43 protein-coding genes are annotated in these 57,671 nt (G+C 65.3%); 35 read left to right on the top strand and 8 right to left on the bottom strand.

The genetic code is table 11. The features are described 5' to 3' along the window. Positions 1–283 precede the first annotated feature (283 nt). The 3 genes from ACJ7C5_RS15945 to ACJ7C5_RS15935 all read left to right on the top strand — a co-directional run bounded on the left by ACJ7C5_RS15945 (position 284) and on the right by ACJ7C5_RS15935 (position 3,589). A complete protein-coding gene (locus ACJ7C5_RS15945) occupies positions 284–1,561 on the top strand; it encodes a citrate synthase (RefSeq protein WP_093999557.1) in 1,278 nt (425 codons plus the stop codon). Positions 1,562–1,852: 291 nt separating this feature from the next. Next, positions 1,853–2,926 (top strand): hypothetical protein, encoded by a 1,074-nt coding sequence (locus ACJ7C5_RS15940; protein ID WP_412704436.1) that lies wholly within the window; start codon positions 1,853–1,855, stop codon positions 2,924–2,926. Positions 2,927–3,226: 300 nt separating this feature from the next. Further along, positions 3,227–3,589 (top strand): NirD/YgiW/YdeI family stress tolerance protein, encoded by a 363-nt coding sequence (locus ACJ7C5_RS15935; RefSeq protein ID WP_088026985.1) that lies wholly within the window; start codon positions 3,227–3,229, stop codon positions 3,587–3,589. A 55-nt stretch (positions 3,590–3,644) separates the two neighbouring features. Here the strand turns inward: ACJ7C5_RS15935 and ACJ7C5_RS15930 are convergent, their stop codons facing one another. Beyond that, on the bottom strand, positions 3,645–4,418 hold the full coding sequence (locus tag ACJ7C5_RS15930; RefSeq protein WP_412704435.1) for an AraC family transcriptional regulator: 774 nt from the start codon (positions 4,416–4,418) through the stop codon (positions 3,645–3,647). Positions 4,419–4,511: 93 nt separating this feature from the next. Between ACJ7C5_RS15930 and ACJ7C5_RS15925 the strand changes: the two genes are divergently transcribed. The 7 genes from ACJ7C5_RS15925 (at position 4,512) to ACJ7C5_RS15895 (ending at position 16,708) form a co-directional block, all read left to right on the top strand. Further along, complete coding sequence (locus tag ACJ7C5_RS15925) at positions 4,512–5,276, top strand: alpha/beta fold hydrolase (RefSeq protein WP_412704434.1); 765 nt, start codon at positions 4,512–4,514, stop codon at positions 5,274–5,276. A 310-nt stretch (positions 5,277–5,586) separates the two neighbouring features. Then, the gene (locus ACJ7C5_RS15920; protein WP_412704433.1) at positions 5,587–6,087 is read left to right on the top strand and encodes a CS1 type fimbrial major subunit; all 501 of its coding nucleotides are present in this window, start codon (positions 5,587–5,589) and stop codon (positions 6,085–6,087) included. Positions 6,088–6,149: 62 nt separating this feature from the next. Next, positions 6,150–8,882, top strand: coding sequence for a TcfC E-set like domain-containing protein (locus tag ACJ7C5_RS15915; protein WP_412704432.1), 2,733 nt, complete (start codon positions 6,150–6,152; stop codon positions 8,880–8,882). Further along, positions 8,879–10,015, top strand: coding sequence for a CblD like pilus biogenesis initiator family protein (locus ACJ7C5_RS15910; RefSeq protein WP_412704431.1), 1,137 nt, complete (start codon positions 8,879–8,881; stop codon positions 10,013–10,015). The genes ACJ7C5_RS15915 and ACJ7C5_RS15910 overlap by 4 nt, the downstream gene beginning before the upstream one ends. Positions 10,016–10,033: 18 nt before the next feature. Beyond that, positions 10,034–10,741: a hypothetical protein gene (locus ACJ7C5_RS15905; RefSeq protein ID WP_412704430.1), complete on the top strand. Its 708-nt coding sequence runs from the start codon at positions 10,034–10,036 to the stop codon at positions 10,739–10,741. A gap of 60 nt (positions 10,742–10,801) precedes the next feature. Continuing rightward, positions 10,802–15,889, top strand: coding sequence for an ESPR-type extended signal peptide-containing protein (locus ACJ7C5_RS15900; protein ID WP_412704429.1), 5,088 nt, complete (start codon positions 10,802–10,804; stop codon positions 15,887–15,889). 69 nt (positions 15,890–15,958) lie between these two features. Then, entirely contained in the window at positions 15,959–16,708 is a 750-nt protein-coding gene (locus tag ACJ7C5_RS15895; RefSeq protein WP_412704428.1) for a hypothetical protein, read from the top strand. A 144-nt stretch (positions 16,709–16,852) separates the two neighbouring features. Here the strand turns inward: ACJ7C5_RS15895 and ACJ7C5_RS15890 are convergent, their stop codons facing one another. Both ACJ7C5_RS15890 and ACJ7C5_RS15885 read right to left on the bottom strand, forming a co-directional pair. Then, positions 16,853–17,497, bottom strand: a complete 645-nt coding sequence (locus tag ACJ7C5_RS15890; protein ID WP_012511978.1) for a hypothetical protein — start codon at positions 17,495–17,497, stop codon at positions 16,853–16,855. Between the two features lie 356 nt (positions 17,498–17,853). Continuing rightward, on the bottom strand, positions 17,854–20,277 hold the full coding sequence (locus ACJ7C5_RS15885) for a penicillin-binding protein 1A (RefSeq protein ID WP_412704427.1): 2,424 nt from the start codon (positions 20,275–20,277) through the stop codon (positions 17,854–17,856). 168 nt (positions 20,278–20,445) lie between these two features. Between ACJ7C5_RS15885 and ACJ7C5_RS15880 the strand changes: the two genes are divergently transcribed. From ACJ7C5_RS15880 to ACJ7C5_RS15810, 15 genes are all read left to right on the top strand, one after another. Continuing rightward, positions 20,446–21,555, top strand: coding sequence for a pilus assembly protein PilM (locus ACJ7C5_RS15880; protein ID WP_254919641.1), 1,110 nt, complete (start codon positions 20,446–20,448; stop codon positions 21,553–21,555). Then, entirely contained in the window at positions 21,555–22,439 is an 885-nt protein-coding gene (locus ACJ7C5_RS15875; protein ID WP_285318371.1) for a PilN domain-containing protein, read from the top strand. Before ACJ7C5_RS15880 ends, ACJ7C5_RS15875 begins: the two co-directional genes overlap by 1 nt. Beyond that, positions 22,436–23,092, top strand: coding sequence for a type IV pilus inner membrane component PilO (locus ACJ7C5_RS15870; RefSeq protein WP_049444605.1), 657 nt, complete (start codon positions 22,436–22,438; stop codon positions 23,090–23,092). Before ACJ7C5_RS15875 ends, ACJ7C5_RS15870 begins: the two co-directional genes overlap by 4 nt. 26 nt (positions 23,093–23,118) lie before the next feature. Beyond that, complete coding sequence (locus tag ACJ7C5_RS15865) at positions 23,119–23,625, top strand: pilus assembly protein PilP (protein ID WP_088026977.1); 507 nt, start codon at positions 23,119–23,121, stop codon at positions 23,623–23,625. Positions 23,626–23,694: 69 nt separating this feature from the next. After that, on the top strand, positions 23,695–25,620 hold the full coding sequence (locus ACJ7C5_RS15860) for a type IV pilus secretin PilQ (RefSeq protein WP_412704426.1): 1,926 nt from the start codon (positions 23,695–23,697) through the stop codon (positions 25,618–25,620). 173 nt (positions 25,621–25,793) lie between these two features. Next, positions 25,794–26,819 carry an AAA family ATPase gene (locus ACJ7C5_RS15855; protein ID WP_088026975.1) on the top strand — a complete coding sequence of 342 codons (1,026 nt, stop codon included), beginning with the start codon at positions 25,794–25,796 and terminating at the stop codon, positions 26,817–26,819. 8 nt (positions 26,820–26,827) lie between these two features. Then, entirely contained in the window at positions 26,828–27,757 is a 930-nt protein-coding gene (locus tag ACJ7C5_RS15850) for a DUF58 domain-containing protein (RefSeq protein ID WP_412704425.1), read from the top strand. Then, positions 27,754–28,203, top strand: coding sequence for a DUF4381 family protein (locus ACJ7C5_RS15845; protein ID WP_412704424.1), 450 nt, complete (start codon positions 27,754–27,756; stop codon positions 28,201–28,203). The genes ACJ7C5_RS15850 and ACJ7C5_RS15845 overlap by 4 nt, the downstream gene beginning before the upstream one ends. Beyond that, positions 28,200–29,204: a vWA domain-containing protein gene (locus ACJ7C5_RS15840; RefSeq protein ID WP_093999572.1), complete on the top strand. Its 1,005-nt coding sequence runs from the start codon at positions 28,200–28,202 to the stop codon at positions 29,202–29,204. The genes ACJ7C5_RS15845 and ACJ7C5_RS15840 overlap by 4 nt, the downstream gene beginning before the upstream one ends. Then, on the top strand, positions 29,201–31,039 hold the full coding sequence (locus tag ACJ7C5_RS15835; RefSeq protein ID WP_412704423.1) for a tetratricopeptide repeat protein: 1,839 nt from the start codon (positions 29,201–29,203) through the stop codon (positions 31,037–31,039). Before ACJ7C5_RS15840 ends, ACJ7C5_RS15835 begins: the two co-directional genes overlap by 4 nt. Next, positions 31,036–32,751 (top strand): BatD family protein, encoded by a 1,716-nt coding sequence (locus ACJ7C5_RS15830; protein WP_097049461.1) that lies wholly within the window; start codon positions 31,036–31,038, stop codon positions 32,749–32,751. The genes ACJ7C5_RS15835 and ACJ7C5_RS15830 overlap by 4 nt, the downstream gene beginning before the upstream one ends. Before the next feature lie 57 nt (positions 32,752–32,808). Continuing rightward, complete coding sequence (locus ACJ7C5_RS15825; RefSeq protein WP_088480094.1) at positions 32,809–34,128, top strand: dicarboxylate/amino acid:cation symporter; 1,320 nt, start codon at positions 32,809–32,811, stop codon at positions 34,126–34,128. A gap of 214 nt (positions 34,129–34,342) precedes the next feature. Continuing rightward, positions 34,343–36,340: a transketolase gene (gene tkt / locus ACJ7C5_RS15820; RefSeq protein ID WP_412704422.1), complete on the top strand. Its 1,998-nt coding sequence runs from the start codon at positions 34,343–34,345 to the stop codon at positions 36,338–36,340. Positions 36,341–36,647: 307 nt separating this feature from the next. Further along, on the top strand, positions 36,648–36,926 hold the full coding sequence (locus ACJ7C5_RS15815; protein ID WP_412704421.1) for a type II toxin-antitoxin system RelE/ParE family toxin: 279 nt from the start codon (positions 36,648–36,650) through the stop codon (positions 36,924–36,926). 11 nt (positions 36,927–36,937) lie between these two features. Further along, on the top strand, positions 36,938–37,243 hold the full coding sequence (locus tag ACJ7C5_RS15810) for a HigA family addiction module antitoxin (protein WP_014038309.1): 306 nt from the start codon (positions 36,938–36,940) through the stop codon (positions 37,241–37,243). Between the two features lie 88 nt (positions 37,244–37,331). Here ACJ7C5_RS15810 and ACJ7C5_RS15805 read toward each other — a convergent pair whose 3' ends face one another. Both ACJ7C5_RS15805 and ACJ7C5_RS15800 read right to left on the bottom strand, forming a co-directional pair. Further along, positions 37,332–39,284: an acetyl-CoA hydrolase/transferase C-terminal domain-containing protein gene (locus tag ACJ7C5_RS15805; RefSeq protein WP_125427033.1), complete on the bottom strand. Its 1,953-nt coding sequence runs from the start codon at positions 39,282–39,284 to the stop codon at positions 37,332–37,334. Positions 39,285–39,318: 34 nt separating this feature from the next. Beyond that, a complete protein-coding gene (locus ACJ7C5_RS15800; RefSeq protein WP_093999578.1) occupies positions 39,319–39,876 on the bottom strand; it encodes a flavin reductase family protein in 558 nt (185 codons plus the stop codon). A gap of 118 nt (positions 39,877–39,994) precedes the next feature. Here ACJ7C5_RS15800 and ACJ7C5_RS15795 point away from each other — a divergent pair, with 118 nt between their 5' ends. From ACJ7C5_RS15795 to ACJ7C5_RS15765, 7 genes are all read left to right on the top strand, one after another. Continuing rightward, positions 39,995–40,360 carry a BlaI/MecI/CopY family transcriptional regulator gene (locus ACJ7C5_RS15795; protein ID WP_093999579.1) on the top strand — a complete coding sequence of 122 codons (366 nt, stop codon included), beginning with the start codon at positions 39,995–39,997 and terminating at the stop codon, positions 40,358–40,360. Further along, positions 40,353–41,552, top strand: a complete 1,200-nt coding sequence (locus tag ACJ7C5_RS15790) for a M56 family metallopeptidase (RefSeq protein ID WP_412704420.1) — start codon at positions 40,353–40,355, stop codon at positions 41,550–41,552. The genes ACJ7C5_RS15795 and ACJ7C5_RS15790 overlap by 8 nt, the downstream gene beginning before the upstream one ends. Continuing rightward, on the top strand, positions 41,549–42,112 hold the full coding sequence (locus ACJ7C5_RS15785) for a hypothetical protein (RefSeq protein WP_412704419.1): 564 nt from the start codon (positions 41,549–41,551) through the stop codon (positions 42,110–42,112). The genes ACJ7C5_RS15790 and ACJ7C5_RS15785 overlap by 4 nt, the downstream gene beginning before the upstream one ends. A 195-nt stretch (positions 42,113–42,307) precedes the next feature. Continuing rightward, positions 42,308–44,428 carry a DUF6531 domain-containing protein gene (locus ACJ7C5_RS15780; RefSeq protein ID WP_412704418.1) on the top strand — a complete coding sequence of 707 codons (2,121 nt, stop codon included), beginning with the start codon at positions 42,308–42,310 and terminating at the stop codon, positions 44,426–44,428. Between the two features lie 125 nt (positions 44,429–44,553). After that, positions 44,554–48,336 (top strand): RHS repeat domain-containing protein, encoded by a 3,783-nt coding sequence (locus tag ACJ7C5_RS15775; protein WP_412704417.1) that lies wholly within the window; start codon positions 44,554–44,556, stop codon positions 48,334–48,336. Positions 48,337–48,412: 76 nt separating this feature from the next. Beyond that, positions 48,413–48,769: a hypothetical protein gene (locus tag ACJ7C5_RS15770; protein ID WP_093999584.1), complete on the top strand. Its 357-nt coding sequence runs from the start codon at positions 48,413–48,415 to the stop codon at positions 48,767–48,769. Positions 48,770–48,841: 72 nt separating this feature from the next. After that, the gene (locus ACJ7C5_RS15765) at positions 48,842–49,315 is read left to right on the top strand and encodes a hypothetical protein (protein ID WP_412704416.1); all 474 of its coding nucleotides are present in this window, start codon (positions 48,842–48,844) and stop codon (positions 49,313–49,315) included. Positions 49,316–49,342: 27 nt separating this feature from the next. On the opposite strand, the gene ACJ7C5_RS15760 is transcribed toward ACJ7C5_RS15765, so the two are convergent. The 3 genes from ACJ7C5_RS15760 to ACJ7C5_RS15750 form a co-directional block, all read right to left on the bottom strand. Further along, positions 49,343–50,143, bottom strand: a complete 801-nt coding sequence (locus ACJ7C5_RS15760) for an MBL fold metallo-hydrolase (RefSeq protein WP_125427040.1) — start codon at positions 50,141–50,143, stop codon at positions 49,343–49,345. Between the two features lie 11 nt (positions 50,144–50,154). Then, on the bottom strand, positions 50,155–50,973 hold the full coding sequence (locus ACJ7C5_RS15755) for a S1/P1 nuclease (RefSeq protein WP_010484081.1): 819 nt from the start codon (positions 50,971–50,973) through the stop codon (positions 50,155–50,157). A 560-nt stretch (positions 50,974–51,533) separates the two neighbouring features. Then, positions 51,534–52,163 (bottom strand): OmpW/AlkL family protein, encoded by a 630-nt coding sequence (locus ACJ7C5_RS15750; RefSeq protein ID WP_088026957.1) that lies wholly within the window; start codon positions 52,161–52,163, stop codon positions 51,534–51,536. A 193-nt stretch (positions 52,164–52,356) separates the two neighbouring features. Here ACJ7C5_RS15750 and gap point away from each other — a divergent pair, with 193 nt between their 5' ends. The 3 genes from gap (at position 52,357) to ACJ7C5_RS15735 (ending at position 57,529) form a co-directional block, all read left to right on the top strand. Beyond that, entirely contained in the window at positions 52,357–53,361 is a 1,005-nt protein-coding gene (gene gap / locus ACJ7C5_RS15745) for a type I glyceraldehyde-3-phosphate dehydrogenase (protein WP_005414333.1), read from the top strand. Positions 53,362–53,486: 125 nt separating this feature from the next. Beyond that, positions 53,487–56,156 carry a DUF2339 domain-containing protein gene (locus ACJ7C5_RS15740; RefSeq protein ID WP_412704415.1) on the top strand — a complete coding sequence of 890 codons (2,670 nt, stop codon included), beginning with the start codon at positions 53,487–53,489 and terminating at the stop codon, positions 56,154–56,156. Beyond that, a complete protein-coding gene (locus tag ACJ7C5_RS15735; protein WP_412704414.1) occupies positions 56,153–57,529 on the top strand; it encodes a DUF3999 domain-containing protein in 1,377 nt (458 codons plus the stop codon). Before ACJ7C5_RS15740 ends, ACJ7C5_RS15735 begins: the two co-directional genes overlap by 4 nt. The last annotated feature ends 142 nt before the right edge of the window (positions 57,530–57,671 follow it).

Raw genomic sequence — 57,671 nt, 5'->3', positions numbered from 1 at the left:
CTTCGAACCGACGGCCGCGCTCTGCGCGGCCGTTTGTTTTTCCCCAACGCCTACCCAACGGGCGTTTGGATGGACGGAACACTGCGTTCGTGTGACAACGCTTTTGCCGATCCGGGCCGCTCAACGGCCGGCGTCTGGCCGCCTGTCGTATACGACTTCTGTCTAGCGCCGGGCAAATGCTGCTGTGCGATAATGACCTGATCCCCGGCACAGGCCGAGGACGTCATTCACGTGCCTGACCAATGCGCTTGGGCAGGCGCCTTCCCATGAAGGAGCGCACACAGTGTCCGATCTTGATCAGGTCACGCTCAACGCCGGCGATAAGTCGGTCGTTCTGCCCGTCATCAAACCCACCCTTGGCAACGACTGCGTCGACATCGCGAAGCTGACCAAGGAAACGGGGTATTTCACCTACGATTCCGGTTTCACCGCGACGGCCAGCTGCAAGTCCGCCATCACCTACATCGACGGCGACAAGGGCGTGCTGCTGTACCGCGGCTACCCGATCGAACAGTTGTCGGAAAAGTCGAGCTACGTCGAAGTGGCCTACCTGCTGATCAACGGCGAGCGCCCGAGCGCCGAGCAGCTGAAGGCCTTCACCGACGAGCTGGCGGCTGAAGCCAACGTCGATGCGTCGATCAACACCCTGATCGGCAGCTTCGCCAAGGACGCCCATCCGATGGCCATCCTGACCGCCGCCATCGCGCAGCTGTCGGGCATCTACCACGCCTCGCTGGACCTGTCCGACGCCGAACAGCGCCGCCAGGCAGCCGTGCGCCTGATCGCCAAGGTGCCGACCCTGTCGGCACTGATCTACCGCCACGGCAAGGGCCTGCCGGCCAACAAGCCGGACACCTCGCTGGACTACGTCAGCCGCTTCCTGAAGCAGACCTTCGAGTCGGCTGATGGCCAGTACGATCTGAACCCGGACGTGGTCAAGGCGCTGGACCTGCTGTTCATCCTGCACGCCGACCACGAGCAGAACGCCTCGACCTCGACCGTGCGCCTGGTCGGTTCGACCGGTGCCAACCCGTACGCGTCGGTCGCCGCTGGCGTCACCGCGCTGTGGGGTCCGGCCCACGGCGGTGCCAACGAAGCCGTGCTGAAGATGCTGGAAGAGATCGGCAGCGCCGACAACGTCGAGTCCGCCGTGGTCAAGGCCAAGGACAAGACCTCCGGCTTCCGCCTGATGGGCTTCGGCCACCGCGTGTACAAGAACTTCGATCCGCGCGCCAAGGTCATCGGCGAGATGACCAGCAAGGTGCTCAAGCAGCTGGGCGTGCAGGATCCGCTGCTGGACGTGGCCGTGAAGCTGGAACAGGCTGCGCTGCAGGACGAGTACTTCGTCGCCCGCAAGCTGTACCCGAACGTCGATTTCTACAGCGGCATCATCTACAAGGCGCTGCAGATCCCGACCGAAATGTTCACCGTCATGTTCGCCCTGGGCCGTACCTCCGGCTGGGTCTCGCATTGGCTGGAACAGCAGGTTGATCCGGAAATGAAGATCGGCCGTCCGCGCCAGGTCTACACCGGCAGCGACGTGCGCGACTACCAGGGCTGATTGCCCGCGTAGGTTGTGCCGAGAACGCCCCGCATCCGCGGGGCGTTTTTTTTGGAGCGGACCTGGTAGGTGCGGACCGTTGGTCCGCACGATTTCGGCGCCCGCGAAAAATCATCCACGCATGGCGTGGATCTACCACCGCATCCGCCTTCGGTAGCTGCCAACCTTGGTTGGCACGCTCTTCACCGCGCCAAGACCGCGTGATTCAAGGGTCTCGCCAGCTTCACAAGCGCTCGCGCAGCCTCAGGACGCCAGCTGCATCCGCAGCATCTGATCCGGAGCGTCCGTCCCATGAGTACCCGATTCGACCCGCCCGAGCGCGGCCCGCTCGGCCCTGACGTCGCCACTGTCGTCACCGCCCCCATCGTCGCCGCCCCTCCAGGCGAAAGCGCCGTGTCCTGGGGCGCGATCTTCGCCGGCGCCGCCGCTGCCGCTGCACTCTCCCTCATCCTGCTGATTCTCGGCGTGGGCCTGGGGCTGTCCTCGGTGTCGCCGTGGTTGTTCGAAGGCGTCAGCAAGGAAACTTTCGGTTGGTCCAGCATCATCTGGCTCACCTTCACCGCGCTGGCGGCTTCGGGTCTGGGTGGCTATCTGGCAGGACGCCTGCGTACCAAGTGGACGCAGATCCACGGCGACGAAACCTACTTCCGCGATACCGCACATGGCTTCGTGTCGTGGGCGGTGGCCACGCTGCTCACCGCCGGTCTGCTCACCTCGGCCATCGGCGGCGTGCTCGGCACGGGCGCGAAAGTGGCCGGCGCCACTGCAGGCGCCGCTGCCTCCACGGCAGGCGTTGCCGCCGCGGGTGCCGGTAGCGCCGCCGCGGCTGCGCCGGAAGGCGACCTCAACTACTGGGTGGACTCGCTGTTCCGCAGCGCCACCAGCGCAGGGCCGTCTGATCCTGCAGCGCCGCCTCCGCCGGGTGCGCCGATGGATCCGAATGCGGCACCGCCGCCGCCGGCCGCAAGCGTCGGCCCGCGCGACGCGCGCATGGCCCCTCCGCCGCGCCCGATGCCCGGCAATGGCCCGATGGGTGATCGTCGCGAAGTGCGTGCCGAGGTGAACCGCATCATCGTCAACAGTCTGCAGGGAGATGGCCTGGATCCGGCCGACACCCAGTACCTGTCCCAGCTGATCGCGCGCGAGACCGGCATGAGTCAGGCCGAAGCGCAGGCGCGCGTGACCGATGTGCAGACGCGCATGCGTGCTGCGCTGGAGAAGGCCAAGAACGCCGCCAAGCAGGCCGCCGACGACGCCCGCAAGGCAGCAGCGTATGCCGCGCTGTGGCTGTTCATCACGCTGCTGATCGGCGCGTTCTTCGCCAGCCTCAGCGCCACCTGGGGCGGCCGCCGTCGCGACCTGTAACCCCCGTTCCATGCAAGGAGACCTGCCATGAAAATGATTCTGCTCTGGTTGTTGGGCGTACCGATTCCGCTGCTGATCCTGTACGCGATCTTCTTCTGATCGCGCGCCAATGCGAGGTCCACGCATGCGTGGATGGGTATTTGTAGAGTCGAGCCGTGCTCGACTCTACAAAACCTTGCTTCAGGATCTGAACGAATTCTGACACTGAGTGTCGCTTTCACATCTTTTCGGATCTATTGCATAGGCATTACATCCGGGGCGATAGAACCTGAGGACACTTACTCAGCCATGGAGACCACCATGAACCGACTGCTTGCCATTGCCCTCATCGCCACGCCGCTCACCCTGTTGAGCCCGCAGGGGTTCGCGCAGTACACCGGCCCAGGCGCAGGAACCGCTGCCAGCACCGTGGCCGATGCGCGCGCCCAGCGCGATGACCACCCGGTGGTGCTGCGTGGCACCCTGGTCGCCAAGCTTGGCCACGAGCGTTACCAGTTCCGCGACGCCAGTGGCCAGATCGAAGTGGAGATCGATGACGACGACCTGCCGCCGCAGGCCATTGGTGCGGACACCGTGGTGGAACTGCATGGCAAGGTCGATACGCATCGGTTCAAGCCGACCGACATCGATGTTGATCGCGTCACCGTGGTGCCTGCAGGCTGAGGCGCGCGCGCATTGCGACAAATGCAAAATGCGGCAACCAGACATCCATCCGGCACTACACCTCGGAGTACTGGCTCGGCGAACACCCCAGTTCGCGCCGGAACGCGGCAGAAAACGCGCTGGGGCTCGCATACCCCAGGTCCAGGGCCACGCGTGTCACCGCCTGCCCCTGGCCCAGCCGTTCGATGGCTGCCAGCAGGCACACCTGCTGCCGCCACTCGGCGAAACTCACTCCGGTATCCGCGCGGAACGTCCGCGTGAACGTGCGCCGGCTCATGCCTGCATCCGCAGCCACCTCATCAAGCCCGATGGCGAGCGAGGGCGCATCGAACAGCGCCCGGCAGACGCGCGCCAGGCGTGCATCGGCAGGCAACGGCGCATGCAGGGAAAGCATCGGCATCGACGCGATCTCCGCGACCAGCAACTGCATCAGCTTGCCCGCACGCCCGTCCTCGTCGTACAGCGCGGGCAGGTCCACTGCGCCTTCCAGCAGCTGCCGCAGCAACGGCGAAACGGCATACACGTGGCACTGCGCCGGCATCGTCACCGCAGCAGCGGCCTCGATGGAAAGGAAGGCGTTGAGCATCGTCACCGGCCCGCGCATCGTCATCTCGTGGGCCAGCCCGGCGGGAACCCAGCAGGCGCGCTGTGGCGGCACCAGCCAGCGCCCCTGCGGTGTCGTCACGCTGATGGTGCCGCGCGCGGCGAACGCGAACTGCCCACGTCGATGGGCATGGCGGGGAAAGGTGGACGATGCTGCGTAATCGTTCGAGGTGACCACGACATCGCGCGGCAGGTCTTCATAGGGATCGAGCAGTGAATTGCGCATGGCCCGGATTCTATAGTGGTTGCCCCGTCATCGACGGTGGGCCGGGCCTGCATTGCCTAGCATCAATACTCTTTCTGACTGCGGCAATTCTTCATGGCCAACACTTTTCATCGCGTGGGGCAGGGGCCTCACTCCGTCCTGGTTCTGCACGGTTGGTTCGGCGATGCACGCGCGTTCGAACCGATCGAGCCGTGGCTGTCACGCGACCACTTCAGCTACATCTTCATGGACTGCCGTGGCTACGGCGGCATGCGCGATGTGGCGGGGCAGTACAGCATCGACGAAATCGCCCGTGACGCACTCTCGCTCGCCGATGCACTTCAACTGGCGACATTCAGTGTAGCGGGGCATTCCATGGGAGGCATGGCGATCGAGCGCATTGCCGTGCTCGCGCCCCGGCGGGTGCGGTCCATGCTGGCCATCGCGCCCGTTCCCTGTGGCGGCATCGCCTATGACGCATCCACGCGAGGACTTCTGGAGAGCGCTGCCGGCAGCGTGGCCAGCCGAAGGACCATCATCGACCGCAGTACTGGCGGCAGGCTGCCTGCAGCCTGGCTGGATTGGAAGGCCCGCTATTCAATGGAGCACTCCGCGCCCGACGCGTTTGCTGCCTATCTAGCCGCGTGGGCAGATACGGATTTCAGCGACGAGATCGTCGGCGAGCACCGGTTGAAGGTGGTGGTGGGTGGGAATGATCCCACTTTCAACCGATCACTGATGGAGCGCACCTATCTGCGCCGCTACCGGCAGGCCACGCTGCAGGTTCTGGACAATGCAGGGCACTACCCGATGAATGAGACACCCTTGGCACTGGTTGCAGCCATGGAGTCCTTTTTGTTGTCATTGCCCAAGAGGTAGCGTCGACTTTCAGGCGACTCGCGCGCGCCACGCGAACAGCAGTCGAGCATGACTCGACTCTACAAAGGTGAAGCAATGAGATTCTTTGCATTTACCGAATGAGGGAAATTGCATAACCCTCAAACATTGAGCGCCTTCAAGAATCCTTCTTAACGTTCAACGTTTTAGGAATGCTTGCATGGCCTGCAGGACAATGGGTTCCTAACATTCTCTCCGTCGCCCGCAACCACCTCTGCGGGCGGCGCCTCCCTCCCTTTCTCCTTTGGGGAGGGGGGCTTTCTCATTCCCCCTTGTCCGAGAGAGACAACCCATGCACGCCATTCTCAAGAAGGCCGCGCTCGCTGCAGCGCTGGTCACGGCTTCGCTGTCCGCGCACGCCGTGGAAACCAAGATCACCGTCTATGCCGACGTCGACCCGACCCTGGCCCTGCTGCGTGATGACGGCAGCGCATTGCCGGACGCCGTCACCCTGACCCACGATCCGCTGCGTGGCCTGATTCCGGACACCCAGCACGTGCGCATCCACTCCAACGATGACACCGCCGATATCGAAGCCAAGATTGGTGGTGCATTCGTGCTGGCCAACGGTGACGGAACGGTCACCGTGCCGATGAAGGTCAGCCTCAACGGCCGCGATCTGGGCCTGACCCCGATTGAGTACGCTGCGGCCGATCTGTTCACCGGTGCCGGCTCGACCCCGGGCGCTTCGATCTCGATGCCACTGGTCATCGCGCAGACCGCTCCGGCACCGCTGACCACCCAGGGTCGCTACGCAGGCGTCGTCAACATCGTGCTGAACCAGAAGCCCTGATTCAACGCGGTTCCTGCGCCGGCCCCTGACTCGGGCCGGCCGCTTCTCCAGCGGTACCCCCGATGACCCCACACGCCCCCGCCATCACCCGGCTGGCGGTCGCGCTCGCCCTGGCGCTGGCAACGCCGCTGGCGGCGGCGCGCGGCGTCCCGCCCGGCTTCGAAGATCTGGTCGAAGGCCAGACCGAACAACTCGACATCCAGCTGTTCGGCCGCTCGGCCGGGCTGTCGCCGGTGCGCGTGACCTTGGAACACGTACAGCTGGAAGATCCAGCAAGCGTGCTGCAGGCGCTCGACCTCCCGGCCGAGGCGCAGGCCGCGCTGCTGCCCGCGTTGTCGCAGCCCATGCTGCGCAACAGCCATCTGGCCTGCCGTTTCGGCGGCGCCACTGCCGGCTGCGGCTATCTCGATCCACCGGAGGACCCCGCCGCCGTGCGCGCGCTGTACGACGAGGGCGAGGGCGCGGTGCGCCTGTTCGTTGCCCGCCAGTGGATTCCGGGCAAGCCGGCTGCCGAGCGCTTCCACACCGTCAGTGCCAACGCCGAGAACGCCTTCCTGCACCAGCAGGTGATCAATGTGAGTGGCAGCCGCGACTACCAGACGCTGTCCGCGCGTGGCACCGGTGTGCTGGGCCTGTTCGATCGCGGGCATGTCTCCGCCGAATGGAACTTCAACCAGCAGCGCTACCGCAGCCGCGGCAGTGACAGTGAATTCCAGTTCGACAACGTCTACTACCGCCACGACCTGGGGCAGGCGCACTACCTGCAGGCCGGGCGCATGGACCGCCGCAACCTGTCCAGCCCGCAGGGCGGCACTTTCAGCTTCAGCATGCTGCCGCTGGACCGCCTGCAGGGCCTGCGCGTGGGCACCACCCAGGCCTACGTGGATGCCGATGCCGCCGTGCAGGCCACGCCGCTGACCGTGCTGCTGGCACGCGACGCACGCGTGGATGCCTACGACGGCACGCGGCTGCTGCAGACCTCCTACCTGCAGGCCGGCATCAACCAGATCGACACCCGCAACTTCCCGTTCGGCAACTACACCATCACCCTGCGCATCTACGAAGACGGCGTGCTGGTGCGCAGCGAAGACGCGCCGTTCGACAAGGGCGGCGACTGGACCAACAGCCAGTGGCAGTGGTTCGTGCAGGGCGGCAGGCGCAACGAGCGCCGCAGTGACCGCTTCGATGGCGAACGCGTGGCGGTGGCCGGCATGCGCGTGCCGCTGGGCCGCGACGTGGCGATGGTGGCCGGCGCCGCCGACCTCGGCGGCTTCCGCTATGGCGAGCTGCGCGTGGACCTGCGCCGCCTGTACGCCACCCAGGAACTGCGCGCCAGCTTCGGCGGCATGCGCGGCAATGATGGCAGCACCGGCCAGCAGCACCAGCTCTCGTACCGCCGCACTGCGTCCTGGAACATCTACCAGCAGCGCATGCGCGGCAAGGCCTGCCAGTTCGAGGCCGACGCCCGCGACCAGCTGGGCTGCACCAACTCGCTCAGCGCTTCGATGGCGCTGCCGCTGGCTGGTGGCAGTGCCTATGTGGGCTACACGCGGCGGCAGACCTGGCGCGCCGGGCGCGAGCTCCCCGGTGCAGAGGGCGATCCGCTGGCCGGGCTGGACCCGCTGCTGCCACCGCCACCGCCGTGGCAACCGCGACGCGAGCCGCAGCTCAGCCGCACCTGGCAGGCCAGCTTCAGCCGCAGCCATCGCTGGCAGGATTTCAGCGTCTCCACCCGCGTGGGTGTGTGGCAGCAGCGCGCCAGCGACAGCCTGCGCGGCAGTGACCAACGCGACCGCGGCATCTACTTCAACCTGAGCCTGACCCGCCTGCTGCGCGGCACCGCCGGCAGCGGCCAGCGCCGCTACAGCGTGGACGTGCGCCAGCCGCAGCACCAGCGCCCGGACATCAACTACAGCATCGGCCACAGCCTGCGCCAGGAAGTCGATGCACAGTACCGCGAGCTGTCGGCCGAACTGCGCGCCAACAACAGCGACCGCTACAGCGCCACGCTCAGTGGCCAGCTGCAGAACAGCCTCGGCCAGAGTGGCGCCACGCTGGCGCACTACCAGCAGCGCGGTCGCAGCGAGACCGCCTACAGCGGCATGCACAGCTCCGGCTTCGCACTGGGCAAGCGCGGCTTCTACTGGAGCGGCAGCAACGGTGCAGACGCCGGCTTGGCCGTACAGGTGGCCGACACCGACGACGTTGACCTGCGTGGCGTGGCGGCCGAACTGCAGGTGGGCGGCCTGCGCCGTCAACGCCTGCAGATTGGCGAGCGCCGCTTGCTGCCGTTGTCGTCGTACCAGTCGCACCGCGCCGAAGTACAGGATGCCAGCACGCTGGACAGCATCGCCGCCATCCGCGTGACCGGCGTGGGCGGTGCACGGCCGATGTTCCTCAGCCCCGGGCGGCTGATGCGCATGCCAGTGCCGATCGAGGTGACCTACACCTTCATCGGCAACGCCAAGGATCTTGCCGGAGCGCCGCTGGGTGGCGCCCGCATCCTCAACGCGCCGGTGCCCGGCACCAGCGCCAACGGCGGCTTCGTCGCCGATTTCCCGCGTCGCGAGACAACGCTGTACCTGCTGCAGGACGACCGCCTGCTGCACTGCCCACTGCAGGTGCGCGAGCGCCGCCAGGTGGTGCTGCTGGTCGGCGCCGTGCACTGCGAGCCGCTGGCCGTGGCCCAGCTGCCGGCGGAGATCCGCCAGCAGGCCCGTGTGACCCGCCTGCTGCAGGAACGCGCCTTGATTGCCGCCACGCCCCAGACCGCTGCTGCAGGAGGAACGCCATGAACCGGCGTGTGTTGTTGGTGTTGATGCTGGTGTGTGCGCTGGTGGTGCTGGCGCCGAGGGCGTGGGCACAGCGCCCACCCGATACGGATCCGCCCAGTGGTGTGATTGCGCACGATATCAAGATGGCGTGGGATCGCTCGGTGATGCCGGGGGATATCGAGATCATGCCGCCCAAAGCACTGATTGCCTACGACCCCGATCCTGACAAGCATTATGGGAAGCTCTACCTGACCTGCACCTCTCGCTCGGATTCTTCAACCGGTCGTTGTGAGACGGAAGACATCGCGTCTCTAGAAGCGAATGGAACTCCAATTCCTCTTCGGTTTCAGGAGCAGCGCGGTGGCATGACAAGAGATCTCACGATCGCTGGCGCGATCTATCGCGCGGATACCACTCAGCGATGTAGCACGGATTTCTGGCGAGTGCTGCTCTATCGGCTGGAATCTTCAGAATCTGGCAGATGTGGCTCGGACATTGCGGGTGGAACTGGGTTAGGGCTACTGCTTGACACGAAGGAGCTATCCAATCTCGTCGCTGGAACCTGGCGAGGAACGCTTGAGCTCCAACTTCGAAAGCCGCCAGCTCAGCATCTGGCAACTTACGTATTCAACTTCGATTTCACCGTCACCGATTACGACGCCATCTCGATCTACTTCCCCGGCTTCGACGGCGTTGCACCTCTGGTCAACATGGACCTGCGCTACGACCCCATCCGCAAGGTCGTCGCCGGGCGCAAGGACGTGGACATGTGCCTCTACGACGGCGTGGGTTCGCAGAGCGAATTCCTCGGCGTCACCGTGCGCGACAGCGGGCCGCGCCCGCCGCCAGGGCGGGACTTCGCGGTCTGGCATCAGGATGGCGGCAGCGACGATACCCAGCGCCTCGACTACCAGGTCGGCCTGAACTACGGCGGCAACCTGCTGGCGATGAAGCATGGCGAGGAACAGCTGCTGCGCGGCATCGACAGCGCACAGCTGCGCATGGTGCTGCTGCCGGGCATCAGCCAACCCGTGTACTGCGTGCCCACGCCACTGACGCTGAAAACACCGCCCACGCCCATCGCCAGAAAACGCCCCGGTCTCTACGACGGCGAGCTGACGGTTGAGCTGCGCGTGCCGACCGCCAAACCCTGATCCCCATGGAGGCTCATCATGAAGAAGCTGCTGTTCTGCCTGTTGCCGCTGAGCGCACTGCTGGTCCCGCCGGCACAGGCCAATCTGTCCATTCATCCGATGCGTGCAGCGGTGGACGCCAAGCACGGCACGAAGATCCGCGTGTACTCGCAATCCACCCAGCCGCAGTACGTGCAGGCGCGGCTGCTGCGCATCAACAACCCGGCGCAGGTGGGTGAGGAAGAGATCGAAGTGGAAGCGGCCGATGCGGCGATTGCCATCACGCCCGGCAAGTTCGCACTCAGCGGTGGTGGCAATCGCCTGATCCGGGTGATCCCGCTGCGGACCGTCGAGAAGGAGGCGGCCTACCGCATCTACTTCGAGGGGGTGAAAGGTCCCGATGGCACGGTCCTGGAAGGCGATGAACAGGCGGCGCAGGCCAACGTCGGCGTCAGTCTGGTCTGGGGCGCGCTGGTGAACGTAGTGCCCGCCAAGGGCAGCGTGGATCTGCAACTGCAGGGCAACACCCTGCGCAACACCGGCACGCTGCGTGTGGGAATCACCGGTGCTGCCGAGTGCAGCGCCGGTGGCGTGTGCACGCCGCTTGAGCTGTCCAGAAGTCTCTACCCAGACGCTGCGCTGACCTTGCCGTTCCAACTCCGGCCGGGCAGCACCCTGCAGCTGCAGTACCGACTGTCGAACGACAGCTATCGCGATCACGTAACGACCCTGGCGCCGAGCGCCTGACCTTCTATTGCCCCGCGCACGCGCGGGGCTTCATTTCCCTTGTCCTGTTAAGGAAAGAACATGAATCACATCTATCGTCGTATCTGGAGTGCCACCAAGCGTTGCTGGGTGGTAGGAAGTGAGTTGACCAAACGCGCAAGTGGCAGGAGGCGTTCGATCACCGGAGGGTCCGGTGTTGCACTGCTGCTGTTCTCCACCAGCGTTATGGCTGTTGAGAATGCCGACAAAGAGCACTCTGGCGATAGGGCTGAGTTGACGTGGGAAGACCAGACGAAAACTGTTCAAGCACGAGACTATTCTGCTGGTCCCCTCATGATGCCCGATGGCCTGAATGCGGGAATCTCTGCGACATCGATCACTCCCCAGTCGACGCACTATCAATTCGCGATCGTAAACGACGTCGCCTACCGGGACTCCACAGCTACCGGAGATGATACGGTCGTCGTCGGTTCGCGCTCCACCATCTCGGGGAAGCGCTCAGTTGGTTACGGTAACGGTATTCGTTCAACCGGCGAGTTCAATGTGGCGATTGGAACGAATGCCAAGATTGACCATTGGTACGCCACCGCAGTGGGTGACGGCGCATATGCCGGCGGTGGCTTTGGCGCCACGGCTTATGGCAATGGTTCGCGAGCCGACGGCGGCAACGCGATTGCAATTGGTAGCGGCTCGCGGGTAGCTACCGGGGGCGGCATTGGTGGCATTGCGCTGGGGGGAGACGCCCGTGCCGGTACCAGTGGCTATTCGGGAGCTATCGCTATAGGCAACAAGTCCACTGCGTCCTACGACGCAATGGCAATGGGCTATGAAGCAAGCGCTTCCATGTCGGGATCTGTGGCATTGGGTGTGCGCTCGGTCGCCAACGAGGCGAACACGGTCTCTGTTGGCAACAGCAGTACCAAGCGCCGAGTAGTGAATGTGGCAGACGCGCGGCTCAACAGCTTGAGTTCGGACGCGGTGACGGGCAAGCAGCTGAATGCCACCAATGGCAATGTCACCGCCGCACGTTCTGTGGCCGACTCCGCGAAGACAAATGCCGACAATGCACTGAGCAAGGCGAACACGCTGGGTGGATTGCTGAGCCAAACATCCGCATCTGGCAATGTCCGCCTGGGCGGCAGTAACAGTGGTGCTGTGCTGGACGTCCGCAACAGCGCTAACGCCAACCGCAAGATCACCGGCGTGGCAGACGCCACGCTAAGCACCACAAGCGCTGATGCTGTGTCGGGCAAGCAGCTTCATGCCACCAATACCAAGCTGGGTGTCGTCGAGAAGACTGCAGATGCTGCGAAAGCGGGCGTGTCAGCGGTACGTGCCCTTGCCCAGGCCGCCACGAATCGCATCGATGCGACGACCTTGGCTCTGGGTAGAGGTGCAACCGCAGAGAACGGCAGCTTCGGCATCAGCACCGCACTCGGCAACAATGCCAAAGCGTACAACGGCCGCAGCGTAGCGCTGGGTGATGACGCGCGCGCCGGCGTGGATGCGGATGGGAACAAGGTGGCCAACCAGAACGCGGGTGTCTCGGTCGGTGCCGGAACCCGTAGCGCCAACGGCGCGGTTGCAACCGGCTTCCGTGCAAATGCAAGCGGCAACTTCTCGATTGCCGTAGGCGGTGATGCCAAAGCCCAGGCTGAGCACGCTACGGCGGTTGGCTATCTGAGCAAGGCAGGCGCCAGCCAGGCAACGGCACTGGGGCGTGGCAGCGAGGCAACGGCGCAGTTCGCCAGCGCGCTGGGCAATCTGGCCAAGGCTACGAACACCAGTTCCGTGGCGCTGGGTGACCGCGCTCAGGCTTCACATGAGAATGCCGTTGCGCTGGGTGCAGGTGCAGTGACCGCTTCGGCCAATTCGGTATCGGTTGGCAGCGCCAGCAGGAAGCGGAAGATCCAGTACATCGCCGATGGCGTAGTGGGGGCCGGCAGCACGGATGCCATCACCGGTAACCAGCTTCATGCCACCAACCAGGCCGTGACCAAGGCCCAGACGGCAGCTGACGGCGCGACGACCACCGCCAATGCCGCAAAGGTGGAATCGGGCAAGGCACTGGCCGAGACGGTGGTGCTGGGTGGCCTGGTCAACCAGACCGCTGCCAATGGCAGTGTTCGTCTGGGCCAGAAGAACAGTGGCACGCAGCTGGATGTGCGCAACAGCGCCAATGCGAACCGCAAGGTTATGGGGGTTGCCGACGGGGCCATCAGTGCGACCAGCAACGAGGCCGTGACCGGCAAGCAGCTCCATGAAACCAACGCGAACGTGACTGCGGCCCAGACGGCAGCCACCGCGGCGAAGGCCAGTGCGGATAAGGCGTTGGCTGAAACCGGAGTGCTGAGTGGTCTTGTCGGTCAAGTCGCTGTCAACGGCAACGTTCGTGTTGGCGAGAAGAACAGCGGCACCGTGCTGGATGTGCGCAACAGCGCGAATGCGAATCGGAAGCTGACCGGCGTGGCCGATGGTGCGGTCAGCGCCAGCAGCTATGATGCTGTCAACGGCAGGCAGCTCAATGCCACCAATGACAAGGTGGCGACGGTGGAGGGCATTGCCAGGTCTGCGGGCACGGAAGCTGTCGCCGCAAAGGGGGATGCAGCCAAGGCGCTGGCCGAGACAGCGGCGCTGGGCGGGTTGGTGGCGCAGGTATCTGCATCTGGCAATGTGCGCTTGGGCGAGAAGAACAGCGGTACAGTACTGGACGTGCGTAACAGTGCAGGTGGAAGTCGGACAATCACTGGAGTTTTGGATGGTACGTTGAATGCAGACAGCTCGGATGCGATCAACGGAAAGCAGTTGCATGCGGTGAGTGAAGTTGCGAATGGAGCTAGACGCTCAGCACAGGAAGCTATTGATCGAATTGGATCGATTGCGGAACAGTCCAAGTTCTTCCAGGTCGGCAGTGGTGGGCCGGACCAAGGTGCCAAGGCAGGCTTGGTAGCGGTTGCTATTGGAGACTCTGCCGAAGCCTCGATGACATCGGAAGGGGCTGTTGCAGTTGGTAGTTTTGCGGCTGCTCTAGCGAAGAATTCGGTATCACTGGGCCGAGCTGCTTATGTTGATGCTGCTGCAGAGAATGGATTTTCGCTCGGTGTGTTTTCAAGCGTTGAGGCGGGCAACGGTGTGGCGATAGGTGCAGGGAGTGCCGTCGAGAAGACTGCTTCGAACAGTGCGGCTATTGGTGCGGGTTCTGTTGCTGCCGAGGTTAATGTTGTTTCATTCGGAGCCGGATTGCTTCAGCGTCGTCTCGTAAACGTCGCGCGCGGTACGGCTGACCACGACGCTACGACCGTTGCCCAGCTCAACGATTCCCTCGCCATCCTCGGCGGCGGCGCAGGCATGGATACCAATGGCAACATCATCGCCCCGACCTACACGGTGCAGGGCGGAACGCAGAGCACCGTCGAGGATGCGCTGACGGCGCTCGATGGCGCCGTCACCACCGCCGGCCTTCGTGCGGACAAGGTGGAAGGTCAGCTCAGCTCGATCTTCCAGGATTCACCTTCGGCGCGTACCGATGGCATGAGCCAGATTGCGCTGAATGGCGTGAATGGCATGGTGCTGACCAATCTTGCCGACGGCCGAGTGGCCCCAGGAAGCCGTGATGCCGTAACCGGCAACCAGCTCTACGCCGCAGAGCAGAAGATCTCGCAGAATCGGAATGATCTGGAGGCGATGCGCAAGGAGCGGGAGATGGGGCAGCAGGCAATGCGTGGGTTGGATGCGAGCGTCATCGACTACGGTGGTGCGCGTTTGACTGGTGTGGCTGATGGCTCCATTTCGGCAGATAGTCGCGACGTCGTTACCGGCCGTCAGCTGTTTGGTGTTAATGATCGGGTATCTCGGATGGAATACCAGAACCGCTTCTTCAAGATCAATACGGATGAGCTCAGTGAAGACGCGTCCGCTGGCTTCCTCGGAGTGGCGATTGGTGATTCTGCGCGAGCAGGAATTGACGGTGGAACTGCAATCGGGTCCTACGCCGCAGCGCTGGGAGTGAATTCGGTTGCTCTTGGACGTGGGTCTTGGGTCTCCGAAGAATCGAGGGGTGGCTTCGCCGTGGGCGCTGGTGCTCAGGTATGGGAGCGCAACGGCATGGCCATTGGTGAAAGTGCAATTGTCCTCAAGGGTGCGGATGGGTCCCTCGCATTGGGAGCTGGTGCGGTGGCTACTGAGAGTGGTACGGCCTCATTTGGTAGTGAGGGTGTTGGACGCCGCCTCGTAAACATCGCCAACGGCACGGCCAACCACAACGCCGCCACCGTCGGCCAGCTGCGCGGTGCGCTTTCCGCCTTGGGCGGCGAGGTGGACGCCCAAGGCAACATCGTCGGCCCGCGCTTCAATGTCCAGGGCCACGCGCAGTCCACCTTGAATGGCGCACTTGAAGCACTGGATGGTGCGGTCGTCACCAACACCTCGCGCGTGGACAAGGTCGAAACCCAGCTCCGCTCCGTCTTCCAGGACACCCCCTCGGTCCGCGCCGACGGAACCAACCAGCTCACCCTCGCCGGCGCCAACGGCATGGTCATCTCCAACGTGGCCAACGGCCTGATCGCGGCCGGCAGTCGCGATGCGGTCAACGGTGGCCAGCTGCATTCGATGCAGCAGCAGCTCAATGGCCGCATGGATGGGCTGGAGCAGCGCATCGACGATGCCCCGGCACCGCGCGCACTGGCGTCGTCCTCGGTGCCGAAGCCGCAGACCGAGGAAACTCCGGTGATGCCGGAAGGCAAGGACTCCCAGCAGGTCGCTTCGGTAGGCGAGGGTGACAAGCCCGCACCACAGCCGAAGGCCAACAAGGACGACTCGCCGAAGCCGCAGGTGGACACCGCCGAGCTGGAGAAGATGCTGGCCCGCGCCAACGAGTACACCGATGGGGCGATCAGCAACTTCGAGCGCCGCCTGGACAAGATGGACAAGCGCTTCAACCGCATGGCCGCGATGAGTAGTGCGCAGACGGCGATGGCGATGAACACCGCCGGCCTGGCCACCTACAACCGCCTTGGTGCGGGCGTGGGTTACAGCGAGGGTGAGTCGGCGATGGCGGTGGGTTACCAGCGCGTGCTCAACGAGAAGGGCTCAGCCACCTTCAGCCTCAATGGGGCGTTCACCAACAGCGGTGAGCGCAGCATGGGCGTCGGTGTGGGCATCGGCTGGTAAGCCATGGAGCCCCGGCGTGACGCGCGTAATGAACCCCGCCGCGCCGGGGGCCTTGCCGAGGAGATGGCAATGTACCGATGGGTGAGTCGATTCGTCAGCTACCGCACGTTCTACGTTTGGCGGGCGCGGTACTACTACTACACCCGCCATCTGGACGTCTGGATGCTGGCCAGTGTGCTGTGCTTCCTGGGGGTAGTGGCGTTGCTCTGGTACTACTGGCGGTTCACCAATGTGCCGCTTCCGCGCATGCATCCGCAGGTAGCGGCGCTACGGGTGGAGGGCATCACCAACGAGGCGATCCACCGCATTGTTCTGGTGCGTCACGGTGGCAGCACGCCGGGCCAGCCATTCACCACGGCAGAGGATATCCGCGCCAGTACGCGGAGAACAATTCAGGTGCGGCAGGTGCTGGATGGCGAGGTGGCATGGCGGCTGAAGGCCAACCTGCTGGCGGATATCGCCGATTACATCGAGGCGACCGCGGGCTGCGTGCCGTATCAATGCACACGGGTGCAGGCGCACATCAGCCAGTTGCGTGAGGCCGCGACGGAGAACGCGGGCATCAACAGGGCGTTGCAGCCCATTCTGGATGGCCCGCGTGATCTGGTGCCCGGTCTCACGAGCGTCGATCGCCAACGGGTGAAGAGCGGCTGGTCGGATTCGTTCAGTGACATCTTTCACCAGGTATGGCTGTTGAACGATCTGCAGACCATGCACGCGCGGATGATGGCGGAGTACCCAAAGCGCGCACCCGCACCGTGGTTGCCGGAGTGGTTGATTGGCCCGGAGCCGACCACCGGCAATGGCATGCAGCTGTAGAGCACTGCCATGCTGGGTGGCGCCCGCGGATGCCACGCTCCCTGTAGAGCCGAGCCCACGCTCGGCTGCTCTTCGGTCAGGTATCCGGACGTCTGAAATGCAGTGCGGACCAACAGTCCGCACCCACCAGGACCGGCGCTACCGTCACCCGCCGATGTACGCGGTGATCTCCGCCTCGGCCAGCACCTGCCGCAACTGCGCCACCGACGCACGCCGCATCGGCTTCTCATCCACCGGCGAAAGCGGTGCCTGGCGCAGGGCGTCGTAGGGCAGCACGGCCAGGTCAAAGGTCAGCTCCTCGGCACTGAACACCCACACGGGCACGTCGAGGCATCGCTCGCGGTCCATGCGCAGGCGGCGCGTCCGCGATTCGGCGGGGATGCCGTGTTCGTCCAGGAAGCGGTGCACGGCTTCCGGGTCGTCACTGTGCAGGTGCAGCTGCACGGGGCTGTTGGCGTCGGCGGTGCCGTCCAGCACGGGGCCAGCCAGGCGCGGGGCGAAGCCGTGCAGGAACTCCAGCGCGCGCATGGCGGCTTCGCGGCGGCGCTGCAGCTCGTTGCCGTGCTGGGGCCCGGAGAACAGCCGCTGATACTCGCGCAGGGCGTCTTCGATCTCGGTGTTGCGGGGCAGGGAGGCATCGTCGTGGATGCCGAGCCGGCTGGCGGCCTTCAACTTGGCCTGGTGGTAGTCGCGGATGCCGCCTTCGGCCATCAGGCGGGCGGCTTCGTGGGCGAGGCGGTGGCGCCGCTCGCGGGTCTGGCTGGCAGCATGCTGACGGGCGCGATGCATGCGATGACTCCCTGTTGCGACCTGGCTACAGACTAGCGCACGGATGTGACATCTGCGTGGGTATGGCGGATGCAACCGCTCTGGTGGGTGCCGACCTTGGTCGGCACCGGGCGCCAACCGAGGTTGGCAACTACCGGGGCGGCATCGGTGCCAACCGAGGTTGGCACCCACCAACGCTCTGGTAGATGCCGACCTTGGTCGGCACGGGGCGCCAACCGAGGTTGGCGGCTACCAGGGCAGCATCGGTGCCAACCAAGGTTGGCACCCACCAACGCTTTGGTAGGTGCCGACCTTGGTCGGCACGGGGCGCCAACCAAGGTTGGCATCTACCAGAGCGGCACCCACCAAACCCTTCCTCAGAAGATATCGAACGCGGCGGCGTCGGCCTGCGGGGTATTGAGGTTCAGGTCGTAGTCGGTCAAGCGGTCCATGTCTTCCACCTTCACCCACTCGGTGGCGCCGTTGAGGGTGGCCTGGACCATGCCGCTGGGCGGTTCGTTCTGCGCGATCGGGGTGTCCTTCAGCGCGGTGCGCATGTAGTCGATCCAGATCGGCAGGGCGGCCTTGCCACCGTATTCGCGGTAACCCAGCGAGCGGAAGTCGTCGCGGCCCACCCACACGGTGGTCACGTACGGGCCGCCGAAGCCGGAGAACCAGGCGTCGCGGTGGTCGTTGGTAGAGCCGGTCTTGCCGCCCACGTCCTCGCGGCCGAGCACCTTGGCCTGGGCACCGGTACCGCGCTGGACCACGTCGCGCATCATCGACACCAGCTGGTAGGCGGTGCGGGCGTCGATCGCGCGCGGGGCGGTGCGGGCATCCGGGTTGGTCGGCGCGGCCGGGGTTTCGGTCTTGGCTTCGGCCTTGGCCGCAGCAGCCGGGTCCACCTTCGGGGCCGGGGCACCGAAGTTGAAGCCGTCCACCACCTGGTTGACCGGCTGGTCGCTGCTTCCGGCGCAGTCGCGGCAGGCCAGTGCCGGGTTTTCCTTGAACACCAGGTTGCCGTCGCGGTCGTTCACCTGGTCGATCAGCCAGGTGTCCACGCGCGAGCCGCCGTTGGCGAACACCGCATAGCCACGGGCCACCGACAGCGGGGTCAGCGAGGCGGTACCCAGCGACATCGACAGGTTGGGCGGCAGTTCCGATTCGGCAAAGCCGAACTCGCTGATGTACTTGCGCGCGTAGTCCACGCCCATGCCATCCAGCAGGCGCACCGAGACCAGGTTGCGCGACTGCACCAGCGCTTCGCGCAGGCGCATCGGGCCGCGGAAGCCGCCGCCGTCGTTCTGCGGGGCCCAGGTCTTGCCGCGGCGGTCGCGGAACACGACCGGGGCGTCGAGCACGATCGAGGCCGGGTTGTAGCCCTTGTCGAACGCGGCCGCATAGACGAACGGCTTGAAGCTCGAACCCGGCTGGCGACGGGCCTGGGTGGCGCGGTTGAACTTGTTGCCGGAGAAGCTGAAGCCACCGACCAGCGCCTTCAACGCGCCGTTGTGGGCATCCAGCGAGACCAGTGCGGACTGGCCGCGCGGGATCTGATCCAGCAGCCACTCACCTTCCTTGGCACCGGCGCGCACGCGCACGATGTCACCGCGTTGCACCAGCTTGCCCGGGGTCTTGTTGGTCCACTTGGCGGCGCCGGCCGGCAGCACGATCTCACTGCGGTTGGCCAGCACCACGGTGGCGCTGCCATCGGCGCCGGTGCTGGCGACGATGGCCGGCAGCAGGCCGGCCTGGCCGAACATGCCGCGCAGGTGCTCGGCCAGGGCGGCGGCGTCTTCGCCGGCACCCACCGCTACCTGCTTCTCAACGCCGTGCCAGCCGTGGCGGTGGTCGTACAGCAGCAGGCCGTCGCGCACCGACTGGTTGGCGGCGGTCTGCAGGGTGGAGTCGATGGTGGTGGTGACGTGGTAACCCTTGTTGACCACATCGCCGCCGAAGCGGGCGATCATTTCCTGGCGCACCAGCTCGGCCACGTACGGGGCATCGACCTGCACCGGCGGCTCATGCGCGGTGGCGTGCATCGGCACGGCCTTGGCCGCGTCGGCCTCGGCCTGGCTGACGAACTTCAGGTCGGCCATGCGCTGCAGCACATAGTTGTCGCGGCGCTGGCGGGCACGTTCCGGGTTGGAGATCGGGTTGCCCGAGGACGGGAACTTGGGGATGCCGGCCAGCGAGGCCATCTCGTCCAGGTCCAGCTCGTTCAGCTTCTTGCCGTAATAGAACTCGGCGGCGGCGGCCACGCCGTAGGCGCGGTTGCCGAAGAAACTCTTGTTCAGGTACAGCTCGAAGATCTCGTCCTTGCTCAGCTCGGACTCGATCTTCCGCGCCAGCAGGATCTCGGCCAGCTTGCGGGTGTAGCTGTACTCCGAACTGAGGAAGAACTGGCGGGCGACCTGCTGGGTGATGGTGGAGCCACCCGGCACGCGCTTGTCGTTGGTGGTGGCCAGCAGCCACACCGCGCGGCCGATGCCCATGTAGTCCACGCCGCCATGCTCGTAGAAGCGGGCGTCCTCGGTGGCCAGGAAGGCCTGCTTCAGGCGCTCGGGCACGTCCTTCATGGTGATGGGGGTACGGCGGGTCTCGCCGAACACCGCCATCAGCTTGCCGTCGGCGGCATAGACGTACATGGGTTCCTGCATTTCCACGTCGCGCAGGGTCTGCACGTCGGGAAGCTTGGAAGACACGGCGTAGTACAGACCGCCCACGGCGGCCGCGCCGATCAGCGCCAGGACCAGGACAATCAGGAAGATCCAGCGCAGCCAGCGGCGGAGTCGAGTCATCGGGTTCAGATTCCGATTGCGAATTTCGTGGTCGCAGAGTATAGATTACGCAAGGTGGCGGCTGGGGTCGTCGCCGGGGAGCGCAAAGGGAACAGTCAGGGGCTGCATGGTGAATCCGTGAGGGACTTCACAGCAGGGCCGTTGCCATTTGCTAAGAATACGTTATTAATGCTCGGGCGCAGGTCTTGCGCCCAAGTGCCCGTCGGCAGGGGAGAAACCGTGGGGCTCATCCCAAAAAGTCAGTCGCCGCTTGTAGGCGTCGACATCAGTTCGACTGCGGTAAAGCTTTTGCAGCTGTCCCGCAGTGGCAACCGTTTTCGTGTGGAACATTACGCTGTGGAACCTCTGCCGCCGAATGCGGTGGTGGAGAAGAACATCGTGGAAGTGGAGGCCGTGGGTGAGGCCATCCGCCGTGCGATGAACCGCTCGGGGAGCAAGGCCAAGCTGGCCGCTGCCGCTGTCGCCGGTTCGGCGGTGATCACCAAGGTGATCCCGATGCCGGCCGAGCTCGACGAAAACGACATGGAAGCCCAGATCGAGCTGGAAGCGGTCAACTACATTCCGTACCCGATCGAGGAAGTGAACCTGGACTTCGAGGTGATCGGGGCGATCCCGAACAACCCGGAGATGGTCCAGGTGCTGCTGGCCGCGTCGCGTTCGGAGAACGTGGAACTGCGCCAGTCGGCGCTGGAGCTGGGAGGCCTGCAGGCCAAGGTGATGGACGTGGAGGCCTTCGCGGTCGAAAACGCCTATGCCCTGGTCGCCAGCGAGCTGCCGGTATCCATCGAGGGCGTGGTCGCGCTGGTCGATATCGGCGCCACCATGACCACCCTCAATGTCCTGCGCGGTGGTCGCAGCCTGTACAGCCGCGAACAGGTGTTCGGTGGCAAGCAGCTGACCGACGAGATCATGCGCCGCTACGGCCTCAGCTACGAGGAGGCCGGCCTGGCCAAGCGCCAGGGTGGTCTGCCGGAAAGCTACGAGATGGAAGTGCTGGAGCCGTTCAAGGAAGCCACGGTCCAGCAGATCAGCCGTTTGCTGCAGTTCTTCTATGCGGGCAGTGAGTTCAACCGCGTCGATCACATCGTGCTGGCCGGCGGCTGCGCCGTGCTCGGCGGGCTGCCGGAAATGGTTGAAGAACAGCTGGGCGTGCCGACCGTGGTCGCCAACCCGCTGGCGCAGATGACCCTGGGCCCGAAGGTGAACGCGCATGCGCTGGCCCAGGATGCCCCCGCGCTGATGATCGCCACCGGTCTGGCGCTGAGGAGCTTCGACTGATGGCACGCATCAATCTATTGCCCTGGCGCGCCGAGCGGCGCAAGCAACGCCAGCGCGAGTTCTACGCAATGCTGGGCATGGCCGCGATCGGTGGCCTGCTGCTGTCGCTGCTGATCTGGTTCTATTACGACCGCCAGGTGAGCGGCCAGATGGACCGCAACGCCTATCTGGAAGCCGAGATCGAGAAGGTCAAGGAACAGAACAAGGAGATCGACCGCCTCGACGCGCAGAAGGACCGCCTGCTGGCCCGCAAGAAGGTGATCGAGGAACTGCAGGCCAAGCGCTCGCAGATGGTGCACCTGTTCGATGCGCTGGTGCGCACGATTCCCGATGGCCTGGTGCTGACTGCGCTGAAGCAGGAAGGCGACGTGCTGACCCTGGAAGGCCGCACCCAGTCCAACGCCCGTGTTTCGGCGTACATGCGCAACCTGGAGACCTCCGGTTGGATGACCAACCCGGAACTGTCGATCATCGAAGCGCGTGACCCCGAGAAGGACAAGGACGGCAAGACCGGCCCGGTTGCGGACATCAAGGCGCTGCCCTACGTGTTCGTGGTCAAGGTGAAGCTGCCGGCGCAGAGCGAAGAAGTGGCGGGTACGCCAGGCCTCAACGCGGATGGTTCGGTGGCAACGCCGGCTCCGCCCGCAGTGGCACCGCTTGCAGCCGGTCCGGATGCAGCGGCACCCGCTGCCCCGGCCGCAGGCCAGCCCGCTGCTGCACCGACCGCACCCACCGCCGCTCCGGTCAACGCACCCGCTGCCACCCCGGCCACACCGAACCAGCCGGCAGCCCCGGCCGCCAAGCCTGCGCCGAAGCCTGAGGGCAGCCGCCTGGCGCAGCCGCCGCAGGCCTTCAATGCCCCGCTGCAGGGGGACCGCGCATGAGCCAGAAGATCGATCTGAAGAACCTGGATTTCAACGACATCGGCAACTGGCCGCAGAAGGCCAAGATCGTCTTCTGCTCGCTGCTGGCGGTGGTGATCATGTTCGTCGCGTGGATGCTGCTGATCAGCGGAAAGCGCGAGGAACTGGCCGGCCTGGAATCGAAGGAAACCGAGCTGCGTTCGGAGTTCACCAAGCAGCAGGAGCGTGCGGTGAACCTGGCGCCGCTGAAGCAGCAGCTGGCGCAGATGGAGCAGGTGCTGCAGCAGATGCTGCGGCAGCTGCCCAGCAAGACCGAAATGCCCGACCTGATCATCGACATCTCGCAGACCGCGCTGTCCAGCGGCCTGACCAACGAGCTGTTCGAGCCCGAGCAGGAGCAGGTCAAGGAGTTCTACGCCGAGAAGCCGATCAAGCTGCGGATGGTGGGCAGTTACCACCAGTTCGGTGCCTTCGTCAGTGGCGTGGCGTCGCTGCCGCGCGTGGTCATCCTGACCATGCACGACATCAACCTCAAGCCCAAGGACAAGACCAGCGGCAACGTCCGCAGTGGCGCGCTGGAACTGTCCGGCACGGTCAAGACCTATCGCTACCTGGACGAGACCGAGGTGCAGGAACAGCAGAAGGCTGAAGCCGGCAAGGAGGACAAGAAGTGATCCGTTCCTTCTTTGCACGTTGTGGAATGGCAGCTGCCGTGCTGCTGTTGGCCGCCTGTGGCCGCGGCGTGACCAGCACGCCGGGCGATGCGCCGAATCTTGAAAAGTGGGTGGAGGGTGAGCGCGCGCGACCGGCACAGCCGCTGGAGCCGCTGCCGGTGATGCAGCAGTTCGAGACCTTCGAGTACTCCGCGCAGGGCATGCGCGATCCGTTCACCGATGCCTGGACCAATCCGCAGCAGGGGAATGGCGGATTGCGTCCGGATCCGAACCGGCGCAAGGAGCCGTTGGAAGGCTTCCCGCTGGATGCACTGGACATGGTCGGTACCATCGGCACCGGCGCGGCCACCGTGGCGCTGGTGATGGGGCCGGACAAGGTGACCTACCGGGTGCGCCCTGGCGGTTACCTCGGGCAGAGCGACGGGCGGGTCACGGCGGTCTTCGAAGACCGCGTGGAGCTGATCGAACTGGTGCCGGATGGCGCGGGCGGCTGGCTGGAACGGCCGGCAACGCTCTCGCTTGAAGATCAATGATCGTTTACTGGGGATAGCACGATGACCTTTCACCAAGCCAAGGGGCTGCGTCCCATCCGGCGCTCTACCTTGAACCGTGTCAGCGCGTTGGGAGTCGCGCTGATGCTGGCCTGCGCTCCGGCGCTGGCTGCCGCACCGGCGGAAAAGCCGGTGGGCGCCACCGTGGCCCCGGCGACCGCGCCGGCTGGCCTGTCGGTGGCCAAGATCGATTTCAAGCGGGGCGATGACGGCGCCGGGCGCCTGATCGTCCAGTTCGACGGCCAGGGTGCGATCCCGGACCTGCGCACGCAGGGCAACAGCGTGGTGGTCGACGTCGGCAATGCCCGACTGCCGGCCAACCTGCAGAAGCCGATGAACGTGACCGACTTCGCCACGCCGGTGCAGCGCATCGACGCCAAGCCGTCCGGTGCCGGCACCCAGCTGGTGCTGAGCACCGGTGGCGCGGTGGAGTCGCTGGCCTACCAGAGCGGCAACGAGTACGTGGTGGAAATCAGCCCGCGGCAGGCTCCGGCCGCTGTCGGTGCAGTCACTGCCGGCAGCGTCACCCAGGCGGCCAAGGCTGTCGGCCAGCGCGGTTTCACCGGCAAGCCGGTGACCTTCAACTTCCAGGACGTGCCGGTGCGCACCGTGCTGCAGTTGATCGCCGAAGAATCCAATCTCAACGTAGTGGCGTCCGATTCGGTGCAGGGCAATGTGACCCTGCGCCTGGTCAATGTGCCGTGGGACCAGGCACTGGACATCGTGCTGCGTGCCAAGGGCCTGGACAAGCGTCGCGACGGCAGCGTGATCTGGGTGGCGCCGCAGGCTGAACTGGCCAAGTTCGAGCAGGAGAAGGAAGACGCGCGCATCGCCATCGAGAACCGCGAAGACCTGGTCACCGATTACGTCCAGATCAACTACCACAGCGCCACGCAGATCTTCAAAGCGCTGACCGAGGCCAAGGGCATCGGTGGCGGCGGTGGTGGCGGCAATGGTGGTGGTGGCGGCTCGTCGCAGGAAGACAGTGGTTTCCTGTCCTCGCGCGGCCGCATCGTCGCCGACGAGCGCACCAACACGCTGATGATCAGCGACATTCCGAAGAAGATCGCGCGCATGCGTGAGCTGATCGGGGTGATCGACCGTCCGGTCGACCAGGTGCTGATCGAAAGCCGCATTGTCATCGCCACCGATACCTTCGCCCGCGAGCTGGGTGCAAAGTTCGGCATCAGCGGCAGCCGTGACAATGTGTACTTCAGCGGCAGCCTGGATGCCAACGAGGCCACCCGCAATTCGCAGGTGGATACGGCATTGGCCAACGCCAAGGCGGTCCGTGAATGGCAGGCCGGTGGCAGTGTCGGTCCGGCCCCGATTCCCGGTAGCCCGACCATCAAGCGCGGCCTGAACTGGAATCTGCCGGTGGCAGCGGCCAACAACCCCGGCTCGCTGGCGCTGTCGATCCTCAACGCAGGCTACCTGCTGGACGTGGAGCTGTCGGCCATGCAGGAAGAGTCACGTGGTGAAGTGATCTCCAACCCGCGCGTGGTCACCACCAACCAGCGCGAGGCGATGATCAAGCAGGGCAAGGAAATCGGCTACGTCACCATCAGCGGCGCCGGAGCTGCCGGCGGCGCCGGTTCCACCCCGAACGTGCAGTTCAAGGAAGTGGTGCTGGAACTGCGGGTGACCCCCACCATCACCAACGACAACCGCGTGTTCCTCAACATGCAGGTGAAGAAGGACGAAGTCGACCGTCTGATCGAACTGCAGGGCTACGGCACGGTACCGTCGATCAACCGCCGCGAGGTCAATACCGCGGTGCTGGTCGAGGATGGGCAGACCGTGGTCATCGGTGGCGTCTATGAGTTCACCGACCGCAGCAGCATCAGCAAGGTGCCGTTCCTGGGCGACGTGCCGTTCCTGGGCAACCTGTTCAAGAAGCGTGGCCGCAACAAGGACAAGGCCGAGCTGCTGGTGTTCGTCACCCCGAAGGTGCTGCGCGTGGCCAAGCAGAACTGAGCCCGCGTCACCCGCGAAACGCAGAAGGGCCGCCATGCGCGGCCCTTCTGCGTTTCCGCCAGTAGATCCACGCGATGCGTGGATGGGCCGTTCAGCCGTTCTTGATGCCAATCGCAGGGCACCCTGCGATGATGTCGGGAACCCGTGCCGTCCCGCGCCGGTCAAAGGCCCCCATGAACCTGCCACCGCCGATGCCCGAATCCGCCACGCCGCCGCCCGCGCCGGCCGCCTCCCGCCTGCATGGCGCCTTCACCCAGCTGCGCGACGCCCTGTCGGCCGAGATCGTCGGCCAGGCGGCACTGGTCGAACGCCTGCTGATCGCGCTGCTGGCCGATGGCCACCTGCTGGTGGAAGGCGCTCCGGGCCTGGCCAAGACCACGGCGATCCGGGCGCTGGCCGCGCGCCTGGAGGCCGACTTCGCCCGCGTGCAGTTCACCCCGGACCTGTTGCCGGCCGACCTGACCGGCACCGAGATCTGGCGCCCGCAGGAAGGCCGTTTCGAATTCGTGCCCGGCCCGATCTTCCACCCGATCCTGCTGGCCGACGAGATCAACCGCGCACCGGCCAAGGTGCAGTCGGCGCTGCTGGAAGCAATGGGCGAGCGCCAGGTCACCGTCGGTCGCCACACCTATGCACTGCCGTCGCTGTTCCTGGTGATGGCCACGCAGAACCCGATTGAACAGGAAGGCACCTTCCCGCTGCCGGAAGCGCAGCTGGACCGCTTCCTGATGCACGTGCGCATCAGCTACCCCGACCAGGCCGCCGAATCGGAGATCCTGCGCCTGGCCCGCGAGCGAGCCCGTGGCGCGCTGGGCGAGGCGGCACCGGCACCGGAGAAACTGCCGATGCAGGATGTGTTCGATGCCCGCCGCGAAGTGCTGGACCTGCACATGGCGCCGGCGCTGGAACGCTACCTGATCGAGCTGGTGCTGGCCTCGCGTGATCCGTCGCGCTATGACGCAGGCCTTGGCCGACGCATTGCCTGGGGTGCCAGCCCGCGTGGCTCCATCGCACTGGAACGCTGCGCACGCGCGCGCGCCTGGTTGGCCGGCCGCGATTTCGTCACCCCTGATGACGTGCGAGCGGTTGCCGCCGATGTGCTGCGCCATCGCGTGCTGCCCAGCTATGAAGCCACCGCTGAAGGCTGGGATGGCGAACGCCTGGTGCAGGAGCTGCTGGCCCGGGTGCCGGCACCCTGAGCCTGCGCATGACCGATCCATCCCAGGAACCCACATCCAACGTCAGCGATGGCGATGGCCTGCGCCCGCAGCTGTCCGAGCTGGTGGCGCTGCGCCGCCTTGCACAGCGGCCCCCGCCGCCACGCCGTGGCCGTGCCGGCAACGCCGGGCAGGCACCGTCGCCGCTGCGCGGGCGTGGCATGGAATATGCCGAGTCACGCGAGTACGTGGCCGGTGATGATGCGCGGCATATCGACTGGCGGGTGACCGCACGGACCGGCCGTGCCCACACCAAGCTGTTCCAGGCCGAGCGCGAGCGGGTCAGCCTGATCGTGGCCGATACCTCGCCGGCCCTGTACTTCGGCACCCGCGTACGCTTCAAATCGGTGCAGGCCGCACGTGCGGGCGCCGTCGCTGCGTGGTCGGCGCAGCGTCGTGGTGATCGCATCGGCGCCCTGCGTGGCAGCGACCGTGAACCACCGATTGCACCGGCAGGCGGCCCGCGCGGCGTACTGCGCGTGCTGGACGCGCTCACCCGCTGGTATTCGCAGCCCCCGGCCGATGACCTTGGCCTGGAGCGCGCGCTGGACCATGCGGCCCGCGTGCTGCGCCCGGGTGCGCGCATGCTGGTGCTGGCCGATCCGCGGCAGGCCATCCGCATTCCGCCTGCGCGCTGGAGCGCGCTGGCCCAGCATCATGACCTCAGCCTGGTGCTGCTGGTCGATCCATTGGAACTGCAGCCTCCGTCGGCCCCGCTGCAGTTCCAGACCCTGCAACAGCGCATCGGCCTCGACCTACGACGCAGTGAGGTCCGGGCCCATTGGCAGGCCCACTTCGTCGAACCGCTGCAGGAACTGCGACGCCAGCTTGGCGCGCGCCGCGTCGATGTGCAGGTGCTGTCCACCGATGCGCCCAGCGACGCTTGGCTGGCACCATCGCCCACCGAGGTGCCGGCATGAGCGCCAACCTGCCGCTGCGCGATGTGCAGCTGCCGCCGGCCCCATCCTGGTGGCCACCGGCGCCAGGCTATCTGATGATCGGCGGTGTGGTGCTGCTGTTGCTGGTGGCGATGGCCTTCTTGTGGTGGCAGCGCCGTCGACGCCGCCAACGCTGGTTGCAGCTGTTCGATCAGGAGCTGGCAACCACCGCCGACGCTGCAGCAGAACTGGCGGCGATCGCCGGACTGCTGCGTCGCGCCGCACGCCAGGCGCAGCCCGGCAGTGAATCCCTGCGCGATGATGCCTGGTGGCAGCGCGTGGATCCGAAAGGCACGCTGCCCGCGGCACGTCGCAGTCTGCTGGCGGACGGCGCCTATCGCCCACGGGTGGACGCTGAGGATGTGGCGGCGCTGCGCAGCTGGGCGCGCGAGCGCTATCTGGCCATGCTGCTGGAGCGGCGCCGATGAACCTGCTGGCAAGTTACTGGCCATGGCCGGACCTGCAGCTGGCGTGGCCGCTGGCCCTGCTGGCGCTGCCGTTGCCGTTGCTGATGCGCTGGTGGAAGCGTCGTGCCGATCCCGGCGCTGCGCTGCGCGTGCCCTACGCGGCGACGGAGCTGGAAGCGCTGGCCGGAGGCGGCCGCGTCGATGTGTCGTGGCTGCGTACGCTGCTGTTGTGGCTGGGCTGGTGCGCGCTGTGCATCGCACTGGCTCGCCCGCAACAGCTGGGCGAAGCGATCACGCCACCGCAGGAGGGCCGGCAGATGATGCTGGCGATGGACGTGTCCGGCAGCATGGGCGAGGGCGACATGGTGCTGGGCGGGCAGGCGGTGGATCGCCTCACTGCCGCGAAGGCGGTGCTGGCCGACTTCCTCGATCGTCGTGCCGGCGATCGCATCGGCCTGTTGATCTTCGGCGACCGTGCCTACACGCTTACACCGCTTACTGCCGATCTGGCCAGCGTGCGTGACCAGCTGCGCGACAGCGTGGTCGGCCTGGCCGGGCGCGAGACGGCCATCGGTGATGCCATCGGCCTGGCAGTGAAACGCCTGCGCAGCCAACCCGAGGGACAGCGCGTGCTGATCCTGCTGACCGACGGCGTCAGCAACGCCGGTGTGCTGGAACCGCTGCGCGCGGCGGAAGTGGCCCGCGCCGAAGGTGTGCGTATCCACACCGTCGCCTTTGGCGGCGATGGCAGCATGCGCCTGTTCGGCATTCCCATTTCCGCCGATCAGGATCCGGTCGACGAGGCTACCTTGAAGAAGATCGCGAGCATGACCGGCGGCCAGTTCTTCCGCGCCCGCGATACCGCGCAGCTGGCCGGCATCTATGCCGAACTGGATCGGCTGGAACCGATCGCGGCGAAGGGGCCAAGCCTGCGTCCGCGCGAAGAACGTTATGCCTGGCCGTTGGGCCTGGCGTTGCTGCTGGGTGCATTGGCCTGGCTGTGGCCGGAGCGCCGTCGATGATCGCGTTGGCTTCGAATCTTCCTGACTGGAACGCGCTGCACTTCCTGCGCCCGGAATGGCTGTGGGCGTTGCTGGCATTGCCGTTGATCCTGGCGCTGGCGTTGTACCGGCAGCGGCGCAGCGATGTGTGGCGAACAGCGGTGGATGCCCACCTGTTGCCGCATCTGCTGGCAGCGGGCACGCGCCGTCGTGCGCGCTTGCCGTGGGCGCCGCTGCTGGGCTGGACGCTGGCCTCGCTGGCCATGGCCGGTCCGAGCTGGCGCCAGCAGGCGCAACCGATGTTCCAGGCCAGCGCGCCGTTGCTGGTGGTGCTGGACCTGTCCAGCCGGATCACCGCCGCCGATCTGCCTCCCTCGCGCCTGCTGCAGGCGCGGGCCAAGGTGGGCGAGCTGCTGCGCGCACGCCAGGGTGGCCAGGTAGGCCTGGTGGTCTACGCCGAGGATGCCTACACCGTGGCGCCGCTGACCGACGACGGCAGCAACGTTGCGCTGTATCTGGACGCGTTGTCGCCGGATGTGATGCCACGCGAGGGCCAGCGTGCCGACCGCGGCATCGACTGGGCGACGCGGTTGATGCGCCAGATCGGGGCACTGCGGGGGCAGATCCTGCTGGTCAGCGATCAGGCGGATGATGAAGCGGCACTTGCCGCAGCGCAGGCGCGCAGCCTCGGCCTGCAGGTGTCGGTACTGGGTCTGGGTACGTCCGCTGGTGCGGCGTACCGGGATGGCAGTGGGCAGATCCGCCAGGCTGCGCTGGACGAAGGCAGCCTGCGTGCGGTGGCTGCCGCAGGCGGTGGCCGTTATGCCCGCATCGCTGCCGATGACAGTGACCTGCGCGCACTGGGTGTACTTGATGCACGTGAAGGTACTGCCGCGCAGCGGCCGGGCGAGGGCAAGCAATGGCGTGATGAAGGGTTCTGGCTGGTACCACCGGTGATGCTGCTGGCGCTGCTCGCCTTCCGTCGCCGCGCGCTGCTGGCCGCCGTGCTGGCGGTGGGCCTGCTGCCGTGGATGGGGGATGTGCAGGCACAGGCGCCTGCGGTGCCGGCTTCACCACCGGCGCAGGGCACGCTGTGGAAGCGTGCTGATCAACTGCAGCACGAGCGTTTGGCGGAAGGCGTACAGGCTTACCGCAACGGCGACTTTGCCAACGCACGCAAGCAATTCGAAGGCATCGACAGCGATGCGGGCTGGTACAACCTGGCCAACGCACTGGCACGCCAGGGCCACTACGATGAGGCCATCGCCGCCTACGACCGCGCGCTGGCGCGGCATCCGGGCATGCCAGATGCGGTGGCCAACCGCGCGGTGGTCGATGCCGCGCGCAAGCGCAAGTCATCCGGTGGCCAAGGCCAGGACCAGCAGAAGCCACAGCAGAGCGGCCAGCAGAAGCAGCAGAACGATTCGCAGGGCAAGCAGAATCCGCAGGGCCAGCAGCCGCAGCAGGGCAAGCAGAATCCCGGCCAGGGCCAGCCGCAGTCGGGCCAGCAGGGGCAGCCCAAGCCCGGTGACGACAACACGCAGTCGACGCCTCAACCCGGTGAGCGCGGTCGCGATGGACAGCAGGCGCCACCACAGGTAGAGGATGCCAAGGCGCAGGCGCAGGCCGATGAGCAGCAGCGGCAGCGCATGCAGCAGGCAATGCAGCAGGCACGCGAGGGCAAGGACGAACAGGATGGCAAGCCCGTGCCAGGCAGTGACGGCACCACCCCGCGCCAACGCGAGGAGCAACAGGCCGTGGAGGCGTGGATGCGACGTGTGCCGGATGATCCGGGCGCATTGCTGCGGGCCAAGTTCCAGCTGGAAAACGAACGCAGGAAGAGGGAAGGGCGATGACGCGGGCGATCAACATGCACGGGCGCTGGCCACTGCAGGTACTGGCGGCACTGCTGCTGTGGCTGCCGCTGCTGGCCTGGGCGCAGCCGCGCGCGTGGCTGGACCGCGATCGCATTGCGATGGGCGACACGGTCACCCTCAATGTCGAGAGCGACCAGGGCGCGCCAGACTTCACGCCGCTGCGTACCGACTTCGATCTCAGCGGGCAGACCAGCAGCCGTCAGGTGGAGTGGAGCAACGGCAGCATGCAGCAGCGCAACCTGTACGGCGTGGCACTCACGCCACGGCGCAGCGGTGCACTGGTGGTGCCGGGCCTGCAGGTGGGCAGCGTACGTACCGCGCCGCTGACCCTGCAGGTGGATGCCGCTGCCGTGGCCGGGCCCGACAGCAACGCGATGGCCTTCATCGAAACCGTTGTCGATGACGATACGCCGTATGTGCAGCAGAGCGTGGGTGTGGTGGTGCGCTTGTATTTCGCCTCGCAGCTGGCATCGGGCGAACTGGTGCTGGATACCCCGGCCGGTGCGTCGCTGCAGCGGGTAGGCGATGACCGCACCGACGTGCGCCAGGTCAACGGCCGCCGCTACAACGTGGTCGAGCGCCGCTTCCTGCTGATTCCGGAGCGCAGTGGCCCGCTGCGCCTCGTCGGTGCCCGCTTCAACGGGCGCAGCGCCGGTGGCTTCTTCGATGACTTCTTCGGTGGCGGCGACGGCCGCATGAATGCCACCGGCGCGGATCGCACGTTGCAGGTGCAGGCACAGCCGGTACAGGCGCCGCAGCCATGGCTGCCGCTGCAAAGCCTGCAGCTGCGCTACACCAGTGCACCGACCAGTGCCCGTACCGGCGAAGCGGCCAACGTGGTGGTCGAGGCGATTGCCGAAGGTGCCACCCGCGCGCAGTTCACCGACCTGCCGGTGCCGGATGTCGGCGCCAATGCGCAGGTGTTTGCCGAACCCGCGCAGTACGAAGAGACATTCAATGGCAGTACGCCGCGGCTGAAAATCACCCGCCGCTATTCGATCGTGCCGCGCCAGCCGGGTTCGCTGGTGGTGCCGGGGCCGCGCCTGCCATGGTGGGACGTGCGTGCGGGCAAGGCACAGGAAGCGAAGCTGCCGGACCTGGCGCTGGCCGTGGTTGCCGGTAACGGGAGCGGCAGCGCCTCACCTGCACCGTTGCCGCCGATCGACACCGACGCCGCGCTGCCCGGCACCGATGGCCAGGACAGCCGTATCGCGGCCACCGATCCGCGCGCCAGCGGCCTGGCCGAGCGTCCGTGGCCGTGGATGGCGGCGGCCATCGGTCTGGCGCTGCTGTGGTTGTTGACCCTGTTGTGGGGCTGGCAGCGAGGCCGGCGCCCGCGTGCAGTGGCGCCTGTAGCTGGCAAGCCCGCTGTGCCGACTGTGGCGAGCGGGCGTGCCGGCCTGGCCGAACTGCGCCGCACGCTCGATGGCGAGGGGTTCGACCAGGTTGAAGCTCAGCTGTGTGCGATGGCCGGCGTTGAACGCATCGAACAGGTCATCGCGCGGCTTGAGGATGCAGCCCAGCGCCAGGTACTGCAGGACCTGCAGCAGGCGCGCTGGGGCGGGCAGGGTGATCTGGCGCCGCTGCGTGCGCGCCTGCGCGAAGTCTTCCGTGACGGACCGCACTGGTCGAAGGCTGCGGGTGCCGTCGACACTGGGCTGGCGCCGCTGTATCCGCCACGGCGAACCTGAACCGGCGCCGCTTGCGCGCTTTGTTAGAGTGCATTCATTTTTCGAGGAAACCCGCGTATGACAGCAGCTGCTGCCGACAAGAAGAAGTTGCCCCTGCATTGGAAGATGGGCATCGGCTTTGCGATCGGCCTGGTCCTGGGACTGATCGTGCACGCCCTGGGCGGCAGCGTCGATGGTCTGCAGGCCGGTGCCAAGTGGGTAATGGACTACGTCACCACCCCGGCGTCGGGCCTGTTCCTCAACCTGATCTTCATGCTGATCGTGCCGCTGATCTTCTCGGCGCTGATCATGGGTGTGTCGGAGATGGGCGACATCCGCGCCCTCGGCCGCATCGGCTGGAAGACGCTGGCCTACACCGTTCTGCTGTCCGGCATCGCGGTGGGCATCGGCCTGGTGCTGGTCAACCTGCTCAAGCCGGGCGCCGGTGTCGACCCGCAGGTCGCCGCGATGATGCTGTCGGAGAACGCCGAGCGCAGCAAGGAGATCGTCGCGGGCATCCACGGCACGCCGAAGGGCATGGACATGCTGCTGTCGATCGTGCCGAGCAACGTGCTGCAGGCCGCGTCTGACAACGGCGCGATCCTGTCGCTGATGTTCTTCGCGCTGATGTTCGGCATCGGCATGGTGCTGACTGACAACGAGAAGGTCGCCCCGCTGCGTCGCGCCATCGAAGGCGTGTTCGAAATCTCGATGACCCTGATCAACCTGGTCATCCGCCTGGCCCCGTATGCGGTGGCCTGCTTCATGTTCAACCTGGCCGCGTTGTTCGGTTTCGAGCTGATCATCCGCCTGGGTGCCTACGTGGGCGTGGTGGTGCTGGCGCTCGGCCTGCACATGGTGGTGACCTACGGTACCGCCGTATGGCTGTCCGGTCGCTCGCCGCTGTCGTTCTTCCGCGATACCCAGGAAGCGACGGTGATGGCGTTCTCCACCGCGTCCAGCAATGCCACCCTGCCGACCGCGCTGCGCGTGGCCGACCAGATGGGCCTGCCGCAGCGCGTGTCGCGCTTCGTGCTGACCGTGGGCGCCACCGCCAACCAGAACGGCACCGCGCTGTTCGAGGGCGTGACGGTGATCTTCCTGGCCCAGTTCTTCGGCGTGGACCTGAGCATCGGCCAGCAGATCATGGTGATGGCGGTCTGCATCCTCGGTGGCATCGGCACTGCCGGTGTGCCGTCGGGCTCGCTGCCGGTGGTGGCGATGATCTGCGCGATGGTCGGCGTGAACCCGCTGGGCATCGGCCTGATCCTGGGCGTGAACCACTTCCTGGATATGTGCCGTACTGCCCTGAACGTGACAGGTGACCTGGCCCTGACCACGCTGGTGGCCAAGGGTGAAGGCCACGACGGCCCGGCGCTGGGTCCGCAGCAGGACTGAGTCCGCAGCCACTGCTGGCGACCTGATCGGGGTCGGATCCCTTTCCGCAAGGAAAGGGGACCGACCCCTTTTCACATCCGGAATCCGGCGGAGATCATGAAGTGCCGGCCAGCGGCCGGCACCTGCCAGGCACGTTGGACTGACCCCCGCCCGACGACTATGGGACAATAGGCCGCCCGCACGTCCGCGGCCGCCTCCCGATTCCGACAGAACCATGACGCAGCCTACCCGTCGCCAGTTGGCCAACGCCATCCGCTTCCTTGCCGCCGATGCGGTTGAAACCGCAAAGTCCGGCCACCCCGGCATGCCCATGGGCATGGCCGACATCGCCGAAGTCCTCTGGAACGACTACCTCCGCCATAACCCGAGCAATCCGCACTGGTTCAACCGCGACCGTTTCGTGCTGTCCAACGGCCACGGTTCGATGCTGCAGTACGCGCTGCTGCACCTGAGCGGTTACGACCTGCCGATCGAGCAGCTGAAGCTGTTCCGCCAGCTGGGCAGCCACACCGCCGGTCACCCGGAACGCCACGAGACCCCGGGCGTGGAAACCACCACCGGCCCGCTGGGCCAGGGTTTCGCCAATGCCGTGGGCTTCGCCCTGGCCGAGAAGCTGCTGGCACAGCGCTTCAACCGCCCGGAGCTGGAAGTGGTCGACCACCGCACCTGGGTGTTCATGGGCGATGGCTGCCTGATGGAAGGCGTGTCGCATGAAGCCGCTTCGCTGGCTGGCACCTGGGGCCTGCACAAGCTGGTCTGCTTCTGGGACAACAACCACATCTCCATCGACGGCAACGTCGAGGGCTGGTTCACCGACAACACCCCGGAGCGTTTCGAGGCCTATGGCTGGAACGTGGTGCGCGATGTCGACGGCCACGACCCGGAAAGCATCAAGGCCGGTATCGAGGCTGCGCTGTCGCAGAGCGACAAGCCGACCCTGATCTGCTGCCGCACCACCATTGGTTTCGGTTCGCCGAACAAGGCGGGCAAGGAATCCAGCCACGGCGCACCGCTGGGCAAGGACGAGCTGGAAGCCACCCGCAAGCAGCTGGGCTGGGAATACGGCCCATTCGAGATCCCGCAGGCGATCTACGACGGCTGGCGCGCCAATGGCGCCGGCACCCTGCGCCAGGCCGAGTGGGAACAGCTGTTCGACAAGTACGCCAGCCAGTACCCGGCTGAAGCGTCCGAGCTGACCCGCCGTTCGCACGGCGAACTGCCGGCCGACTTCGTTGCCAAGGCCGATGCCTACATCGCCCAGGTGGCGGCTGAAGGCCCGACGATCGCCTCGCGCAAGGCCTCGCAGCTGGCCATTGAAGCCTTCGCGCCGCTGCTGCCGGAAATCGTCGGTGGCTCGGCCGACCTGGCGCACTCCAACCTGACCCTGTGGAAGGGCAGCAAGTCGGTCGCCAGCGACGACGCCAACGCCAACTACGTGTACTACGGCGTGCGCGAGTTCGGCATGACCGCCATTGCCAACGGCCTGGCCCTGCACGGTGGTTTCATTCCGTTCGACGCCACCTTCCTGGTGTTCAGCGACTACGCCCGCAACGGCGTGCGCATGAGCGCGCTGATCCCGGCACACGCCATTCACGTCTACACCCACGACTCGATCGGCCTGGGCGAAGACGGCCCGACCCACCAGCCGGTGGAGCACCTGGCCTCGCTGCGCTACATCCCGAACAATGACGTGTGGCGTCCGTGCGATGCGGTTGAGTCGGCGGTGAGCTGGAAGGCTGCGATCACCCGTCAGGATGGTCCGAGCTGCCTGGTGTTCAGCCGCCAGAACCTGCCGCACCAGCCGCGCAACGCCGAGCAGATCGCCCAGATCGAGCGCGGTGGTTACGTGCTGGCCGATGCCGCCGGCACCCCGGACGTGATCCTGATCGCCACCGGTTCGGAAGTCTCGCTGGCCACCGAAGCCAAGGCCCAGCTGGACGCGGCCGGCCTCAAGACCCGCGTGGTCTCGATGCCGTCCACCGACGTATTCCTGCGTCAGGATGCGGCCTACCGTGAATCGGTGCTTCCGAACGCCGTGCGCAAGCGCGTGGCCGTGGAAGCCGGCGTCACCGGTTTCTGGCGCCAGTTCGTCGGCCTGGACGGTGCGGTGATCGGTATCGACACCTTCGGTGCCTCGGCCCCGGCTGATCAGCTGTACAAGCACTTCGGCATCACCACCGCCCACGTGGTGGAAGCTGCCAAGGCGCTGTAAGCAGCCTCGCGAAGCAGGAAGGGAGAGGCCGGCGCAAGCCGGCCTTTTTCGTTGCCGGAAGAAAAAGGGGACGGAGGGGATTAAGTCGTTTTTGCACAAACGACTTAATCCCCTCCGTCCCTTTTTTCGTCCGGCATGTTGCCCCCCGCGGCACCAGTGTCGCGTTGGCCTCTTCATCTAACCTGCATTCCTTGCGAAAAGGAGGGCCTGCCGAGGTACCCCCGGAAGTAGTCATGGACAAGAAGAGCGGCGCAGAAACCCATGGTGGATTTGCGGGGTGTAAGGTGATGCCTTACACTGGGGCCGCATGATCGTCAGCTTCAGGCATAAGGGCCTGAAAGCGCTCTATGAGCGGGGCGACATTTCCGGAGTCCGTGCCGATCATGTGGCCCGGTTGCGGCGTTTGCTTCTGCAGCTGGATCAGGCACGCGTGCCTGGGGACATGGGGCTGCCCGGAAATCGCCTGCATCCCCTGCGCGGGAGCCATAGCGGCTACTGGGCTGTAAGTGTCTCCGCGAGTTGGCGATTGGTGTTCCGCTTTCGTGGGCTCGACGTCGAACTGGTCGATTACCTTGATTACCACTAGGAGTCTGCTCGATGCCGTTGCATGATCCGCCGCATCCCGGGGAATCGCTGCGCGAAGACATCCTGCCAGCGATCAGTATGTCGATCAGTGCGCTGGCGCAGCATCTTGGCTATTCGCGCGGACAGCTGTCGACGATCATCAACGGGCACGCTGGCATCTCCGCGGAACTTGCATTCCGCCTTGAGCTTGCAGGTCTGGGCAATGCCCGCATGTGGCTGGCGATGCAGGCGGCATACGACCTGTGGCAGGTCGAGCATCGAGCGCATCCACCGATTGCCCGTCTGTATCTTGAGGATGCAGTGAGGATAGAGCGGTAGATCTACGCCATGCGTGGATGAGAAAAAGGGGACGGAGGGGATTAAGTCGTTTATGCACATACGACTTAACCCCCTCCGTCCCCTTTTTTCAGGCGGTGCGTGCCAGTGCGAGGCGCAGCAGCCGCGCGTCCAGACGTTCAGCGAAATCCTTCGGTGCCTGCAGGCCCATGCGCTGCAGGTACACCGCATCGCCGTCGCCAGCGGGTTGGCGCAGCGCCGCCCAGACGGTACGCAGTTTGTCGCCGCGGGTCTGCGTGTTGGCCTTCAGCCAGCCCAGTGCCTTCACCAGTACCTGCTCGATCTCGTTGAAGTCGCTGCCCAACGGATAGTCCGGCAGGCTGCCATCGGCGCGGAATGGGGCCAGTGCCGCGGCCAGTGCCTGCGGCGTGTTGCGCTGCTGGCGCTGCGGATCCGGTTGCGTGGCCGCCAGCAGCTTGCGCGAGGCGTGTGCCTGCTGCAGCAGGCCGCCCTGGAACGGGGCCTCGGTGATCGCGGTCATCGCATGCACGCAGTCCTCGTCGGTCAGACCGCGCAGATCGGCGATGCCGTATTCGTTGAGGTAGATGTCGCGCAGGTGGCGCGGAATGGTGGTGTGGCCGTAGTTCCAACGCACGTTCGATTCGCGCTGGCCCTTGTCATCGCGCGCGGCGCGGAACATCAGCACGCTGCGGGCTTCCGGCAGCGCATGTGCCATCGCCACGAAGTTGTACTGGCCGCCTACACCGGATACCACGCGTCCATCGTCCAGCGCGTCCGACACCGCCGCGCCCAGCGCGGTGGCCATCATGCAGGAGTTGAAGAAGCGCGCGTGCCGGCGCTGCAGGCGTTCCAGCGTTTCGTTGCCACCGTACAGCTGATTGATCTCGCTGATGCGGCGCATGCCGATCGCACGGCACTCGTCTTCCGGCAGCGTGCGCAACCACTCGTAGAACTCCGGCGAACCCAGGTAGAACGCGCCGTGCAGGTACTCGCCCTCGGCGGCCAGGGTGGCGTGATCGATGGACAGCGTGCTGCCATTTTCAATGCGCTGCATCAGCGCCAGGTCGTCGTGCACCTTGCGCTTGATCACGCCGGTCTGCACCAGCCTGCGGAAGCCCTCGTTGAGCATTTCGCTGCAGCCATACAGGCCCACCTCGAACGGATCCAGTCCGCCGATCTCCTGCACCAGCGGGTGGCTGGCCAGCTGTGGATCCAGCGCATGCAGCACGCGGCGGTAGCGGGCGTTGTCGGTGTGGCGCAGCACCAGCGCATGGCTGAGCGCGTCGGCCAGCGTGCCGATGCCGATCTGCAGGGTGCCGCCATCGCGCACCAGCGTGCTGGCGTACAGGCCAATGGCGTAGTCGGCGTCGCCGACCGGCTGCCGCGGCAGGCCGAACAGCGCCGGATACGGCGGCGGTGGAGTGATCACCAGATCGAAGAACGACACATCGACCGTCGCCGAGCCACCCAGATAGGGCAGCTGCGGATCGATCTCGGCAATCATCAATGGGCGCGGCAGGCCGCGTGCAGTCATTGCATCCAGCGTGTCCTGGGTGATGTCGTTGTTGCACGACAGCGAGAGCCGGCGGTCATCCGGCCGCATCGCCACCTTCTGCACGATCACCTGCGGCGCGCGCTGCGCCACCGCATCGGCGGCGTGGGTGTAGTTCAGGCTGGTATAGCTGGACTGCGCCTGACGCGAACCCAGCAGGGCGCCGGACTGCATGTAGAACTCTTCCACCTGCACGTGCGCCGGCAACGCGTCGCGCGCGATCGCATCGGCATAGGCCAGGCGCGGGAAATCGTCGCCGAAATGGCGCTGCGCGAACGGCGCCATGAAGCGCGCTTCCAGGCCGTTGCCGCGTGCCTTCGGCGGGTTCAGTGAAAGCGCGGTATACAGCTGCAGCGGCCGCGAAGGGTCGTGCTCGACGCGTGCGTAAAGGGCATTGAGCAACCGGTGTGGCTTGCCCAGTGCCAGTGGTGCCCCGATCCGCAGCGGCCCGTCCACGCGCGCAAACAACCAGTCGACAGCGGCGTCCAGGTCGGTGAGGTGTTCGGTCATGCGGGGCGGTCCTGCGTATGGGGGAGTGCTGGCATTACAGCATGTCGGGCTTGAACCGCCGTCGACGCGAGACTTCGGCGCCAGACACCATGAACTGCCCATCGCCCCGGTAATGCACCGTGCGCGGCAGCTTCGGCCGGGGCGCAACATGGGCGCGCACGATTTCCCAGATGAACAGGTTGCTCGATTCCACTTGGCTATCGTCGTAGAGGCGGCATTCGAAGCACGAATGACACTGGCCGACCAGCGGCGCGCCAACCTCGCGCGCGGGCAATGCATCGAGCCCGAAACGGGCGAACTTGTCGATCTCGCGGCCGCTGCAGTTGCCGATGTCCACCACGGTATCGAGCAGCTCCACGCCGGGCACGTTGATCACGCACTCGCCGCTGCCACGGGCCAGCGCGTGGCTGTGGTTCGCGTCCCACAGGTAGGTGGCGACCAGCGAAGGCGAGAAGCCCATCACCATGTGCCAGCCCATCGTCATCAGGTTGCGCTGGCCGCGCCAGGCGGTGCTGAGCAGCACGATCGGACCGGGTTCGAGAAAGCGGCGCGCCTGCTCGACCGGGAAATCCTTCTTGGGCAGCGCTTTCATCCGGGGCCTGGGGCGGGAGGAATCGATGCTGGCGCAGATACGATGAACCTGGAGTCGAGGGGCTTGACAGATAATTCGATTACGCGCGTAATCGGACCGTCGATTACGGATGTAAACCATGCAGCCGATCAGTGAAGCCGAAGCTGTTGTGATGGAGGTGCTGTGGCAGCAGGCACCGCGTGGCGCCGATGACGTGGTGGCCGCACTGGCCCACCGCGACTGGGCCGAGCCGACCATCAAGACTCTGCTCAACCGCCTGCTGACCAAGGGCGCGATCGCCGCCGAGCGCGATGGCCGGCGCTATCTGTACCGGCCGCTGCTGCAGCGACAGGCGTGGGTGGAGGCGCAGAGCCAGGACTTCATCGGCCGTGTCTTCGAAGGGCGGGTGGCACCGCTGGTCGCGCACTTCAGCGAACGGGGCCAGTTGAGCGCGCAGGACATCGCCGAACTGAAGAAGCTGATCCAGGAGCTGGGCCATGACTGAGCTGCTCGACGGACTGTGGCGGGCCAGCCTGTGGCTGGCGGTGGGCGTGGTCCTGCTGGCGGTGCTGCGGCCATTGCTGGTGCGGTTGGGCGGCGTGGCGTTGGCCTATCGCAGCTGGTGGTTGTTGCCGATGCTGCTGGTGGCACTGATGTTGCCGTTGCCGCAGGTTGTGGTGTTGCAGCAGGTGCCAACGCTGCCCTTGAAAGTGTTGCCCGGTGCCATCGATGGCGTGGCCGGACAGTCGTTGCCATGGGCTGGCTTGTTGCTGGCGCTGTGGGCGTTGGGCATGGGCTTCTGCCTGCTGCGCGACCTGCGCGCGCAGCGTCGTTTTGAACGGCGCATGGGGCCACTGAAGCCGCGCGCCGATGGAAGCTGGCAGGCCAGCGGCGATCCCGGCTTGCCCGCACTGGTCGGTCTGTGGCGCCCCCGCATCGTGGTCGGCCCTGACTTCGACCCGCGATTCACCGCGCAGGAGCAGGCGCTGATCCTGCAACACGAGCACAGCCACCGGCGCAATGGCGATCACTGGGCCAATGGCGCGTTGCTGCTGGCGCGCGCGGTGTTCTGGTTCCACCCGCTTCTGCCGTGGGCCGCCCGCCGATTCCTGCGTGACCAGGAGCTGGCCTGCGATGCCCGCACCATTGCTGCGCAGCCTACGCTGCGCGGCCTCTACGCCAGCACGCTGCTGAAGGCGCAGCTGGTCCACCCGGTTGCGCCAGCGGTCTGCCATTGGCGCAGCCAACCCGTGTTGAAGGAGCGTATCGCCATGTTGAAGCAGTCCAAGCGGAAGGCATTGCCGTGGGTGTCGGGGCAGATGCTGGTGGTCGGGTTGTGCCTGGGAATGGGAGCGGTGGCGTGGGCCAGCCAGGGCAGTGCGGCGGGAGGCCCGGCAGGATCCGTCATGGATCGGGAGATAGAGGTCGACAAGATGCCGCCGCCGTCCTATCCGAAGTCCGCCTTCGAGCAGCGCCAGGTGGGCGTAGTGAACCTGCGCGTGGAAGTGGACGCCCAGGGCCATCCCACCGACGTCCAGGTGCTCAGCGCCACCAATCCGGGTGTGTTCGATGCGGTGTCGATCGCCGCTGCACGCAGCTGGACCTATCGGCCGGCGGTGAAGCATGGCCAGCCGGTTGCAGGGGCGGTGAAGATTCCGATCACCTTCGCCATGGATAACACCGAGGACGCGAAGTGAAGTCCGCGCCGCTGTTGATGATGGCGGCGCTGCTGGTGGGGTGTGCAACCCAGGACCGGCTGACCACCGTCGATACCCGCAGCGAGAATGTCGGTCACCAGCGCCTGCGGCCGCAGACCGGTGGCGGCAATGGACAGGTGCAGGCGTACTCGCTGGGCGCGAGCGAAGGCTACCGGATGCCGCAGTTGCGCATGGCACCGGATCCGCAGGTCGGCGATCGTGACCCGCGTGCGGAACTGGCGCCGACCACCATCTGCCTGCAGGTGGTGGTCGATGCGCAGGGCCGCGTCGAACGCAGCATGCCGCTGACTGATCGCCCGGAGTGCGCGGCGGGTGCTGCAGGTGAAAATGCGCCCCTGCTGCAGGCTGCGCAGGAGGCGGTTGCGATGTGGGAGTACTCGTCCGCCGCGGTCTGCCACTTCGCACCGGGCAAGGTGCCCGCCGATCGCGGCGACTGCCGCGGCGCCGAGCGCGTCGAGCCGGTGGCGGTCACCCTGCAGTACGCCTTCACCTTCGAGGTCGTGAAGGGCCAGCATGTGGTGCGGATGCAGGGGCGGTAGCGGCGGGCCATGCTGTCGGTACAGAGATGCAGCGATTGTTGACAAGGGGCGGTTCCGGGCGTATCTAGGCGGCTGGGGCTTGGGGCGCAACGTCCTACCCTGGGGAGCCGCCAGTACCTGGCGGATCAATCGCAGTATCAACGTGTTGACGACGTCATGGATGGCGCGTGCGCGAATCCATGCGAGGGAATACGTATGGATTCGGCATTCCGCTTGATGTCCTGCCTCCTGCCCACTCGACGCATCCAGGAGGCCGCTACTGGGTGGATGTGTCGTGAACTTCATCTTTTTCCCGCTGCACTGTTGAGCGTTATTGTCGGCTTGGCGTCTGCTGAGGCTGACGGGCGAATCATCCAGAATCAGCCGGGATCGGGTGGTGCCGGCGCGGGCGCAGGACCTGGTATCACCAACCTTCCACGCGTGGATGCTGTTGCCGATGGTGTGGTGCCTGGGCGACTGGATGGGTTCATGGCGCTCTGGGGCGTTCCTTCGAATCTTTTCCCTGGGCCAAATCAATGGGATGACTTCGTCGAACCCAGTAAAGGAGAGCCGGACCAGTCGGGGAGGGATGCCGCCGACGAGTGCCCGAAGAGTGGCAACCCGGTGGTTCTTCGCACCGGTACGAAAGTGGAAACCGAACTGGATTTCACTGGCGGTGGCGAGATGCCATTGACGCTCGAGCGCACGTTCAACTCGGCTGTGATGGACCGCTTCAACATTTTCGACACGTGGTACAGCAACCTTGATCGGCAGCTGGTCGTCTACACGGACTCGAACGAGGCGCGTATGCGCCGCCCCGATGGTCGTTATCTGGTGTTCAAGCGAGGAGGCGACGGTGTTTACCGGGAGGATGGTGCACAGCAGGGCGGGCAGTTGAAGTCAGTTGCGGGCGGAAAGTGGATCTACCTGAGCCCCGACCTGACTACGGAGACCTACGAAGGCACCAAGATGGTGGAGATCCGGAACGCCAACGGCGTGCGCTGGACCTTGAGTTACGGAGGTCCTGAAGGTTCCCAGCTGCAGCGCGTCACCCATAGCAATGGCCGCTATATTGAGTTCACCTGGATCCAGAAGAATGCACAGACTGGCGTTGATCCGCGTGTGATCAGGGTGCGGGACCCGCAGGGAAATACCATCGAATACGGATACACGCAGGACGTGTACGGGTTCCTGGAGTCGGTTACCTACAACGGCACTCCTGCCACCACGGTCAAGTATCACTACATGTACAAGGAGCTGGGGCAGACCTACGGGCTGCCGCTGCTCACCGGCAAGTCGATCAATGGTCGCCGCTACTCGATGTTCACCTACGATGATAAGAATCGTGCGACTTCGACGGCGCATGCGGGGGGCGTCGAGCGGTTTGGCTTCGCGTATGAGCCGGGAGCCAATGGAGAGAGCGTTACCGTGGAGACCAACCCGCTTGGAAAGGTCGCCCGCTATCGTTTCAAGGACAGGAGACTGATCGCCATCGAAGGCCTTCCTTCGGCGAACTGTGCCGCAGGCTATAGCGAAACGCACTACGACGAAAACGGGAATACATCGCTCACTTCGGATTTCGAAGGAAACCTGACCCGCTATCAGTACGACACCCATGGCCATCTTCTTCGCCGTGAAGAAGCAAGCGGGACGCCCATTGCGCGGGTGACGACATTCGAGTGGGATGAGCAGGGCAACCGTGTCGTGGCGGAAACGCTGCAGGGGGTGCTTGAAACCCGCTATGCCTACGACGCAAATAATCGGCTGGTGTCCCGCTCGGAGAAGAGCCTGGTTGCCGGTCATGCGCAGGGCGAAGTGCAGACGACTACCTTCAGCTATCAGCTGCACCCCAATGGCCTTGTCAGCAGGATGGTCGAGGACGGGCCGGCAGCGGGTAGTGGTGATGCGGTGACGTCCACCTACTCGGAGCTGGGTGACCTGGTGCGGATCGAGAACAGCCTCGGGCACGCTGTGGTCATGGGCGGGTACACGGGTTACGGCTATCCGGGCTACTCGATTGACGTGAACGGTGTGCGTACGGATTTCGTTTACGACTCGCGTGGACGACCCTCCGAGGTTCGTCTGCTGTTGTCCAGTGGTGTCCGCACGACCCACTATGAATACGACGCCTTTGGCAAGCTCGCGTCCGTGACCGGGCCGGATGGTGTCAGGATTTCCCACCTCTATGACCTGGCTGGTCGGCTGCTGTCTACCTCGATGCCTGAGCCGAACGGGAGCTTTGCGGAAACGCGATATGAGTACAACGCGTTCTCGCTTCCGGTCACTGAAACAGTGCAGCGTGTATTTGCCGATCCAGGCCGGGGGACTCAGCCATGAGTAGATTCATTCGGGACATCGGTCTATGCGTTCTATTGCTCCTTGCCATGATCGGCAGTGCTGCCGCCGAGGGGTGGATCCGCTTGGATGGCCCACCGGCCGGCAGCACCTATCAGGCGCCGGCGGTGTTCGAGCTGAAGGTCAATTGGGGGGTTACGACCACCGGTCCCAAGGCGGAATACATTGATGGACTGCGTCTGTTGCGGAACGGCACGGTCGTTACCATCCAGGCGGGTGGCGTCTATCGGGAGGCCGGCCTCAGCCCGGGCACCTATTACTATGAACTGCGTGCGGATGCCGTGCGCAACCTTCCTGACGGCGACCAGACTCGACGATCATTGGTATCGGCGGTCGGTCCGATTACGATCAGTGCACCACCTGCACCTTTCGACGGTGCTGAATTCGTCGGTTCGACAATCCCTGGTCCCCTGCAGCATCGCACGCCCTATACGTTCACCGCGACGGTGCGCAATACGGGAAACACCACATGGCCGGCAGGCTATGAATATCAGCTGGGAGGTTCGCACGACAGCTACGCAAGTACATGGTCGTTCTCCAATGTGCCCGTTCCGCATGCTGTCGCACCTGGCCAGACGGTTACTTTCAATATCAACGTCACCACACCGCCACCCGGCGAGTATGGATTCCAACTGCAGATGATACGCAACGGTGCCGGGCGTTTTGGTGCAGCGTCCGGCCTGGCGACGTTATGGGTGAATGGTCCCATCAACAAGGCGCATTTCATCGACCAGAATGTGCCCGCCGAGATGGAGGCAGGAAAAACCTACAGTGTCTCCCTGCGGATGAACAATGCAGGCAACACCACATGGACCTCGGCGGCCGGCTATGCGCTTGGATCCCTGAACGACAACGCAGCGTGGGGAACTTATCGCCTGTCTCTGCCTGGTGATATCGGACCGGGTGCTACGGCTGTGATAATTGCGCAGGTGCGTGCGCCAACCACGCCAGGTGTCTACAACTTCCAGTGGCAGATGGTGCAGGACGGCGTCGAATGGTTCGGTGTTTACACCACCAATGTCGCCGTCAAGGTAAGCGCACCGCCCTCGTTGGTTACGGGAAACATTGACGGACTTTCCAGTGATGGAACCACACTGCAGGGCTGGGCCTGCAGTACGAGCCGTGACGATTCCATCGACGTCCACCTTTACGCCGGTGGAGCGGCGGGTCAAGGTGGCGTATTCCTGGCGGGCGTTCGTGCCGATCTGGCGAGTGAAGCGGCCGTCGCCACAGCGTGCAGAGCATCAGGCTCACGTTACCGGTTCTCGATACCGCTGACTTATTCCCAGCGTCGTGATCATGTCGGGAAGGGACTCTTTGTTCATGGCATTTCGCCTGTCGGCGGAGCCAACAGTCTGATTGGTGGCTCTGGCACCTTCCAGGTTCCACCAGCACCAGTCGGCAGCATCACGGCAAGCCCTAATCCCTGCACCATACCTTGGGGGCAATCGACGTGTTCGGCAACCGTGCAATGGCTGGTGTCCCAAGGTAGTGCGGAGCTTTGGGCGGCCGCAGGAAGTGGGGCAGGCACTCAATTGGCGAGCGGTCCTGGCGGCAGCATCGCTTTGACCAACGTCACTGCGGCGGGCATGCGTCTGTGGCTGGTCAGTCGAGGCGAGACGATCGCTGAGGCTGCAGTCTCCACGATCGCGGGTGTCAGGCCGGGAGAAGTGCTTTCTCGGGTCAACTATGGCTACGACGAGCTCGGTCGAATGATTTCCCGCAGCGATGGTGCCGGAACGACACAGCATTTCAAGTACGATGGCAACGGGAATCAGGTCGAGCTGATCGATGGGGCAGGCAATGTCCAGCGGTCGAACTACGATGCGCTGGGGCGCGTGGTCTCGTCCCAGGCCGCTTCTGGATCTATCCAATACTTCCACTACGATGGGCTTGATCGTATTGTTGGAATCGTCGATCAAGGTGGTTTCCAGACCCGCTATGAGCGTGACGGATTCGGGCGGGCGTGGTTGAAGGTTAGTCCTGACACCGGAACCAGTACTTATAGTTACGCTGCGCCGGCACGTGTTATGGGAAACGTGCGATCCGATGGTGCGCAAGCCACGATGCAGTACGACGGGATTGGGCGAGTCCTTTCCGTGGTGGCCGCAGGAGACGAGCGCCACTTCACCTACGATGGTTGCGTGAACGGAATCGGGCGCATGTGTACGGCTTCAACGCCTCAATCCGTTGTCAGTTTCAAGTATGCCCAGGATGGACAGTTGGCGGAGCGCTCTGAGGAATTCTCTGCGCAGGGTATGCAACGCAGCGTTCTTGGAATCCGTTATGAGGCGAGTGGACGACTGTCGGGCATTACGTATCCAGACGGGGTGGTTGCCGACTACACCTACGCTGGAGCTCGCCTTGCGGGTCTCAATGTCATTGTTGGGGGTGTCTCGCGCTCGATCGTTGCGGGCGCTCGTTACACTCCGAGCGGGGCCGTAGCCGAGCTGACACTTGGTAATGGCATGTCGTACAGAAACACGTATGACCTTGGCGGGCGTCTGTCGGGGCGGTCTGCCGTACCTGCGGGGAACGGCACTGCGCTGCAGGAGCTGGCGTACACGTTCGATGCAGCGGGCCATATGCGATCAATCGAGGACCGCCTCGCTCCGCAGTTGACGCAGGTCATTGAGCATGATCCTGATGGGCGGCTGTCCCGGTTGTCGCGCTCAGGTATTGATCACATCATGACTTATGATGCGAACGGAAACTGGCTGAGTCACACGGACCAGTCTGCTTCCCGTCAATACGCCTTCGAGACGGGCAGTAACCGATTGCTGGGGTATCTCTCCAACCGGCCCGGCGAGGCTGACCGGGTGTACACGCATGACGCAATGGGAAACCGGACCGGCGAGTCTTCGCAGGGCGATGTGCGCAGTTACCGGTACGATGGATTCAATCGCATGGTTGGGGCCACAATCAATGGCAACGATACCCAGTATGTTGTCAATGGGCTCGGGCAGCGAAGTGGAAAGCTGGGAGGCGATGGCAGCAGGATCAGTTATGCCTATCTTGGCCAGAACCAGATCATGTCCGATGGTGCCGAAGGCCAAGGATGGTCGAACTATATCTGGTTCATGGGCGAGCTCATTGCCGTTACGCGCGGGCCCGATGTCTACACGGTGAGAACCGATCATCTGGGGCGGCCTGAGTTCGCTGCCAACGATGTTGGGCAGGTGCGGTGGAAGGCGTACAACTATGCATATGGGCGCACCGTCACGCAGGACGATATCGGAGGGATCAACATTGGCTTGCCAGGGCATTACTTCGACTCTGAGTCTGGCCTGTGGTACAGCGGATTCCGCGACTACGACGCAAATGTCGGTCGGTATCTGCAAAGTGATCCGATAGGGAAGGCGGGAGGTCCAAACACGTATGTCTATGCTTCTTCCAATCCTGTGGAGATTGTCGATCCACTTGGCCTGATCGGCTACGTTTGCCAGAAAGGGAAGAACATCGGAATTTCCATTCCGATCAACTTCAGTGGAGGCTCTTCCGCCGATGTCGCGATGATCAAGTCATCCATCGAAAGGGCGTGGAGTGGTCGGATTGGGAGTTACAACGTGGTTACGCGGGTCCAGGTGTATCGTATGAGCCGCCCTGCTGCTACGGTCAACAACATAACGTTGACCCAGGGCACCGGACGCTCCTATGTCGATTCGCCCAATCTCAACTCGGGCGAATGGTTCGTTCCCGGCCAATGGTCTGCCGATAGCCTCTATCCTCACGAGGCTGGGCACTTGCTGGGCCTTGTGAATGAAGGAGAGACCGGCATCATGAGCAGCAACCTCAATGGTGCCAAACCGGACGGAAAGAACTTGGAAGATGTTCTGGATCCCTGGAAGAACAGAACCATCGTGAGAGGGTGCGGCTGTGCGAGCCAATAGGACGACGCTGCTTCTCTTGGTCGGCGTGGGCTGCCTCGGTGCATGTACGCATCGTGGCAGCGACGTTCCCACTCCGATGAGCCGCGAGTTCGGCGTGTGCATTTTTCTTCAGGCCGGTGACAGCTACCACGTGAAAGCGCCGGGACTGGATTTTGAACAAGGACTGTTAAAGCTGGCTGGCAAGGACGTTGAAGTCTATATTGGGAATCATCCTTCCTACGATGGCGTTCGATGGAATCGGGATCTGAGCCCGACCCGTGGATTCGTGCTGGTTGGCACGGAGCATTCGAGGGGTAAGGACCGGGTGCTGCTTGGTAACAAACGTGCAGACCAGAAAGGCTTGATCTACGTGCAGTTCATGGGCGCTGACCTTGAAGCGCAGCTTCCCGTTCTGACGCGCAGGGATCTGGTAGTGGATTGTGAGCTGGATTGAGGGAAGCGGATCTGTAAAGGTTTGAGAGCCGACACCGGCCATTCTCCGGCTGTTCTTTCCGTGGGGCCTCGAATGAAGCGCTCGCTTTTACTCTTTCTTCTGATGCTGGCATCCAGCTCGACGGCTGCAGCGGTTTCAGTGCACATCGGAGGCAAACCAACGGAGCTTCTGACCGCGCAATCTCCGGGTATGAAGGTCGAAGTGCGACTGGGCATTCGTGCTACAACGGCCGACGACCCGCGCTACGTAGTCTGCGAAGGCGCGCGCCCCTGCAAAGGAGTGCAATCGCTGCAGATCCGAGTCAATGGTGCTGCCTTGGTTGTTCCGCGTTCCGCCTATTTCGATCTGGTGGATCTTTCCAGTGCGACGATTGATCTCAGCTCCCAGGGCGGTAGCCTGATGTTGCAGGGCGGGGATGCCTCAGAGAGTTACAACGTGCGTATTCGGTTCAGTAAAAACCGGGTCCTGTCGAGAGAGATCTTTGTTGGAACGTCGCAGGATGATCTGTTGGAGGAAACCACCTATCACGAGGTGAGCATCGGATAGGCGCCTCTCTGGCTGTCCTCCTGGACCTCACGCCCCGCCCTGGATGTTGGCCTTCACCGCCGGCTGCATCAGCACCGGTTCGGCCAGCGTGGCATCTCGGGCCTGGCGCACGCTGACGAACTCCGCCTCGGCCACGCCGTCATGCACGTGGATGTTGTGCGCGCGCTGTTCGCCGATGGTGGTCTCGTTGGCAAAGTCGCGGCCGCCCGGGCCGTAGTCGTGGCAGACGAAAACCCGCGTGGTATCGGGCAGGGCCAGCAGGCGCTGGATCGAGCGGTACAGCTGCGCGGCATCACCGCCCGGGAAATCGCAGCGGGCGGTGCCGCCGTCGGGCATGAACAGCGAGTCGCCGGTGAACAGCGCATCGCCGATCAGGTAGGCGATGCTGTCGCTGGTGTGGCCGGGCACGGCGATCACCTGGCAGTGCAGTTCGCCCAAAGCGAAGGTCTCGCCATCGCTGAACAGGTGGTCGAAGATTTCATCGGCCGCAGGAAGCTGCAGGCCATAGCGCGGTGCGAAGGTGGCCTGCACCGCACGGATGCCTTCACCGATCGCCAGTGTGGCCTGGGGGAAGCGCTGCTTGAGCCGGCGCCCGGCCGACACATGATCGGCATGGGCATGGGTTTCCAGCAGCCAGCGCAGCTGCAGGCCCTGTTGTTCGATGGCCTGCAACGCGGCATGCAGCGGCGCTTCACTGCTGGCATCGGTATCCGGGTCGTAGTCCAGGACCGGGTCGATCAGCGCCGCTTCGCCGCTGGTCGGGTCGCTGACCAGGTAGCTGAAGGTATTGCTGTCACGGTGGAAGAACGACTGCACCAGGACCGACATCGGAACTCTCCTCAGCGCGTGCCGAGCACGCGGTTCAGCAACTGCGCCAGGTTTTCACCGGCCAGTCGCAGCTGCGCTTCGGCCAGCGGCCGGTAGCGCTCGGTGTATTCGTCACCGATTTTACGCGTGGCCGGATAAACGCCAGCTTGCATGGAGATGCGGCAGCTGGCCTCGGCCCACGTCTGCGGGTCGCGCTGCGGGTTGGACTGGCGCGCCAGCTTCGGCGCGCGCTGGCTCTGCAGCAGCGGCAGATAGCCCGCATCGTCCAGCTTGCGGGTGTTGAGCATGCCGCTGTCCCACAGCGAGTGCAGGTTGGTGCCACGGTTGCCGAACTGCAGCTGGAAATCGTTGCCGCCCTTGTCGTGGGCGTAACCGGCGTGCATCGGCTGGTGGATGTCGCCGACCAGGTGCACGACGAACTTCAATGCCTGCAGGCGCTCGCCATCGGTCAGGCTGCGGTCGCCGAGGATGGCGCTCTGTGCCTTCAGGGCTTCGACGATGCAGTTTCCGTTCTTGCAGTGCTTCGGTGCTTCGTAGTGGCAGTTGTCTTCGGCGATGTTGACGTAGTGCCAGCCGGCCGAGCGACGGCCCAGGCCCGGGTCCTTGGCGCGCAGCTGGTCGGCCCACGGCGCGATGCTGGCGAGGGTGGCGTCCGGTTCGGTGGCCAGCAGGCGGTCCACTTCGGCGCGGGCGGTGGGGTTGAGGCGGGCGTCGGCGACTTCGGCAACAAGGCGGTGGCCTTGCGCGCCCCAGGCATGAGCGGGGGCGGAGACGGACAGCAGGGCCGGCGCCAGGGCGGCGGCGAGGAAGAGGGAATGCAGGGCTTTCATGCGCACATTCTAGCGGGGTAGGTGGATTGAAGAGCGGCGCGTTACCTGTTCCGAAGTGGGAGCGCAGAGGGAGGGACGGCGGGACACGCCGTAAATCCGTCCCTGGAGGCTCGATGGCGCCATCCATGGCGCCAACGGTCCCGCCGCCCCTCCCTCTGCGCTCCCCTCCAGACATGGCCGCGGAGGCGGATGCAAACGTCAAAGGCAACTCCAAAAACAAATGCAGGATCAAAACCTGCCGCCGTTAGCGGCAGGCAACCACTACACCTTGGATGTGCGCGGCTTGTTCCTGCCTTTGCTTGAGCTGGCACGCGCGCGCAGATGGGAAGGGTGGAGAGGGTGGGGTGATCGGGACCGTTCGCCGCATGGATGCGGCGATCGAGCCTACATGGACGTATTTACGGCGTGTCCCGATCACCCCACCCTCTCCGCCCAATTCCAGATGCCGGTGCTTTTCGTGCAAACAAAAAAAGCCCCGGCAATCACCGGGGCAACATGCTGCGAGGGTTTTGCGTGTAGCGGGGGAGCGGGGGCGAAGCCCCCGCACTCAACACACCGCTTTAGAACTTGAAGACGTACGACGCGCCGTAGACCAGCGGATCGATGTTGACCGTGCCGATCTTCTCGCCGTTCAACTTCACCTTGCTGTCGATGTCGATCCAGCGCATGTCCACGCGCAGTGCGCCCTTCTCACCGATTGCGAAGTCCACGCCCGCATGCGCGGCCAGGCCCCACGAATCCTGCAGCTTCAGGCGGCTGTCCTTCAGCGCACCGGTGGTGTCTTCGCTGAAGAAGGTCGTGTAGTTCACGCCCGCACCGATGAACGGCGACACCTTGCCCTTGCTGTTGAAGTGGTACTGCACGGTCACCACCGGCGGCAGCTGCTTGGTGCTGCCCACGCGACCCAGGCCGTTGATGTTGATGTCGTGCTTGAACGGCAGTGCGGCCAGCACTTCAATGCCCAGGTTGTCGGCGATGAAGTACTCACCGGTGATGGTCGGCTTGACGTCGTTGTCGACGTCGACCTTCAGGGTGTGGCCCGCCAGCCAGCCATTGTTCGACTTCGGGGCCACCTGGTGCACGCCGGCGGAAATGGTCCAGTCGCCCTTTGACTGGGCCATGGCCGGGGCGGCGGCGAGCGAGAGGGCGGCGGCCAGGCTGGCCACGATCAGGGGGGAGGTCTTGCGCATGGGGGTGATCTCATTGCTGGGTGGATGTGGCCAGTCTCGACCTCACATCGCGCTAACGCTTTGATCCGGATCAAATCCTGTCCGCCGGCCCGCTGCCCGCCGGGGCTGGCCCGCGGTGGCCAGCCCCGGTTTGCTAGACTTGTGGGCCCTATCCATCCCGCCGCACCCGTCGCGGCTGCAGGAGCTTGAGAACATGGCAATCAAGGTTGGTATCAACGGTTTCGGTCGCATCGGGCGTAACGTCCTGCGCTCGGCGGTGCTGAACTTCGGCGACGACATCGAAATCGTGGCCATCAACGATCTGCTGGAGCCGGACTATCTGGCTTACATGCTCAAGTACGACTCCGTGCACGGCCGCTTCAAGGCCGATGTGGCGGTGCAGGGCAACGACCTGCTGGTCAACGGCAAGAAGATCCGCCTGACCCAGGAACGCGACCCGGCCAACCTGAAGTGGGACGAAGTCGGCGCCGACGTGGTGCTGGAAGCCACCGGCCTGTTCCTCACCAAGGAAACCGCGCAGAAGCACATCGATGCCGGCGCCAAGAAGGTCATCATGTCGGCTCCGTCGAAGGACGACACGCCGATGTTCGTGTACGGCGTGAACGACAAGACCTACGCCGGCCAGGCGATCATCTCCAACGCCTCGTGCACCACCAACTGCTTGGCCCCGCTGGCCAAGGTCATCAACGACAAGTGGGGCATCAAGCGCGGCCTGATGACCACCGTGCATGCGGCCACCGCCACCCAGAAGACCGTCGATGGCCCGTCCAACAAGGACTGGCGCGGCGGCCGTGGCATTCTGGAGAACATCATCCCGTCGTCCACCGGTGCGGCCAAGGCCGTCGGCGTGGTCATCCCGGAACTGAACAAGAAGCTGACCGGCATGAGCTTCCGCGTCCCGACCTCGGACGTGTCGGTGGTCGATCTGACCGTCGAGCTGGAGAAGGAAGCCACCTACGCCGAGATCTGCGCGGAAGTGAAGGCGCAGAGCGAAGGCCCGCTGAAGGGCATCCTGGGCTACACCGAAGACAAGGTCGTGGCCACCGATTTCCGCGGCGAAACCTGCACCTCGGTGTTCGACGCCGACGCCGGCATCGCCCTGGACGGCACCTTCGTCAAGCTGGTGACCTGGTACGACAACGAGTGGGGCTACTCGAACAAGTGCCTGGAAATGGCCAAGGTCATCGCCGCCAAGTAAGGCCGGTGTAGATCGCAGACGAACCCCGGCCTGGCCGGGGTTCGTCGTTTATGGGGCCGGCCCTGTCGTAGCATGGGGCGGTCGACCGCCGCCGCTGGGGCGCGGGAACGCAATGGAAGCACGCAATGGAAGCATTGATAGCCCTGGTCGTACTGGTCCTGCTGGCCATCCCGCTGCTGCTGGTGGTGGCATTGGTGATGATCGCCGGCCTGCGCCGTCGCGTCGCCGCGCTGGAAAGCGCGATGGCCGCCGCGCCTGCCGCTGCCAAGCCGGCCGCCGCCACGCCCGCGCCTGAACGGCCAGTGGTCACGCCCGCGGCCAGTGCCGATCCACCGTTCCTGCGGCCGGTGGCTGCGGCTGCACCGCCGCCCCCACAACCGCCGGTGCAAGAGGCCGCGCCCATTGAGGCGCCAGCCCCCCGTCCTGCTGCACCACCGCCGGTGCCGGAGCTGCCGCCGTTACCGCCGGAACCGGCGCTGCCGAATTTCATCGAGCGTGGCGTCGGTGCGGTCAAACGCTGGTTCACCGAGGGCAACGTGCCGGTCAAGATCGGCATGCTGGTGCTGCTGGCCGGTGTTGCCGCGCTGTTGAAGTACGTCAGCGACCAGGGCTGGCTGGTGCTGCCGATCGAGCTGCGCCTGGCCGGCGTCACCGTGGGTGCGCTGGGCCTGCTGGCCTTCGGCTGGCACCAGCGCGAACGTCGGCGCCTGTTTGCGCTGGCCCTGCAGGGCGGTGCCATCGGCGTGCTGCTGCTGACCATCTTCGCGGCGTTCAAGCGCTTCGACCTGATTCCGCCGGGCTTTGCCTTCGTCAGCTCCATTGCACTGGTGGCCGGGCTGTGTGTGCTGGCGGTAGTGCAGAACTCGCGCACGCTGGCGGTGCTGGGCATCCTGGCCGGCTTCATGGCCCCGCTGTGGCTGTCTACCGGCAGCGGCAACCACGTGGGGTTGTTCAGCTATTACGCGGTGCTCAACGCAGGCATCTTCGCCATCGCCTGGTTCCGTCCATGGCGTGCGTTGAATCTGCTTGGCTTCGCTTTCACCTTCGGCATCGGTACGTTCTGGGGCGTGCTGCAGTACGCACCGGACAAGTTCAGCAGCACCGAACCGTTCCTGCTGCTGTTTTTCGCCTTCTACCTGTTGATTCCGCTGCTGTACGCGCGCCGCCAACCGGCCGGCCGGCGCGATCTGGTCGACGGCAGCCTGGTGTTCGGCACGCCGCTGGTCGCGTTCTCGCTGCAGGCGGGCATGCTGTACCAGCAGCCGATGACGCTGGCGCTGTGCGCGCTGGGCCTGGCGGCGATCTACGCGGTGCTGGCGCGGGCGCTGATCGCGCGTGCGTCGTACACCGTGCTGGCGCAGTCGCATGCGGTGCTGGCGGTGGGCTTTGCCACGCTGGCGGTGCCGCTGGCCTTGTCGGCGCGCGCCACCGGCGCGGTCTTTGCGCTGGAAGGCGCAGGCCTGGCCTGGTTGGGCCTGCGCCAGAAGCGCTGGCTGCCGCAGGTGTCCGGCGCGCTGCTGCAGATCGGCGCTGCGTTCGCCTTCGTGGCCGGCGGCGATCACTGGCATGAGGATCTGCGCTTCCTGATCAATCCGACGGCCATCGGGGCGCTGCTGCTGGCACTGGCTGGCTTTGCGTCGGCCTGGAGCTACCAGCGCAGGTCACGCCACGAGATTGCCCTGGTCTACTACCTGTGGGGCCTGCTGTGGTGGCTGGGTGGCCTGGTACATGAGATCACCCGTTTCTTCCCCTACCGCACCGAAGTGGATGCATTGCTGGTGCTGGCTGCCATCACCGCATGGCTGGCCGCCGAAGTACAGTGCCGCCAGCCGGCGCGCGCGCTGGGGGTGACCGCACTGGCCATGCTGGCACTGGGCTTCCCGCTGGCGCTTTTGCAGAGCGATGCGCACCATCAGCCGTTTGCTGGCTACGGTGCGCTGGCCTGGGCGGTGTTCGCGGTGCTGGGTGTGCGCACGCTGCTGTGCCTGCGCCAGGGGGGCGACACGGTGGCGCGCATCGCGCAGTTCCTGTGGTGGCTGCTGTGGCCGTCGCTGCTTTCGCTGCTGGCTCTGTGGGGCGGTGGCGAGGCCGATCTGGCACAGGGCTGGACGACGCTGCTGGTGACCCTGCCGTGGCTGCTGATGGCGGCGCTGTCGCTGTGGCGCTGGAATGCGCTGCGCTGGCCGCTGGGCGCAGCGTTCGACCGCGTGCGCCAGCCGCTGCAGTGCGTGCTGTTCGGGCTGTTGTCGATCGGCTGGCTGTTCGGCCAGCTGCTGCCGGGCGACGCCGCGCCGCTGTTGTGGCTGCCGGTATTGAATCCGGCCGAGATCGGTCAATGGTTGAGCCTGCTGCTGCTGGCGCGCTGGCTGTACAGCGATCAGGGACCACAGGCACCGCAAGCATTGCTGAACATCCGCATGCCGCTGCTGTCACTTGCAACCTTCGTCGCGCTGACCAGCGTTGTGCTGCATGGCGTGCATCAGTGGGGCGGCCTGTCGTGGAACGCGTCGATGATGCGCTTCAGCCTGGCGCAGACCAGCCTGACCGTGCTGTGGAGCGTGCTCGGCGTGATTGCCTGGGTGTGGGGATCGCGCCGTGGCCAGCGCGTGCTGTGGATGGTCGGTGCCGTGCTGATGGGCGTGGTACTGGCCAAACTGGTCATCGTCGATCGCCAGCACCTGGGCAACCTGCTGGGCATCGCATCGTTCATCGCCTACGGCCTGCTGTGCACGGTCGTGGGTTATCTGGCACCGGCGCCGCCCAGCGCGGCACCGTCCGTGGAGGAAAGACAATGAGGAAGTGGAGCAGGGCGCTGCTGCCGGCGATGTTCGGCATGCTGGCCGCCGTCGCGGTGCAGGCCGCCGACTACCGCACGCAGTACGCCGAGCAGTGGCCGTTGACGCTGTCCAGCGCGCAGTCCGGTGCGTACAGGGTGGTTCTGGAGCCGGCGATCTATCGTCGTGCAGGTGCCGCAGACCTGGGTGACCTGCAGGTGTTCAACGCCGCCGGCCAATCGTTGCCATCGGCATTGCTGGCGCCGGACCAGCCGCTGGCACAGCCCCCGGTGCAGCGTGAGCTGCCGTGGTTCGCGTTGCCGCCGCTGGCCGAAGCACAGCGCAACGATCTGCAGTTGCTGACCGAGCGCGATACCGACGGCCGTGTCCGTCGCGTCGAAGCACGCGTGAGTGGCGGTGCGGCAGCGAACGGGCAGGGTGGTTGGCTGATCGATGCCAGCGTGCTCGGCCAGCAACCGTTGGCGGCACTGGTGCTGGATTGGGCTGACAGCGGACAGCCGTTGCAGGCGCAGGTGCAGCTGGATGCCAGCGACGATCTGCAACACTGGCGCGCGGTCGGGCGTGACATTCCGCTGGTGGACCTGCAGCGCGCCGGCAAGCGCCTGCTGCAGCGCCGCCTGCAGGTGAACGCCGAGGCACGCTACCTGCGCGTACTGGGACAGGGCGATGCGCGCTTGCCGACGCTGCGCAGCGTGCTGGCCGAACTGCCGCCGGCACCGGCCACCCTGCCGTGGGAGTGGTTGTCGCTGGAACCGACCTCGACGGGCAAGGGCGAATTCACCTTCGAAATGGATGGCCGGTTCCCGGCTGCGCGTGCCGATGTGGCGAGCACCGACAACAGCCTGGTGCAGTGGACATTGTTCAGCCGCGACGACGAGAGTGCAGAGTGGCAGCGCCGCAGTGCGCCGTGGATTGCCTACCAGCTGCAACAGGGCGCGCAGGGCCAGCGCCAGCAATCAGCGGCCCAGCCGCTGGGCGGCGTGCATCGCGACCGCTACTGGAAGCTGGTGGCGAACCCGGCGGAAACCGCGACGGCTCCAACCCTGCGTCTGGGCTACCAGCCGGAAGTGCTGGTGTTCCTGAGCCAGGGCGCAGCGCCGTATGCGCTGGCGGTGGGCAGCGCGACTGCGCGCCGGATGGAGGCGCCGATCGGTGTGCTGATCGAGGAACTGCGGCAGCGCAATGATCCGTCGTGGCAGCCGACGCTGGCACGCCTGGAAGGCAGCCCGGAGCCGCTGGCCGGCGAGGCGGCGCTGAAACCGCAGCACGATTGGAAGTCGTGGTTGCTGTGGGCGTTGCTGGGGCTGGGGGTGCTGGTTGTTGGCGGTCTGGCGGTCAGCCTGCTTCGGCAGAAGCCGGCGCCTTCGGCGTAGTTGCCGGCGAACGGCGCAGCCCCTCGTGGGTGGGGTTGGTCGTTTAAAGCAACAGCCGCGCTTGGCCGGGCGGGGGGGGGGGGGGGGGGGCGGCCGGGGTACCGACGTGGGGGGGTTTGCCCGCCCCCCCAGGCGCGGGGAC

Source organism: Nocardiopsis yanglingensis, assembly GCF_045809185.1.
GTDB classification, from domain to species: domain Bacteria; phylum Pseudomonadota; class Gammaproteobacteria; order Xanthomonadales; family Xanthomonadaceae; genus Stenotrophomonas; species Stenotrophomonas yanglingensis.
The sequence above is the reverse complement of the archived record's forward strand: the minus strand, read 5'-3'. Positions and strand labels throughout refer to the sequence as shown.

What these genes read in the sequence shown, in the direction of transcription:
- ACJ7C5_RS15845 (WP_412704424.1), top strand. Translation starts at nt 27,754, where the DNA reads ATGAGCGCCAACCTGCCGCTGCGCGATGTGCAGCTGCCGCCGGCCCCA.
- ACJ7C5_RS15935 (WP_088026985.1), top strand. Translation starts at nt 3,227, where the DNA reads ATGAACCGACTGCTTGCCATTGCCCTCATCGCCACGCCGCTCACCCTG.
- ACJ7C5_RS15865 (WP_088026977.1), top strand. Translation starts at nt 23,119, where the DNA reads ATGGCAGCTGCCGTGCTGCTGTTGGCCGCCTGTGGCCGCGGCGTGACC.
- ACJ7C5_RS15840 (WP_093999572.1), top strand. Translation starts at nt 28,200, where the DNA reads ATGAACCTGCTGGCAAGTTACTGGCCATGGCCGGACCTGCAGCTGGCG.
- ACJ7C5_RS15835 (WP_412704423.1), top strand. Translation starts at nt 29,201, where the DNA reads ATGATCGCGTTGGCTTCGAATCTTCCTGACTGGAACGCGCTGCACTTC.
- ACJ7C5_RS15910 (WP_412704431.1), top strand. Translation starts at nt 8,879, where the DNA reads ATGAACCGGCGTGTGTTGTTGGTGTTGATGCTGGTGTGTGCGCTGGTG.
- ACJ7C5_RS15920 (WP_412704433.1), top strand. Translation starts at nt 5,587, where the DNA reads ATGCACGCCATTCTCAAGAAGGCCGCGCTCGCTGCAGCGCTGGTCACG.
- ACJ7C5_RS15795 (WP_093999579.1), top strand. Translation starts at nt 39,995, where the DNA reads ATGCAGCCGATCAGTGAAGCCGAAGCTGTTGTGATGGAGGTGCTGTGG.
- ACJ7C5_RS15870 (WP_049444605.1), top strand. Translation starts at nt 22,436, where the DNA reads ATGAGCCAGAAGATCGATCTGAAGAACCTGGATTTCAACGACATCGGC.
- tkt (WP_412704422.1), top strand. Translation starts at nt 34,343, where the DNA reads ATGACGCAGCCTACCCGTCGCCAGTTGGCCAACGCCATCCGCTTCCTT.
- ACJ7C5_RS15830 (WP_097049461.1), top strand. Translation starts at nt 31,036, where the DNA reads ATGACGCGGGCGATCAACATGCACGGGCGCTGGCCACTGCAGGTACTG.
- ACJ7C5_RS15805 (WP_125427033.1), bottom strand. Translation starts at nt 39,284, where the DNA reads ATGACCGAACACCTCACCGACCTGGACGCCGCTGTCGACTGGTTGTTT.
- ACJ7C5_RS15875 (WP_285318371.1), top strand. Translation starts at nt 21,555, where the DNA reads ATGGCACGCATCAATCTATTGCCCTGGCGCGCCGAGCGGCGCAAGCAA.
- ACJ7C5_RS15755 (WP_010484081.1), bottom strand. Translation starts at nt 50,973, where the DNA reads ATGAAAGCCCTGCATTCCCTCTTCCTCGCCGCCGCCCTGGCGCCGGCC.
- ACJ7C5_RS15890 (WP_012511978.1), bottom strand. Translation starts at nt 17,497, where the DNA reads ATGCATCGCGCCCGTCAGCATGCTGCCAGCCAGACCCGCGAGCGGCGC.
- ACJ7C5_RS15885 (WP_412704427.1), bottom strand. Translation starts at nt 20,277, where the DNA reads ATGACTCGACTCCGCCGCTGGCTGCGCTGGATCTTCCTGATTGTCCTG.
- ACJ7C5_RS15770 (WP_093999584.1), top strand. Translation starts at nt 48,413, where the DNA reads ATGAGCCGCGAGTTCGGCGTGTGCATTTTTCTTCAGGCCGGTGACAGC.
- ACJ7C5_RS15765 (WP_412704416.1), top strand. Translation starts at nt 48,842, where the DNA reads ATGAAGCGCTCGCTTTTACTCTTTCTTCTGATGCTGGCATCCAGCTCG.
- ACJ7C5_RS15925 (WP_412704434.1), top strand. Translation starts at nt 4,512, where the DNA reads ATGGCCAACACTTTTCATCGCGTGGGGCAGGGGCCTCACTCCGTCCTG.
- ACJ7C5_RS15790 (WP_412704420.1), top strand. Translation starts at nt 40,353, where the DNA reads ATGACTGAGCTGCTCGACGGACTGTGGCGGGCCAGCCTGTGGCTGGCG.
- ACJ7C5_RS15800 (WP_093999578.1), bottom strand. Translation starts at nt 39,876, where the DNA reads ATGAAAGCGCTGCCCAAGAAGGATTTCCCGGTCGAGCAGGCGCGCCGC.
- gap (WP_005414333.1), top strand. Translation starts at nt 52,357, where the DNA reads ATGGCAATCAAGGTTGGTATCAACGGTTTCGGTCGCATCGGGCGTAAC.
- ACJ7C5_RS15855 (WP_088026975.1), top strand. Translation starts at nt 25,794, where the DNA reads ATGAACCTGCCACCGCCGATGCCCGAATCCGCCACGCCGCCGCCCGCG.
- ACJ7C5_RS15900 (WP_412704429.1), top strand. Translation starts at nt 10,802, where the DNA reads ATGAATCACATCTATCGTCGTATCTGGAGTGCCACCAAGCGTTGCTGG.
- ACJ7C5_RS15915 (WP_412704432.1), top strand. Translation starts at nt 6,150, where the DNA reads ATGACCCCACACGCCCCCGCCATCACCCGGCTGGCGGTCGCGCTCGCC.
- ACJ7C5_RS15850 (WP_412704425.1), top strand. Translation starts at nt 26,828, where the DNA reads ATGACCGATCCATCCCAGGAACCCACATCCAACGTCAGCGATGGCGAT.
- ACJ7C5_RS15740 (WP_412704415.1), top strand. Translation starts at nt 53,487, where the DNA reads ATGGAAGCATTGATAGCCCTGGTCGTACTGGTCCTGCTGGCCATCCCG.
- ACJ7C5_RS15825 (WP_088480094.1), top strand. Translation starts at nt 32,809, where the DNA reads ATGACAGCAGCTGCTGCCGACAAGAAGAAGTTGCCCCTGCATTGGAAG.
- ACJ7C5_RS15750 (WP_088026957.1), bottom strand. Translation starts at nt 52,163, where the DNA reads ATGCGCAAGACCTCCCCCCTGATCGTGGCCAGCCTGGCCGCCGCCCTC.
- ACJ7C5_RS15905 (WP_412704430.1), top strand. Translation starts at nt 10,034, where the DNA reads ATGAAGAAGCTGCTGTTCTGCCTGTTGCCGCTGAGCGCACTGCTGGTC.
- ACJ7C5_RS15880 (WP_254919641.1), top strand. Translation starts at nt 20,446, where the DNA reads ATGCTCGGGCGCAGGTCTTGCGCCCAAGTGCCCGTCGGCAGGGGAGAA.
- ACJ7C5_RS15930 (WP_412704435.1), bottom strand. Translation starts at nt 4,418, where the DNA reads ATGCGCAATTCACTGCTCGATCCCTATGAAGACCTGCCGCGCGATGTC.
- ACJ7C5_RS15780 (WP_412704418.1), top strand. Translation starts at nt 42,308, where the DNA reads ATGGATTCGGCATTCCGCTTGATGTCCTGCCTCCTGCCCACTCGACGC.
- ACJ7C5_RS15940 (WP_412704436.1), top strand. Translation starts at nt 1,853, where the DNA reads ATGAGTACCCGATTCGACCCGCCCGAGCGCGGCCCGCTCGGCCCTGAC.
- ACJ7C5_RS15760 (WP_125427040.1), bottom strand. Translation starts at nt 50,143, where the DNA reads ATGTCGGTCCTGGTGCAGTCGTTCTTCCACCGTGACAGCAATACCTTC.
- ACJ7C5_RS15895 (WP_412704428.1), top strand. Translation starts at nt 15,959, where the DNA reads ATGTACCGATGGGTGAGTCGATTCGTCAGCTACCGCACGTTCTACGTT.
- ACJ7C5_RS15810 (WP_014038309.1), top strand. Translation starts at nt 36,938, where the DNA reads ATGCCGTTGCATGATCCGCCGCATCCCGGGGAATCGCTGCGCGAAGAC.
- ACJ7C5_RS15815 (WP_412704421.1), top strand. Translation starts at nt 36,648, where the DNA reads ATGATCGTCAGCTTCAGGCATAAGGGCCTGAAAGCGCTCTATGAGCGG.
- ACJ7C5_RS15735 (WP_412704414.1), top strand. Translation starts at nt 56,153, where the DNA reads ATGAGGAAGTGGAGCAGGGCGCTGCTGCCGGCGATGTTCGGCATGCTG.